At 40.0% G+C, this 57,671-nt stretch carries 51 protein-coding genes (2 of these 51 cut by a window edge); 23 read left to right on the top strand and 28 right to left on the bottom strand.

The window, feature by feature from the left end; translation table 11 throughout:
- On the bottom strand, window positions 1–1,029 hold the 5' portion of the coding sequence (locus tag I6F47_RS16790; RefSeq protein ID WP_165722683.1) for a PepSY-associated TM helix domain-containing protein. It extends 108 nt beyond the left edge of the window; 1,029 of the gene's 1,137 nt are visible here — the first part of the coding sequence; the start codon lies at window positions 1,027–1,029; its stop codon lies off the left edge, out of view.
- A gap of 290 nt (window positions 1,030–1,319) precedes the next feature.
- Here I6F47_RS16790 and I6F47_RS16795 point away from each other — a divergent pair, with 290 nt between their 5' ends.
- Together I6F47_RS16795 and I6F47_RS16800 are read left to right on the top strand one after the other, a co-directional pair.
- Window positions 1,320–1,934, top strand: a complete 615-nt coding sequence (locus I6F47_RS16795) for a PQ-loop repeat-containing protein (RefSeq protein ID WP_165722718.1) — start codon at window positions 1,320–1,322, stop codon at window positions 1,932–1,934.
- A 72-nt stretch (window positions 1,935–2,006) separates the two neighbouring features.
- Window positions 2,007–2,795 carry a PhzF family phenazine biosynthesis protein gene (locus I6F47_RS16800; RefSeq protein ID WP_197184233.1) on the top strand — a complete coding sequence of 263 codons (789 nt, stop codon included), beginning with the start codon at window positions 2,007–2,009 and terminating at the stop codon, window positions 2,793–2,795.
- Window positions 2,796–2,864: 69 nt separating this feature from the next.
- Here I6F47_RS16800 and I6F47_RS16805 read toward each other — a convergent pair whose 3' ends face one another.
- On the bottom strand, window positions 2,865–5,372 hold the full coding sequence (locus I6F47_RS16805; RefSeq protein WP_197184234.1) for a zinc-dependent metalloprotease: 2,508 nt from the start codon (window positions 5,370–5,372) through the stop codon (window positions 2,865–2,867).
- A gap of 287 nt (window positions 5,373–5,659) precedes the next feature.
- Here I6F47_RS16805 and I6F47_RS16810 point away from each other — a divergent pair, with 287 nt between their 5' ends.
- Together I6F47_RS16810 and I6F47_RS16815 are read left to right on the top strand one after the other, a co-directional pair.
- Complete coding sequence (locus I6F47_RS16810; RefSeq protein WP_197184235.1) at window positions 5,660–6,838, top strand: efflux RND transporter periplasmic adaptor subunit; 1,179 nt, start codon at window positions 5,660–5,662, stop codon at window positions 6,836–6,838.
- 12 nt (window positions 6,839–6,850) lie between these two features.
- A complete protein-coding gene (locus I6F47_RS16815) occupies window positions 6,851–9,973 on the top strand; it encodes an efflux RND transporter permease subunit (protein ID WP_197184236.1) in 3,123 nt (1,040 codons plus the stop codon).
- Between the two features lie 89 nt (window positions 9,974–10,062).
- Here I6F47_RS16815 and I6F47_RS16820 read toward each other — a convergent pair whose 3' ends face one another.
- Together I6F47_RS16820 and I6F47_RS16825 are read right to left on the bottom strand one after the other, a co-directional pair.
- Window positions 10,063–10,515 (bottom strand): c-type cytochrome, encoded by a 453-nt coding sequence (locus I6F47_RS16820; protein ID WP_197184237.1) that lies wholly within the window; start codon window positions 10,513–10,515, stop codon window positions 10,063–10,065.
- A 92-nt stretch (window positions 10,516–10,607) separates the two neighbouring features.
- Window positions 10,608–11,078 carry a DUF2721 domain-containing protein gene (locus I6F47_RS16825; RefSeq protein ID WP_007377300.1) on the bottom strand — a complete coding sequence of 157 codons (471 nt, stop codon included), beginning with the start codon at window positions 11,076–11,078 and terminating at the stop codon, window positions 10,608–10,610.
- Window positions 11,079–11,314: 236 nt separating this feature from the next.
- On the opposite strand from I6F47_RS16825, the gene I6F47_RS16830 reads away from it, so the two are divergent.
- Together I6F47_RS16830 and I6F47_RS16835 are read left to right on the top strand one after the other, a co-directional pair.
- Window positions 11,315–14,785: a S8 family serine peptidase gene (locus I6F47_RS16830; protein WP_197184238.1), complete on the top strand. Its 3,471-nt coding sequence runs from the start codon at window positions 11,315–11,317 to the stop codon at window positions 14,783–14,785.
- A gap of 139 nt (window positions 14,786–14,924) precedes the next feature.
- Entirely contained in the window at window positions 14,925–17,099 is a 2,175-nt protein-coding gene (locus tag I6F47_RS16835) for a S9 family peptidase (RefSeq protein ID WP_197184239.1), read from the top strand.
- 42 nt (window positions 17,100–17,141) lie between these two features.
- On the opposite strand, the gene I6F47_RS16840 is transcribed toward I6F47_RS16835, so the two are convergent.
- From I6F47_RS16840 to I6F47_RS16855, 4 genes are all read right to left on the bottom strand, one after another.
- Entirely contained in the window at window positions 17,142–18,629 is a 1,488-nt protein-coding gene (locus I6F47_RS16840; RefSeq protein ID WP_197184240.1) for a sensor histidine kinase, read from the bottom strand.
- Window positions 18,630–18,639: 10 nt separating this feature from the next.
- Window positions 18,640–19,365 (bottom strand): response regulator transcription factor, encoded by a 726-nt coding sequence (locus I6F47_RS16845; RefSeq protein WP_007580488.1) that lies wholly within the window; start codon window positions 19,363–19,365, stop codon window positions 18,640–18,642.
- Between the two features lie 62 nt (window positions 19,366–19,427).
- Window positions 19,428–20,162, bottom strand: a complete 735-nt coding sequence (locus I6F47_RS16850) for a spondin domain-containing protein (protein ID WP_197184241.1) — start codon at window positions 20,160–20,162, stop codon at window positions 19,428–19,430.
- 10 nt (window positions 20,163–20,172) lie between these two features.
- Complete coding sequence (locus tag I6F47_RS16855) at window positions 20,173–20,874, bottom strand: spondin domain-containing protein (RefSeq protein ID WP_165729342.1); 702 nt, start codon at window positions 20,872–20,874, stop codon at window positions 20,173–20,175.
- Between the two features lie 184 nt (window positions 20,875–21,058).
- Here I6F47_RS16855 and I6F47_RS16860 point away from each other — a divergent pair, with 184 nt between their 5' ends.
- Window positions 21,059–21,415, top strand: a complete 357-nt coding sequence (locus tag I6F47_RS16860) for a DUF4870 domain-containing protein (RefSeq protein WP_024605916.1) — start codon at window positions 21,059–21,061, stop codon at window positions 21,413–21,415.
- A 227-nt stretch (window positions 21,416–21,642) separates the two neighbouring features.
- Window positions 21,643–22,077, top strand: a complete 435-nt coding sequence (locus I6F47_RS16865) for a YqaA family protein (RefSeq protein ID WP_024605954.1) — start codon at window positions 21,643–21,645, stop codon at window positions 22,075–22,077.
- 17 nt (window positions 22,078–22,094) lie between these two features.
- Here the strand turns inward: I6F47_RS16865 and folX are convergent, their stop codons facing one another.
- From folX to ycaO, 7 genes are all read right to left on the bottom strand, one after another.
- Window positions 22,095–22,451: a dihydroneopterin triphosphate 2'-epimerase gene (gene folX, locus I6F47_RS16870; RefSeq protein WP_002962340.1), complete on the bottom strand. Its 357-nt coding sequence runs from the start codon at window positions 22,449–22,451 to the stop codon at window positions 22,095–22,097.
- Between the two features lie 4 nt (window positions 22,452–22,455).
- Window positions 22,456–23,010: a GTP cyclohydrolase I FolE gene (gene folE, locus I6F47_RS16875; protein WP_002962341.1), complete on the bottom strand. Its 555-nt coding sequence runs from the start codon at window positions 23,008–23,010 to the stop codon at window positions 22,456–22,458.
- A gap of 22 nt (window positions 23,011–23,032) precedes the next feature.
- Window positions 23,033–23,752 carry a dihydromonapterin reductase gene (folM, locus tag I6F47_RS16880; protein ID WP_197184242.1) on the bottom strand — a complete coding sequence of 240 codons (720 nt, stop codon included), beginning with the start codon at window positions 23,750–23,752 and terminating at the stop codon, window positions 23,033–23,035.
- Window positions 23,753–23,977: 225 nt separating this feature from the next.
- Window positions 23,978–24,808, bottom strand: a complete 831-nt coding sequence (gene nadE, locus I6F47_RS16885) for an ammonia-dependent NAD(+) synthetase (protein ID WP_121953458.1) — start codon at window positions 24,806–24,808, stop codon at window positions 23,978–23,980.
- Window positions 24,809–24,876: 68 nt separating this feature from the next.
- Complete coding sequence (locus I6F47_RS16890) at window positions 24,877–25,506, bottom strand: YceH family protein (RefSeq protein WP_007580511.1); 630 nt, start codon at window positions 25,504–25,506, stop codon at window positions 24,877–24,879.
- Window positions 25,507–25,549: 43 nt separating this feature from the next.
- The gene (locus I6F47_RS16895; RefSeq protein WP_197184243.1) at window positions 25,550–28,912 is read right to left on the bottom strand and encodes an ATP-binding protein; all 3,363 of its coding nucleotides are present in this window, start codon (window positions 28,910–28,912) and stop codon (window positions 25,550–25,552) included.
- Window positions 28,913–29,027: 115 nt separating this feature from the next.
- On the bottom strand, window positions 29,028–30,788 hold the full coding sequence (gene ycaO, locus I6F47_RS16900; protein ID WP_197184244.1) for a 30S ribosomal protein S12 methylthiotransferase accessory factor YcaO: 1,761 nt from the start codon (window positions 30,786–30,788) through the stop codon (window positions 29,028–29,030).
- Between the two features lie 156 nt (window positions 30,789–30,944).
- Here ycaO and I6F47_RS16905 point away from each other — a divergent pair, with 156 nt between their 5' ends.
- The 4 genes from I6F47_RS16905 (at window position 30,945) to I6F47_RS16920 (ending at window position 36,086) form a co-directional block, all read left to right on the top strand.
- Window positions 30,945–33,230, top strand: coding sequence for a penicillin acylase family protein (locus I6F47_RS16905; RefSeq protein WP_197184245.1), 2,286 nt, complete (start codon window positions 30,945–30,947; stop codon window positions 33,228–33,230).
- A gap of 58 nt (window positions 33,231–33,288) precedes the next feature.
- The gene (locus tag I6F47_RS16910; protein WP_007580517.1) at window positions 33,289–34,137 is read left to right on the top strand and encodes an MBL fold metallo-hydrolase; all 849 of its coding nucleotides are present in this window, start codon (window positions 33,289–33,291) and stop codon (window positions 34,135–34,137) included.
- Between the two features lie 99 nt (window positions 34,138–34,236).
- Entirely contained in the window at window positions 34,237–35,769 is a 1,533-nt protein-coding gene (locus tag I6F47_RS16915; protein ID WP_010554553.1) for a bifunctional GNAT family N-acetyltransferase/carbon-nitrogen hydrolase family protein, read from the top strand.
- Window positions 35,769–36,086, top strand: coding sequence for a DMT family transporter (locus I6F47_RS16920; RefSeq protein ID WP_165722697.1), 318 nt, complete (start codon window positions 35,769–35,771; stop codon window positions 36,084–36,086). Before I6F47_RS16915 ends, I6F47_RS16920 begins: the two co-directional genes overlap by 1 nt.
- A 70-nt stretch (window positions 36,087–36,156) precedes the next feature.
- On the opposite strand, the gene I6F47_RS16925 is transcribed toward I6F47_RS16920, so the two are convergent.
- Entirely contained in the window at window positions 36,157–37,035 is an 879-nt protein-coding gene (locus I6F47_RS16925) for a DMT family transporter (protein WP_197103186.1), read from the bottom strand.
- Between the two features lie 239 nt (window positions 37,036–37,274).
- Between I6F47_RS16925 and I6F47_RS16930 the strand changes: the two genes are divergently transcribed.
- The gene (locus I6F47_RS16930) at window positions 37,275–37,658 is read left to right on the top strand and encodes an MAPEG family protein (RefSeq protein WP_010554555.1); all 384 of its coding nucleotides are present in this window, start codon (window positions 37,275–37,277) and stop codon (window positions 37,656–37,658) included.
- Between the two features lie 73 nt (window positions 37,659–37,731).
- Here the strand turns inward: I6F47_RS16930 and I6F47_RS16935 are convergent, their stop codons facing one another.
- The 3 genes from I6F47_RS16935 to I6F47_RS16945 all read right to left on the bottom strand — a co-directional run bounded on the left by I6F47_RS16935 (window position 37,732) and on the right by I6F47_RS16945 (window position 40,133).
- Window positions 37,732–38,943 (bottom strand): M56 family metallopeptidase, encoded by a 1,212-nt coding sequence (locus tag I6F47_RS16935; RefSeq protein ID WP_197174283.1) that lies wholly within the window; start codon window positions 38,941–38,943, stop codon window positions 37,732–37,734.
- Window positions 38,944–38,952: 9 nt separating this feature from the next.
- Entirely contained in the window at window positions 38,953–39,327 is a 375-nt protein-coding gene (locus tag I6F47_RS16940) for a BlaI/MecI/CopY family transcriptional regulator (protein WP_007580531.1), read from the bottom strand.
- 107 nt (window positions 39,328–39,434) lie between these two features.
- The gene (locus tag I6F47_RS16945) at window positions 39,435–40,133 is read right to left on the bottom strand and encodes a pseudouridine synthase (RefSeq protein WP_197184246.1); all 699 of its coding nucleotides are present in this window, start codon (window positions 40,131–40,133) and stop codon (window positions 39,435–39,437) included.
- A 109-nt stretch (window positions 40,134–40,242) separates the two neighbouring features.
- Here I6F47_RS16945 and I6F47_RS16950 point away from each other — a divergent pair, with 109 nt between their 5' ends.
- Both I6F47_RS16950 and I6F47_RS16955 read left to right on the top strand, forming a co-directional pair.
- Window positions 40,243–40,548 (top strand): DUF6482 family protein, encoded by a 306-nt coding sequence (locus I6F47_RS16950; RefSeq protein WP_197184247.1) that lies wholly within the window; start codon window positions 40,243–40,245, stop codon window positions 40,546–40,548.
- A gap of 40 nt (window positions 40,549–40,588) precedes the next feature.
- A complete protein-coding gene (locus I6F47_RS16955; protein ID WP_197118352.1) occupies window positions 40,589–40,996 on the top strand; it encodes a GNAT family N-acetyltransferase in 408 nt (135 codons plus the stop codon).
- A 10-nt stretch (window positions 40,997–41,006) separates the two neighbouring features.
- Here I6F47_RS16955 and I6F47_RS16960 read toward each other — a convergent pair whose 3' ends face one another.
- The 8 genes from I6F47_RS16960 to lptM all read right to left on the bottom strand — a co-directional run bounded on the left by I6F47_RS16960 (window position 41,007) and on the right by lptM (window position 47,122).
- On the bottom strand, window positions 41,007–41,363 hold the full coding sequence (locus tag I6F47_RS16960; protein ID WP_197184248.1) for a HopJ type III effector protein: 357 nt from the start codon (window positions 41,361–41,363) through the stop codon (window positions 41,007–41,009).
- Between the two features lie 21 nt (window positions 41,364–41,384).
- On the bottom strand, window positions 41,385–42,488 hold the full coding sequence (locus tag I6F47_RS16965; RefSeq protein ID WP_197184249.1) for a retroviral-like aspartic protease family protein: 1,104 nt from the start codon (window positions 42,486–42,488) through the stop codon (window positions 41,385–41,387).
- A gap of 23 nt (window positions 42,489–42,511) precedes the next feature.
- Window positions 42,512–43,219 (bottom strand): HAD-IA family hydrolase, encoded by a 708-nt coding sequence (locus I6F47_RS16970; protein ID WP_169045196.1) that lies wholly within the window; start codon window positions 43,217–43,219, stop codon window positions 42,512–42,514.
- Between the two features lie 10 nt (window positions 43,220–43,229).
- A complete protein-coding gene (locus I6F47_RS16975; RefSeq protein ID WP_197184250.1) occupies window positions 43,230–44,174 on the bottom strand; it encodes a tyrosine recombinase XerC in 945 nt (314 codons plus the stop codon).
- Window positions 44,171–44,782, bottom strand: coding sequence for a DUF484 family protein (locus tag I6F47_RS16980; RefSeq protein WP_197184251.1), 612 nt, complete (start codon window positions 44,780–44,782; stop codon window positions 44,171–44,173). Before I6F47_RS16980 ends, I6F47_RS16975 begins: the two co-directional genes overlap by 4 nt.
- Entirely contained in the window at window positions 44,779–45,609 is an 831-nt protein-coding gene (gene dapF / locus I6F47_RS16985; protein ID WP_024589649.1) for a diaminopimelate epimerase, read from the bottom strand. Before dapF ends, I6F47_RS16980 begins: the two co-directional genes overlap by 4 nt.
- Before the next feature lie 64 nt (window positions 45,610–45,673).
- A complete protein-coding gene (gene lysA, locus I6F47_RS16990; RefSeq protein WP_024589650.1) occupies window positions 45,674–46,927 on the bottom strand; it encodes a diaminopimelate decarboxylase in 1,254 nt (417 codons plus the stop codon).
- Window positions 46,928–47,122, bottom strand: coding sequence for an LPS translocon maturation chaperone LptM (gene lptM, locus I6F47_RS16995; RefSeq protein WP_024592613.1), 195 nt, complete (start codon window positions 47,120–47,122; stop codon window positions 46,928–46,930).
- A 341-nt stretch (window positions 47,123–47,463) separates the two neighbouring features.
- Between lptM and cyaY the strand changes: the two genes are divergently transcribed.
- The 8 genes from cyaY to add all read left to right on the top strand — a co-directional run bounded on the left by cyaY (window position 47,464) and on the right by add (window position 57,229).
- On the top strand, window positions 47,464–47,787 hold the full coding sequence (gene cyaY, locus I6F47_RS17000) for an iron donor protein CyaY (protein WP_002960979.1): 324 nt from the start codon (window positions 47,464–47,466) through the stop codon (window positions 47,785–47,787).
- Entirely contained in the window at window positions 47,784–48,440 is a 657-nt protein-coding gene (locus tag I6F47_RS17005; protein ID WP_007580555.1) for an alpha/beta hydrolase, read from the top strand. Before cyaY ends, I6F47_RS17005 begins: the two co-directional genes overlap by 4 nt.
- Before the next feature lie 22 nt (window positions 48,441–48,462).
- Window positions 48,463–49,440, top strand: a complete 978-nt coding sequence (locus I6F47_RS17010) for a DUF2914 domain-containing protein (protein ID WP_197184252.1) — start codon at window positions 48,463–48,465, stop codon at window positions 49,438–49,440.
- A gap of 35 nt (window positions 49,441–49,475) precedes the next feature.
- The gene (hemC, locus tag I6F47_RS17015; RefSeq protein WP_010554568.1) at window positions 49,476–50,414 is read left to right on the top strand and encodes a hydroxymethylbilane synthase; all 939 of its coding nucleotides are present in this window, start codon (window positions 49,476–49,478) and stop codon (window positions 50,412–50,414) included.
- Window positions 50,415–52,256 carry a uroporphyrinogen-III synthase gene (locus I6F47_RS17020; protein ID WP_197184253.1) on the top strand — a complete coding sequence of 614 codons (1,842 nt, stop codon included), beginning with the start codon at window positions 50,415–50,417 and terminating at the stop codon, window positions 52,254–52,256.
- The gene (locus tag I6F47_RS17025; RefSeq protein WP_010554570.1) at window positions 52,253–53,362 is read left to right on the top strand and encodes a heme biosynthesis HemY N-terminal domain-containing protein; all 1,110 of its coding nucleotides are present in this window, start codon (window positions 52,253–52,255) and stop codon (window positions 53,360–53,362) included. Before I6F47_RS17020 ends, I6F47_RS17025 begins: the two co-directional genes overlap by 4 nt.
- 51 nt (window positions 53,363–53,413) lie before the next feature.
- A complete protein-coding gene (locus I6F47_RS17030) occupies window positions 53,414–56,101 on the top strand; it encodes a CHASE domain-containing protein (protein ID WP_165736043.1) in 2,688 nt (895 codons plus the stop codon).
- Between the two features lie 126 nt (window positions 56,102–56,227).
- On the top strand, window positions 56,228–57,229 hold the full coding sequence (gene add, locus I6F47_RS17035) for an adenosine deaminase (protein ID WP_024592609.1): 1,002 nt from the start codon (window positions 56,228–56,230) through the stop codon (window positions 57,227–57,229).
- A gap of 58 nt (window positions 57,230–57,287) precedes the next feature.
- Here add and I6F47_RS17040 read toward each other — a convergent pair whose 3' ends face one another.
- Window positions 57,288–57,671: the 3' portion of a CBS domain-containing protein gene (locus tag I6F47_RS17040; protein WP_007580571.1), read on the bottom strand. 27 nt of this gene lie beyond the right edge of the window; the window shows 384 of its 411 coding nt (coding positions 28–411); its start codon lies beyond the right edge, outside the window — the gene reads right to left on this strand; it ends in the stop codon at window positions 57,288–57,290.

Genomic DNA, 57,671 nt, shown 5'->3' on the forward strand with positions numbered 1-57,671 from the left:
TGGGCTTAAACCAATTACGCACCACAGTATTTTACTTATTAGCCCTGCAAAGTAGCCAAAATGAAGTTTTCTAAAACTATCAATTACCTGCCAGCCAACGCCTACTTCGCGAATATCCCAGTTAGCTATGTGCTCGCCTGTTAGCTTGTTATAGCTAACCGTATTGGCATACTCACTAGCAAGTGGGTTGGCGGTATCGACTTCGCCGAATAAAGTAATATTTTCGTCAGGTTCGAGTGGCATAACTAAAAACGTGCCGTTAAAAGTGGGTATTTGTTTTTTACTGTCATTGAGTATGTGTTGAAATGAAATATCGCTACTGTGTAGGTTTTTGGTTAGTACAAAGTGCTCTTCCTCTGCGTGTTCAATAACTTCGTGATACCACACCGCCCAGTTAAAGTAGCCACCTGTGATAGCTAAAATAATAATGATGGGAGATCCTATAACCCCCGTCATTTTATGAATGTCGCTAAGTACAATTTGCAGTGTTGCACGCCAGCGCACACTAAATAGACGCTGCCAAAATTTACGATAAATAATAAGCCCAGTAATACCTAATACCAATAAAAACAGAGCAAAAAAGAAGCCTAGTACAGTACCTGTTTGCCCTGGCAGGTTTTTAAAGTCGTTCAGTAAAAAAGTGTAATGTAGTTCTAAAAACCAATCGGTAAAATAATGGCTGGTACCAACAGGTTCAGACAAAATGTCACCCGTATACTGGTTTAAATGAAACTTATACCATTGCTCTGTGCCGCGTTTGACTAAGTAAACCCGATCAGCTGTATCATCGTTAAATATTTCCCAACTACCTACTACATATTCAGGGTAAGCATGCTCTGTTTTGGCAATTAACGTGTCGATTGGCATGCGCTCTGGCAGTGCATTTACAACAAAGTGGCTGCTTGGCATAAGTAAGCCATCTATTTCACTTTTAAAAACTAATACGCTCCCTGTAATACTAATAACAATCAATGGAATGATAGCTATTAGAGCGATCCAACTGTGAATTTTAAAAAGAGTTTTTCTCATAGGTAGTTTTATATACAGCAGCTAATGACTTGCGCATGATAACAACTATCATTTTTATTTAATAGTTTAGCGGTGAGGCTTTCTATTAAACCGGTAAACCGTGAACTTAATTCTACGGTTTTTGTATACCTAGCTTGCCAGTACCTAAAACAAGAATATCTTATTTAGTTGAGTTAAATTTACGCGGCTCTACAATGCCGCGCTCATAGTAAAAGCCTTTTAAAACAAATGTTTATTAAATGTTTTTATTTCTGCTTTTAATTAACATTTATGTAACGAGCGAGGTTGCTTTGGCGCATTATTTGCCTATATTGTCTTCATTTATTCTGGTTTTTAGTTTTTTACCATTACTAAACAAAATTCGAAAAAATCGTAGTGTCTCAGGTTTATCACTATTGATGATGACGTTTGGGTTAGCACAAAGCCTTTATTTTATAACCTACAATATTTATTTTGAGCGTTTTTATATTGCGTTACCATTTATTGTAACCGGTGCGTTAAGCGGGCTTATTTTATATTTTTTTGCACGTTATAACGCAGCTAAACGAGAACGTGTACAGCTGGTTACTATGCTAGGTTTTTCGTTACTGCCTTTTTCACTGCTTTTAAATTCAAGCCTCGATACTGCAACGGTATTAAGCGCTTTAACGTATGTTGGCCTTGTGATGAGTTCGGTACGTGTTATGCCGCAAACTTATAAAACATTGCGTACGGGTAATGTGAGTAATTTAAGCGCGCGCTACTTTAGCTTGCAGTTTATTGCTGGTATTTGCGGCTTAGTTGTTGAGCTTACAACAGCGGCTCCAAGCACGGCGCACTTACTTATGTTTATTATGCTGTTGCTTACCAATGCTGTGCAATTTGGTTGTATGCAATATTATAGAATGCGGCCTGTAATAGCTTAAAGCCAAAATAAAAGTGCTAATTTAGTTTAGGTATGGCAGTTTTAAGCTATTAATCATTACAAAGTTTAAACAATGCAATTAGCTATTCATCAAATTGATGCGTTTACGAATGAGTTATTTAAAGGTAACTATGCGGCAGTGATCCCACTAAAATCGTGGTTAAGTGACGATTTAATGCTAAAGATTGGCGCTGAGAATAACGTATCTGAAACTGCTTTTACCTGCCTGCAAGACGATGGCAGTTTTGCTATTCGTTGGTTTTCGCCGTTAATGGAAATCGATTTTTGTGGTCACGCCACACTTGCGGCTGCCTATGTTTTATGTGAAGAGCATAACATATCGCAAATTCGCTTTATTGCTGATGCGGTGGGCGAGCTAATCGTTAATAAAAACGCTGATGGCAGCTTTGCAATGACCTTTCCAAAACAAGCACCGGTTGAAGTGAAAAATGTGCCGCAGCAACTGCTTGACGGCCTATCTATACAACCGAGTAAAGTGCTTAAAAATCGCCAAGCCTACTTTGTTATTTATGAAAGCGGTGATCAAATACTTGAATTGAAAACTAGCTCAGAGCTTTTAAAAACGCTTTATCCACTTGATGTAGTGGCCACTGCTCCAAGTACTGAATATGATTTTATATCTCGTTATTTTTGGCCTGCAAGCGGTGGCGATGAGGATTATGTAACAGGCTCTATTCATACTGGCTTGGCACCTTACTGGGCGCAGCAGTTGAATAAAACTACGTTAAGTGCTTATCAAGCTTCAAGCAGAGGCGGGCATTTACTATGTGAAGTGGGTGATACAACAGTCACCTTAACGGGGCATGCTGTAAGGTATTTAAAAGGCACTATTTATATTTGATCTGTGAATTAGGTTATAAAAAAGGCCACGTTAAACGTGGCCTTGGTTTACTCAATTAGTAGAGATATTTTACGCTTCTAGCGCTTTTGCAATTAAGCGATCAATATATTTTTTATGCGCTTTAGTTGCTGTATCTGCACCCCAAGCAACACTGGTATCGGCTATTTGAGTTAGCTGATATAACGCAGCTGTTTTAGCTAAGTTATCGTATTTACTTGCTTTGCCAAGACCTGCAATTGCGATTAGCTGATTAACATACTCAATTTGTAAGTTGTGACTAATAGAATTTGCGTCTTTGCTTTTCACAAAAATATTAGCGGTTAAATCTTGCATAAACTGAGTTAGGCTATATTCATTACCGTACAACGCAGTATCAGAAATACGCAGTAATACGGCTGGGTGTAATAGCTGTGCAAGTACAGACTTTTGCATCCCTAAAATCATTTGGTGTGCTTTAGGGTCTTCATTTTTGCCATAGTGATTAAAGCCACGACGTTGCAGCTGTAAGTAGCTATAAAGAGGTTGCATGTTTTGTAGTACGTCTGGTGAAAATACAAACTTTGCGAGTATATCCATCGCTTGTGTTTGGCGCTCAAGCGATACAGGTGTAAATGGTTTATCTGCGTTTGCATCACCCACTACAGCACGCTCAACGTACACACCACCAATCTGGCGAGAAACAACACCCGCTTGAGCTCGGTACTGACCAAATAAGCTGTTAGCAGAGGTAACAAGCTGTTGGTAAGACTCACCTTTAACTGTTGCTTTATCTTTTAGCTCAGTAAATAATTTATTAATTAGCGCCATACGATCTGCGCCATAGGCCGCAGGGTTTGATGACAAATCACCAATCATTACACGTGGATCGATATGGCGACCTGGTGCGCGCATATCGTCTGCGTCGTTACCAAAGGCAAGGGCATGTTCACTTGAACGAGCAAGTATTTTTTCAAGTCTAGCTTGCTCAGCAGCTTCATCTGCAAGCGCTACGCTGTAGCCATAGTTAATTGCCCAATCATCGTAAGGACCTGGTTTTGTTTGAAAAATATCACCTTGCTGCACACCAATTGGGGCAATGTTAGCCGGTGCATAATCCATAACAGAGCCGGTTACTATGCCTTGGGTTTTGTTTTTGTCGTGTACTTCTTTTTCATCCCACAAAATTGATGATTTCATATTGTGGTTAAGACCTAAAGTATGGCCTACTTCGTGAAGTACCAATTGTGTTAGACCTTGGCGAAGCATTTCTTTATCTTCAATTTTTCCGCCGCTAGCAAGGCCTTTGGCAAGCATTAGATTTTGTTGAATTTCATGCCCTAGTGAACAATTTAACTCGCCGGTGTGTGTTGTATCACCATGGCTCATTGTTCCTTGAGTGAAAAGTGTGTCGTAAATCCAGCGGTTTTTCATAAATACAAACTCAAGCATAATGTCTGAGCCCAGTATTTCGCCAGTTAATGGGTTAGCAAGTGCAGGTCCGTATCCGCCAAATGGAGGTTTAGGTGACGAAGTCCAACGCAGTACGTTGTAATTAATATCGCCCGCATCCCAATCTGCATCATCTGGTTGTACTTTTACCTCTAAGGCATTTTTAAAACCGGCTTTTTCAAAAGAAGTATTCCATGTTAAAACTGCATCACGAATAGTATCGCGCCATTGGATAGGTGTGGTGTTTTCTATCCACCAAGTAATTGGTTTTACTGGCTCTGAAAGTGCTGCACTAGGGTCTTTCTTTTGTAGATCCCAGCGTTTTATAACATCTTCATAAGGTGCCCAATCGGTAGATGTCATTTGATCAAATTGATTTGTAAAATAACCAATGCGCGCATCATCCATACGTGGTGCGTAGTTATTGCTAGGTAAAGCAACAAACGAGTGCTGAACTTTTACCGATACGCTACGTGGGTCGCTTACTGCATTTGAGCCACGTACCGTTGGGCTTGGGTTAGTAAATACGTAATCAACAACCACGTCTAGATTATTAGGGTATGGACGCTGTTTAATAATGCGTGATTTTTTATCGTCTAATTTGCCTACTTTAAAGCGCTTTTTGGCGTTTTTATCAGCTGGATTTGGCGTAGGTGATACTTTATGAAGTGCTTCGCTTAAAAATAACTTATTTACGTTAAATGCTATTTTACCGTCTTCTTCTTTTTCTATTTTAATGCTCGCAAGTACCGCTTCACTAATATTGGCATCACTCGCTTTTGAAATTGCACTGTTTTCGTCAAATTTGTAGCGAGGTGTTTTGCTAATGATATCGATACGATCAAAGTATTTTCTAAATTCAATTAACTTAGTTTCACGGTACGAACCACGATAATGGCCTGCATCTGTAACGCCATCGACAGTGTGCGCAAAATATACAAACGGCGTATTAAGTTGGGACTCGTTAATCACCATAAGGTGCTTACCGGTTTTTTCGTCTTGATAAAGGCTAAATATACCGGCAAATTCGGTTTGTCCTTTGATCATTTCGCTAAGTGTTTTTGGCTCTTTTTCGTCTTTTTTATCGGCTGCAAATGCATGGCTGCCAAACGCTAAGCTAAGCGCAAGGGTGATGGTCGTTAATTTCATTTTGAGACTTTTAATATTTGTTAATTTAATTGGACTGTACGTAAATTAATTTAATTTCGCACATCTTCGCGACGAAATTTAAGTGTACAACGCTAATTAACTGATATTAATAAACAAAAGTTTGTAACAAAATATAACAAATGAGGTGAGCTGCATGCAAAGTTATTTTTATAGCCCTAAATAGCAGTGGTTTATATGTATTTGCAACAGTTGCTTACAAATGTCACCTTAATGTTTCATATGGCTCTGGTATTATGACGTTAATAGAATTTTGGGGATAATAGGATATGCAAACAAATTCACTTAGATGGGTTTTTCCATTTGTAGCGCTAATTGTTGGTGTTGTTGGCTTTATGGGAATAAATGCCATTGCACAAGAGCCAGAAAAAAAAGAAGTAATTGATACTCGTCCAACAGTGCAAGTTGAGCCAGTGGCTGCAAACGATCATCAAGTTATTATTAATAGCTACGGTGAAGTAAAGCCTCTTGAAAGTACACAGCTTTCGGCGCAGGTGTCGGGTGAAGTGTTAAGTTGGCATCCTAATTTTGTAGCCGGTGGCATCGTTGCTCGCGGTGAAACGTTATTCACTATCGAAAAAGACAACTACGAAGCAGCAGTACTTGTTGCAGAGGCAGAAATTGCTCGTGCACAAGCAGGCTTGATTGAAGAGCAGGCCCAAGCTCAAGTGGCCGTAGATGAAGCAAAGCGTTTTCCAAGTAAAGCGCGTACCGACTTATTTTTACGTAAGCCTCAAGTGTTAAGTGCGCAGGCATCTGTAAAGTCGGCGCAAGCTGCATTAAAACGTGCACAACGTGACTTAGATAATTGTGAAGTAACAGCCCCTTACGATGCATTGGTTATTAGCCGAAATGTAGGTGTTGGTCAATTTGTGACTATGGGTTCGCAAGTTGCTGAGCTCAATAATATTGAAACTGCTGAAGTGATTATTCCTATAGCAGGGTTCGATAGCGTTTTTTTACCAGAGCGTATTAAAGGTATTACCGCAACGATTATTCAAAAAGGCCTAAACAGCTTTACCCGAGAAGGTGTAATTGACCGCGACCTAGGGATTGTTGATAACGCTACGCGTATGAGCAGTCTAGTCGTGCGTATAGAAGACCCATACGGTCTTAAAAACATACAACCAGCCATTAAGTTTGGCAGCTACGTACAGGTAAATTTTGCAGGTGCAATGCTTAATAATATTTACCGTTTACCGCAAGCTTTGGTTAACAATCAGACTGTGTGGGTAGTAAACGAAAATCAAGAACTAGAGCCTCGCAAAGTAACGGTTATTCGAGAAGAGGGTGAGTATTTTTATATTAGCAGTGGTTTAAATGCCGATGACAAACTCGTTATTACTTTACCTGAATACCCGCAAAAAGGAATGCAGGTTAAAATTGCAGGTGTAGCTGCAAAACCTGAAAGCTCAGAAACGAGCACTTCAAACACGCAACAGCTGTAGGGTGTAATAGTTATGAGCGAGTCAATACAACAAAAACAAACAGGGCTAATTGCCTACTTTGCTAATAATTCAGTAGCCGCTAATTTAATGATGTTTTTTATCATTATTATGGGGGCTATAAGTTACTTTACGATTCAGCGTCAAATGTTTCCTAATGTAGAGATTAACTACATTAATATTGAGGCTAATTACCCAGGTGCCTCTCCTCAGGAAATAGAAGAAAGTATTCTTATAAAAGTTGAAGAGTCACTTAAAGATATAACCGAAATTAAAAAAGGCGTGTATCGCGCATTTAGAAATGGCGGTACAGCAAGCCTGGAAATAAACACCGATGCAAAACTTACCGATGTGCTTGATAAAGTAAAGTTGCGTGTTGATGGTATTGCGACTTTTCCGGCAGGTATGGAACCGGTCACCATAAGTCAGGTTGAGTTTAGGCAAGACGTAATAGGTATGACGCTCGTTGCTGATTTACCACTTACAGAGCTTAAGCCTATAGCAAACCAAATAGAGGATGAGTTACTACAGTTATCTAACGTGTCGTTAGTGGTAAACGATGTTCCTCTTGATGAAATAGCAATTGAAATAGAGCCCGATACGCTGCGTCAATATAACCTAACCCTTAGTGATGTAATGAATGCAGTGCGTCGTTATTCAGCTAACTTTTCGGCGGGGCAGCTAAAAACAGACGCAGGTGTTATTTCTGTTCGCGTCGAGAATCAGTTTTACTCGGGTGAAGAGTTTAGGCAAATTCCGGTAAAAATTGGCGAGTATGGCGCTAAAGTTTTACTGCAAGATATTGCCGTGATTAAAGATCAATTTATCGAAGGTGAGCGCTACTTTAAGTTTAATGGCGAAAACGCGGTGTATTTATCGGTTAAAGCAACGCAAGAGCAAAACATGATTCCCGTTGCGGATTCGGTTAAAGCGTTTATTGATCAAAAAAATAAGCAACTACCGCCGGGTATTCGATTAGAGCCATTAATGGATATGACCTACTACCTAAATGCTCGCCTTGATATGATGAAAGCTAACCTGTTTCAAGGTGCAATTTTGGTGGCAATTATGTTGTCGTTATTCTTACGTTTTAAACTAGCGCTTTGGGTAATGATTGGCTTACCTGTTTGTTTTTTAGGGGCCATGATGATGATGCCACTATTTGGCATTAGCATTAACATTATTTCGTTATTCGCTTTTATAATGGTGCTCGGCATAGTGGTGGATGATGCCATAGTGATAGGGGAAGCTGCCTACACCGAAGTTGAAAAAAGCGGCGGTGGTGTAGAAAATGTTGTGCGTGGCGCTAACCGAGTCGCGACCCCAGCAACCTTTGGTGTGTTAACAACAATTGCTGTATTTGCACCATTCACAATGTCGAGCGGGCCAGAAAGTGCCTTCTTTTATGGTATAGCCGTTGTAGTAATGCTGTGTTTAGTATTTAGTTTGATTGAATCAAAGCTGATACTGCCAGCTCACATTGCTCATACGCACTTTTCGCCGATTAAAAAAGGTGGTTGGCGCGATCGCTTCAATACACGCTTTTTTGGTTTCGTAAATGGCCCATATAAACGTTTTATTGCTAAGTGTGTTGATTGGCGCTGGACTGTTTTGTTTGCTTTTATTGCAATGTTTATAATCAGTATTGCACTTATTACGTCTAATAAAGTACGTACAGTTCCAACTCCTAAAGTGCCGCACGACTTTCCACAAATTCAAGTAGAAATGAACGACAACGTTTCTGACTTACAAACCATTGCGGCTATTCGTGAAATAGAAGCTATGGTACTTAGAGTCGATGAAGAAACTGAGCGTGAATTTGGTCAAAAAATTATTCGTGATGTATTGGTATTTAACCAAGGCAGAACCGAGTCGCAGTTACTAGCTCCATTAGTTGACGAAGATTCACGTCCATACAATGCATTTGAACTTTCGCGTCGCTGGCGTGAGGCTATGCCGACTATTGCTGGTATTAAGTCGTTAACTATTCAAGACGATGTTGGTGGCGGCGGTGGTAATGGCGGCGGCGAGTTTGGCTATTTACTGTATGGCTCAGACATAGATACTTTAAATCAAGCGGGTCGTCGTTTTATTCAATTACTTCAACAGCAAAAAGGGTTGTTTGATATTAGCTCAACCATAGATCCTGCGAGCAAAGAAGTGCAAATGAGCCTTAAACCCGTTGCTTACGATTTAGGCTTAGATTTAGCCGGCATTGCAAATCAAGTGGGTGCTAGTTTTTATGGTGGCGAAGCACAGCGTGTAATCCGAAACGGCGAAGAAGTACGCGTAATGGTACGTTACCCTAAGCTGACTCGTGAGGCATTTTCATCGCTTAAACACACCGTTGTTACTACCCCACAAGGGCGAGAAGTACTTCTTGGTGATGTAGTAGAGCTAACAGAAACGCCAGGTATTAGCTATATACGCCGTGAAGGTGGTTACCGTACCGTGTATGTTTATGGCAATATTGATGAAGAGCAAATTGAGCCAGGCGAAGTGGTTAAGCAAGTAAAAGAAAATCTACTGCCACAGCTAATAGAAGAATTCCCAAGTGTTAAATCAGAGCTTGGTGGCGCAATAGAAGAGCAGCAAGCTCAAGCTAATGAGCAAATAATGTTTTTTATTGGCGGAATGATTTTAGTATACATACTGCTAGCTGTGCCGCTTAAAAGCTATTCACAACCGCTTATTGTAATGTCGGTTATTCCGTTTAGTTTAACCGGGGCTATTTGGGGTCATTACTGGTTTGATTTAGATATGAGCTTAATGTCGGGATTTGGCTTAATTGCCGCAGCAGGTGTTGTTATAAATGATTCACTTGTAATGACAGATTATGTAAACCAAGTTCGCCGCGAAGGTGTTAGCGTTAAAAATGCAGTAATAGAAGCTGGTTGTGCCCGCTTTAGAGCAATACTATTAACGTCTATAACAACCTTTGCTGGTGTATTACCTATTATGTTTGAAACAAGCCTGCAGGCTAAGTTTGTAATACCTATGGCAGTAGCACTTGGCTTTGCTGTTATGTTTGCAACGTTAATAACGCTTATATTAGTACCGTGTTTATATATTATTTTAGGTGATATTGGTGCCGTATTTAAACGCCCATTTAAAAGCCGAGCTGTGAAAGTCTCGTAGATAAAAAACATAAAAAAAGCACTGACCGTTATTAACGCTCAGTGCTTTTTATTATCTATTTATTGTTGTTAAACTGGCTACAACAATAATTAATCTTTAAATTGCTTATGGCAATCTTTACAGCCTTTAGCCCATGCGCCAAAAGCTTTACCAATTACGGCTTTATCGCCCGATTGAGCAGCTAACGCTAGCTTATCTGCATTTGCTGCAAAAGCATTCGCTTTTTCAACAAAGGTTGCATTTTCGGCCCAAACAGCAGCAAGTGCAGCTGTGTCGCCTTTATCTGTTCTTTCGTAAAACGCTTCCCATGGCATTTTTGAAAGTGCAGCAGCGTTGTTAGCACGCATTTTAAATTGCTCTGCGTCAAAAGGTACTTTACCTTTTAGCATTGCGCCCATGTCACCAATTTGCACTGAGATCATTGAAAACGCAGCTTGGCGGTATTCAATCGCGTCACTTGGCTCTTTAAATGCAGAATTTGCCGATACGCTAAATGCACACGTTGCCAGTGCTATTGTTGCTAATACTTTTTTTAATTTCATGTTTGCCCCTGTTGAAAATTGTAATTCTTAATTCGGTATCTTGTATCTAACATCGTATTTATTCAAGTGAATACGATAGATTTAACTAAAACTTAATCGTTTATATCAATATCTGCAAATATCATCCCGCGACGCATGCTTCTAGTTGCTAAGAATACCTCACCAAGTAACGACATAAATGCACATATAAGTAATGCCATTGCTGCTACAAAACAACAGGCAATTGTAACGCCTAAGTTTATAGATTGAATATGCGATAAAAATAACAACATAACCACAGCGCATACAAGTAGTGCGCTTAATACACTTAAACTAAAAGCAATATGTATACATCGAGAACGCTTTAAAAGGGCGCGCAGCTCTGTAGCGAGTGATTTATTAAAGTCCTCGTCAGTACTTACTTTTAGTCTGCGTTCTAGCTGACGTGCCCTATCGGTAATTCGTGCTAAACGATTAGATAAAACACCTAAAGTAGCAGCAATACCCGTGATTAAGAATACAGGGGCAACGGCCGTTTGAATTACTTTAGCCATGGTTAAAATGTTAATTACTTCGTTATTCATTCATTTCTCAAGAAAAAGTTAGAGTTGTTTACATTAGTTCACAAATATGATTTTTTAACTTTATTGTTTTAAATCAATTTGCTGAGGTGGTGTTTTCTTGTTTTTTGGATTTGATGTCATGTGTTTGTAACCAAGGTGTTGCTTGGGTTGTACCAAAAGTTTTATATTCAGTACAACAATATAATCATTTTGATTAATACAAATACAATAATACATAACCTATCCAAGGGGAACTCATGGCTAAAAATATAATAAAAAAAACTGCTATAGCTACGGCAGTCTCAAGTGCATTTCTTGCTACTTTTGTTAATGCGGCAACTTTACCTAATGCAACGATTGCACCTCAAGCTGCAGAGCAGCTGAAAGAATTAGCATCTGAGCAAAAACAGCCTTCAGCACATATGATTGTTTTACGTGCAGCAACTTCTGTTGATGCTGTGGCTTCTGGCACTTATGAAGCGTCAAGCAGTCGTGAAATGATTGCTAACGTTGAGCTGCTTCAAAACACGATGGCCAACGAGCTTAGTAGCTTAGACTTTGATGCAAAAATAATTGGTAAAACAAAAATATTAGCACCAACATTAATTGTGCAGGCGACACCAGAAGCCTTAGCTAAAATAGCTAAAGATTCACGAGTGGCTAAAGTATTACCGATGTTTGACTACGAATTACATGTAGCTGCAACGTCTGAATATATTAATGCTAAGCCTTTAATTGTTGATGGTATTGTAACTGGTAAAGGTCAGCGTGTGGCTGTTCTAGATACTGGTATTGACTATACCCACAAAGCATTTGGTGGTGAGGGTACTGTAGAAGCATACGAGGCTGCTCAAGCTGATCCTACAACGGTTGATTGGCCACAAGGTATTGTACAAGGCGGTTACGATTTTATTCGTGACGATGCTGATCCAATTGAAAATGATGCTGCAAATTCTCCTTCTACAGGTGATGCAACGAATCATGGTACGTCTTCTTCAAACTCAGTAAATGGTATTGCACCAGATGTTGAATTATATGTTTACTCTGTTTGTGGTGGTGGCTGTCCAAGTGCCGCTCAAGCTGCGGCATTAGAAGCTGCAATGGATCCAAATGGCGATGGTGATATTTCAGACCGCGTAGATGTTATGAACATGTCATTAGGTGGCGAGTTTGGCGATACATATACAGGTGGTGGTGCGCAATACCTAATTCAACGTGCTGTTGATTTAGGTGTGAATATGGTTATTTCAGCTGGTAATGATGGTGATCATCCATTCCGTATTGGTGGCCCAAGCACGACACCAAATGCGTTATCAGTAGGCGCAATGACTCATCCTACAACTGAAGTTGGTACTGCTACAGGTACTATTGCTGGTATCGAAGGTAATATTCAAGCATCAGGCTTTGGTCCGCAAACTGACTTTGTAATTACAGGTGCAGATATTGATTTAGTGTACCCTGACACAAACCAAGATGGTTGTGTTGATTTTGCTGATGATGTTGATTTTACTGGTAAAGCGGTTTTAATTGACCGTGGTGCATGTGCATTTACAGTTAAAGTACTTAGTGCACAGAAGAAAGGTGCTGAATTTGTACTGATTGCAAATAACACAGATGATGGCACTCCTGCACCAATGGGTGGCAGTGATGACAATGTAACTATTAAAAGTGTAGGTATTAATTTTGCTGCAGGTGCTGCTTTAAAAGCTCAATTAGCTGCAGGCGATACGGCAACATTTGATATTGATGTAAAAATTAAAACTACAGCAGGTGCAGTAGCTACGTTCTCTTCTCGTGGCCCTTCGATGGATGGTTTATTAAAACCAGAAATTACTGCCCCTGGTACTAGTATATTAGTTGCAGCAGCAGGCACGCAAGATCAGCTAGCTCCTGTATCTGGAACATCTTTTTCAGGCCCTATTACAGCCGGTGCTGTTGCAATGGTACGTGAAGCTCACCCTGAACGTAATGCATTTGAGATTAAAGCTACAATAATGAATGCAGCTGACTTAAATGTAACAAATGAGCCTTTAGCAAGCAGTCCTGACTCAGAACTGGCTCCAATTAGTATGATTGGTTCAGGCTTGGTTGATGTAACTAAAGCAGTCAACTTACCAGTTGCTGCATGGGTTAATAATACACAGTTTAATACTAAACAAGCGGCTCTTTCATTCGGCCTTGTGTCAATGGCTGGAACAGAGTCTCTAACTAAAACAGTGACTGTTAAGAACTTCTCATCAGATGCTAAAACGTATGCGCTGCGTACTGAAGCTCGCTACCAAAATGATGACGATACAGCTGCAATTAGCTGGGATTTCCCTGAGTCGGTAACAATCCCTGCAGGTCAGTCAATTAACTTTGATGTGACGCTAACTGTTGATCCAACAAAACTACCAGCGTGGGAATTAGAAAACCCATTTAGTGCAGACGACATTGCTGCAAGAAGCGCTGCTCTTACTTCAGTAGAGTTTGATGGTGCATTGGTATTTAATGACGCAAGCACTGATACAGACCACGATTTACACGTTGTATATCATGCAATGCCAAAAGCTGCGACAGAATTAAGCGTTTCGTCTCAAATCATTGATAACGAAATGGCACTTATTGTTGAAAATAGCGGCCAAACAGACATTACTCCTTTTGCAGAAAGCATTGTTGCAACAGGCACAGAGAAAACACGAGAAGAAGCTGAGTTTAATATTTTAGCGACTACTTTCTCTGCATTTGCAGATAGCTCTTGTGACTCTGGTATTTTTGTAACGTCGTCTATCCAATTGCGCGACCCATTAACGCATGTATTCCAAGCAGGCTACAGATTAGAAGTTGATACTGATAATGACGGTGTTTATGATCAAGTTATGCAAAACTATAACGACCGCGGTCGTGAAACAGCATTCCCTGGCCGTAGCCGTACAGTAATTGGTGAAACTGATGGCGCTGGTAACGATTCGTTAGCATGGGTTACTCCGCTTTATCACTCAGCCGGTGAAGATACTATTACCTTCTCAACTTGTAGTGAGCTACTAAACGTTGATGGTTCATTACTTGGTGAAAACATGAACTTTAAAGCATCTGTAGGTTACCCTTCATATGTTACAGGTGTATTCACTCAGACCGATAGTATTGAAGGCTCAACTACATTTGGAGCATCTCCAAGTGTAACGCTTACTTCTATGGAAACTGGCGAAGCAGTTACTTCACTTAAACCGGGTGAAAAAGCAATTGTTGAAGCAAGCGGTCCATTTGCATTATCACAAACATCTGGTTTGGATATTGTTAAAGTGATGAGTAGTACTGAGTTAGAGCTTCCTGCAATCGACGCCCCAATGCTAGTTGGTGGTGAGTTTAGTGTTTCAGAAGATGCTGCTAACGGAACGGTTGTTGGTGCACTAACTATCACTGAGTCTGACCAAGACTTAGATGTGTCAGAGTACTATGTGCAATCAAGTACTCACCAAGGTTTTGGTATTGATGCGGATGGACAAGTGGTTGTAACTAATACTGAATTGTTAACTGGTGATTCATCAGCTGAACTTCAAGTTGTTGCAATTGATGTACGCGGTAATGTATCTGCTCCTGCTGTAGTTACTGTAAGTATTACTAAAGTTGTACCACCAGTAGTAGAGACTGTAGCACCAGAAAGCAAAAAGAGCTCATCTGGTTCACTTGCATGGTTAACATTACTAGTAGCGCCGTTTGCATTCATACGTCGTCGTAAACAAAAGTAATTTTATAACTAAATAGTTATATAAAGGGAGCTTCGGCTCCCTTTTTACATAGCTTCACAAACTAAATCACAACATAGGTTGTTTTTAGGTATATTTAATTACTTAATAAAAAATAAAAATACAACAAGGACTTTGACTGATGAAACGCAACCCATTCGCACTCGCAGCACTATCGCTCGCTATTTTAAGTGGCTGTAATCAAGCCCCTGAAGAAACCAAAAAAAGTAATACACAAGTTAAAACGGTTCAAGTAGCCCAAGCTGTAGCGCCGGTAGCTAAAAAAGTGCCACATGAAATGACTATTCATGGTGATACACGTATAGATGATTACTATTGGCTGCGTGATGATGAACGTAAAGCACCTGAGGTAATTAACTACTTAGAAGCTGAAAACACATACACTGATGCAATGCTCGCACATACTAAAACGCTGCAAAGTGAGTTGTTTAAAGAGCTAAAAGGGCGTATTCAAAAAGACGATGATTCGGTCCCAGTTAAAAACGGTGATTATTTTTACTCAACACAAACACGTGGCGATAACGAGTACACTACTTACTTACGCAGCAGCGATTTTGCAGGTACCGATCAGCAAGTTATTTTAGATGTAAATGAGCTTGCTAAAGGTCATGATTATTATGCAGTAAGTGGTTTAGATGTAAGCCCTAATGGCAATTTAATGGCTTATGGCGAAGATACTGTTAGCCGTCGTATTTATAGCGTAAAAATAAAAGATTTAACTACCGGTAAATTACTCGAAGACACACTTGAAGGCACCAACGGTGGCATTGTGTGGGCAAACGATAATAAAACGGTTTACTACATTAAAAAAGATTTACAAACTCTACTAGGTTACCAAGTGTATCGTCATACATTAGGTACATCGCAAGCTGATGATGAGCTAATTTACGAAGAAACTGATACCAGTTACTACATGGGTATGAGTAAAAGCAAAGATGAGTCAGAGATTTATATTTGGCACAGTAGCACGGCTGCATCAGGCGTATCTGTATTAAGTGCTGATGATACTAAGGCAATGCCTAAACGCTTAATTGAGCGCGAAGCAGGGCTTGAATATGATATTTCGAAGCTAGGGAATACTTACTACATTGTAACTAACTTAGATGCTGTAAATTTTCAGCTGATGAAAGTTGATATTGATAAAGCAGGCGACAAGGCTAATTGGCAAAGTGTGATCCCAGCGCGCGATGATATTAAACTCGAAGGCATTGATTTATTTAATGACTACTTAGTTTACCAAGAACGTGAAATGGGCCAATCAAAGTTGATTGCGCGTGATTTAAAAACAGGTAAAGAGTTACCACTGAGCTTTAACGATAGCGCTTATACAATTGGTACTTATGGCAATAACGATATAGATAGCAGCACGTTACGTGTTTACTACACAAGCATGACCACTCCAAGCTCATCGTACGATGTAAATTTAGCGACTGGCGATAAAACGCTTCTTAAGCAACAGGTTGTGTTAGGTGATTTTGATGCTGACAATTACGCTTCAGAGCGCATTTTTGTAACAGCACGCGATGGCATAAAAGTACCGGTAAGTTTAGTTTACCGTAAAGATGCGTTTAAAAAAGATGGCACTAACCCGCTACTGCAATATGGTTATGGGTCGTACGGCGCAACCATGGATCCAACGTTCTCAAGCTCACGTTTGAGCTTGTTAGACCGTGGTTTTGTATTTGCAATTGCCCATGTACGTGGCTCGCAAATGCTAGGTCGACCTTGGTACGAAGACGGCAAGCTACTCACTAAAAAGAATACGTTTAATGACTTTGTTGACGTAACCAAAGCATTGGTTTCTCAAAAGTATGGCGCAAAAGATGAAATATTTGCGTTAGGTGGCAGTGCTGGTGGCTTATTAATGGGCGCAGTAGCAAACCAAGCGCCTGAGCTTTATAAAGGCATGGTTGCTGCGGTACCGTTTGTAGATGTAGTAACAACGATGCTTGATGCGAGCATTCCGCTTACAACAAATGAATACGGCGAGTGGGGTAATCCGAACGAAAAAGCGTATTACGATTACATGCTGTCTTACTCGCCATACGACCAAGTATCTAAGCAAGCATATCCTAATATGTTGGTAACGACTGGCTTGCACGATTCACAAGTTCAATACTTTGAACCTGCAAAATGGGTTGCTAAGCTGCGTGACTATAAAACTGATGACAATAAGTTACTGTTTAAAATAGATATGGAAGCAGGGCACGGCGGCGCATCGGGTCGCTTTAAGCGCTTAGAAGATACCGCGCTAAACTATGCATTTATGCTTGATTTAGCGGGTATTAAAAAGTAATTAATTTATATATTTAAAATAAACAAAAATGTAAGGTGCTTTTTAAGAAAGCACCTTTTTTTGTGGCAAGTTAAAGCTAAACATTGTGCCTTTACCAATTTCACTTTGTACGTAAATTTCGCTATCCATCAGTTTTAATAACCCTCTGCAAATAGCCAATCCTAAACCACCTTGCTGGCGCCCTTCTTTATTAGAATTACTTGCTTGGTAGTGCGGATCAAAAATAGCATTCAGCTCATCTTCTTTTATGCCTACGCCCGTGTCTGATACATGCACAAATAGTTGATTATCGTCACTGCGTTTTACATGTACTGCAATGCTGCCGCCGCGAGGGGTATGCCTAATTGCATTATCAATTAAGTTACTTAACACGCGCTCTAATTTAGCTATATCGGCAACCACAGGAAAATCACAAATCGCAGGTTCTACCGACAAACTAATGCCTTTTTTGTCAACGGCTAAACTAAATTTTGCCATGCAATCGTAAATGAGTTCACCTAAATTAAAGGTTTCTTTATTTATACTTATTTCGCCATTTTCTAAGTGAGCAAGTTCAAATATTTGCTCTATGAGTAGCTTTAATTGCCCACAATTATTAAGCGATACCTGTAAGTATTCTTGTTGTTCTTTTTGACTTAATTGCTCACCTGACTGATTTAAAACTTCTAAAAACCCCTGCAGTGAAGCAAGTGGTGTACGTAGGTCGTGCGATAAGTGAGTTAGCAACTCTTTGCGTTGTTTATCGCCTTGTTCAAGCGCTTTAAACTGCTCATTAATACGGGTTAACATGGCTTGAATACTTCGCCCTAAACTATGCACTTCGTTACTTTTTTGCGTTGAATAGTTACTTAGCTTGGTGTCGGTAAGGCTGTAGTTAGCGGCTTCAATATTACTAACATCGCGTGCTAAGCGCTGAATTGGGTTGGTAAAAAAACGTAGTAAAATTAGCATCGCAATAAATAAAAATGCGAGTGCAGAGCCAAGCCATAAAGCAGCTAGCCATAACTTATCATTATTTTTTACAGTGCTTAGTGAGGTATCGTAAGCCTCACCACCAATAATTACATATAAATAACCTTGTAGCTTATCTTGATTAAATACTGGCGCGGCTGAAAATATTTTTTGTTGCTCTTTATTACGAGGGTTGTCACCATAAATAGGTGCAGCGCTTGGGTCGTTAATCAGCCTTTTTAAAGGCGTTAAACTAATATGCGTGCGTTTAACTTTACCCGGTTTTGCTGAGTAAGTAAGAATCTTTCCGGTTTTGTCTACAAAATAAAATTCAAACGCCGGGCCTAATAACATTAAGGTATGAAAGAGGTTTTCAAGCGCTTTATAGTCGTAAACACCTTCTTTTATTAATGGGTTATCTTGTACTAAATGCTCAGCTAGCGCTAAGTGCAGATTTTGTTCGGCGTGGTGTTTTGAAGTCAGTTCTAATTGCTTACTCCAGCCGTAAACTAGGGCGCAAATAAAACAAAAAATCACGACTAGCGATATAGCTAATTTTTGATACAAAGATAATTTCATAATAGGTGTCTTAATTGAGTTGGCTAGGGTTTAGTTTGTAACCAACACCCCAAACTGTTTCGATGATAGGCGCTTGTTGGTGTTCTTCTAGCTTGGCACGTAAGCGGTTTATATGTGAATTAACCGTGTGCTCGTAGCCACTGTGTTGGTAACCCCATACTTTATCGAGTAACTGCTGGCGGCTAAAAACATGATTAGGATGGCGTGCAAAGTAAACGAGTAAATCAAATTCGGTGGCGGTAAGGTTAAGGGCTTGCTTGCCTAAATACACTTGGTGCGAACTAAATTCTATATTGAGTGAGCCTACATTTAGTGTTTGTTCGCTATCAACGGGGGAGTTGTCGTTGTTTTGGCTAGCGAGTAGTTGTGCTCTGTGGCGTAATTGGGTTTTTACTCTGGCTTGTAATTCGCGTGCAAAAAAGGGTTTACAAATATAATCATCGGCGCCCATTTCAAGGCCAATAACTCTGTCCATATCGCTACTAAGCGCGGTGAGTAAAATTACGGAGGTAGTTGGGTAATGCTCTTTTATTTTTCGGCATAAGCTCAAACCATCCATTTGGGGTAAGTTTATATCGAGTAAAATAAGTCCGTAGGGATGCTTAGCTATTTTTTTTAAGGCAAGTTCTGCGCTTACAACATGATCTACATGTAAGTTAAGCGAAGTAAGTTGTGTGGTAATTAATTTACCTATTTCTCTGTCGTCTTCTACTACTAATATTTTTTCGTGACGCATGTATTACCTCGTAAAAAGGGGGGCATCCGTGCTCCCTTACTTCCCCATTACAAGCTGGAACGTTACTGCGTGCGCGTAATTACTATTTTCGATACTGGGTTATCAAACTTATGTTCAACACCAAGTGCTGATGTAGATAATCCATCTTGATTTGAAACAATGCCTGGATGCATCGTTATTATATCGGCTGTATCGTCACGTATTTCGTTAAACCCTTCACCGCTAGCGGCAGGACCTGGCACAGTTTCAGCTGTTTCTGTATTTGCTTCCGTACCCGCATCATAAGCTGTCGTAGTGCGTGATAACGAGCCGCCAACTTCTAATGTTGATACATCTAAAGAACTAAGACCGGTAAAAGCATCATTTGTATTCCCAAGCATGGCAGCAAATGACAAATTAAGCGTTTCTTGCTCTTCAACAGTAATGATTACTGTGGTGGTTTCACCAGGGCCAATAGCGCCTTCAGCTGAAACTGCAGCAAGTGCACTTTCGTAGCTGAGGTATTCTTCATTTGCACCGCTTTCTGCAAGCATTTCTAAACCAACAGAAGCTGTTGTACCGAATGTCCAAGGTGCTTCATCTTCAAAAGCAATGACAGAGAGTGGTGACAAAGGCTGTCCTGCAGTTAAGTTACTAAAAGTAATAGTAAACTCACTGATCACAGGTTCTATAACAATTGGCTCAACAACGACCGGCTCTTCAACCACTGGGTCGTTATCATTATCGCTACACGCTGCAAGTGTGGTTGCAAGTGCAAGCACTAGTAGACTTTTTTTAAGGTTGTTAGCAGATGACATAATCATGCTCCTACTTAACTGTAACGGTTAATTGCGCTACTGGGTTTAACCATCTGTGTACTGTATTACTTAAATCGCTATTACCCGCTTCTAAATCGTCATCGCCTAAGCTACCTGGGTGAATATGGATGCTTGTATTTGTATCACCACTTAATATACCTGTACCGCCAGTGCCAGCGTCGCCACCTGGAGCCGCAGGAATACCCGGAGTACCTGGAGCGCCAGAGCCTTCAACTACAAGCTCATTATTTTGTTCTGTGCCTGCATCGTAAGCATTTAAATTAATTGTGTAAGTACCCGCTTCTGTTGGGATTTTCCAGCTGTTTAAGCCTACAAAGCCATCATTAGTTGGTAGCATCATTGCAGTTAAAGATAGGTACTCGTTACCGTCAGTAGTTGTTAGTGTTGCCGTTGTAGATGCGGCTGGTGCAAGTAAACCTTCAGCTGGATTTGCAGCCATATCACTGCCCGCTGCAGTTGCTTGTGCAACTAGCTCTGCAATATTGCCGCCTTCAGCCATTGTTTGTAATGCTGTAGATGCCTCTGTTGCTACTTCAAATAGTGTGTCTTCGCTGTTGTGTGCTGTAATTAACAGTGGAGTGAAGTGAATACCCTTGGTTAGGTTAGTAACTTTTAGGTCTAATTCTGCGGCCATAGTCGATTGGCTAGCTGCCGCTAAAAGAATTGCAATTGTTAATGTAGAAGTTTTCATTATTATTCCTGTAAGTGATGATTCGAGTTAAGTATTGAATAATCGTCTCCAGAAACTCTCACAAACTTATCACTTTTTTATCACAAGATTTCACGCTGTGATTTTTAAATACAAATACGTTGGTTGATTTGTAGACATTTGTTTAGTTAAGAGGCAACATACATAAAACAAAAAGGAGAGTGTTATGGAAGAAAATCAACAGGTTGAACCAGTTAATAAAGATGACCGTATGTGGGCTATGTTATGCCATTTGAGTGCGCTTGCCGGATTTATTGTGCCGTTTGGCTCAATAATTGGGCCATTAATTGTGTGGTTAATTAAAAGAGATGAGATGCCAGTTGTTGACGTGCACGGTAAAAAGGCGCTTAACTTTCAAATAACGATGGCAATTGCATATGTAGTTTGTTTTTTACTGATGTTTGTAGCAGTAGGCTTAATATTACTACCTATAGTGGCAATTTTTGGGTTTGTAATGGCAAGTATTAAAGCTAACGAAGGTAAAGAGTTTAATTACCCGTTTAGTTTAAATTTGATAAAATAAAACCTCAGTTATTTTTATACCAATTGCATTAAATTAGTGATCTATTATAGCGATAAGAAAATAGCTCAATAACAAGGCTAAAATTATGATACATAGTTGTTCTATATAAATGATTTTTAACGTCGTTAGTGAGTTATTTAATACGCTAGAATGATCATGTTTTTAATAAAATTGGTATTATAAACCCAGCTATAGGCTGGGTTTTTACGTTTAGCCATAAGGACATTATGCTTTATCTCACGTTATTTATTAGCGCATTTATATCTGCCACATTACTGCCTAGCTCTTCTGAGGTGATAATGGTGGGGATGATTGCCCAAGGTAAAGTTAATTTATGGCTTATGTGGTGCGTAGCAACACTTGGAAATGTATTGGGAAGCTGCGTTAATTACTGGTTAGGTACACAAGTACTGCGTTTTAAAGATAAAAAATGGTTTCCGGTATCGCAAAAAGGGCTTGATAACGCACAAAAGCAATTTAATAAATACGGTGTGTATAGTTTGTTGTTTGCTTGGCTGCCAGTAGTAGGCGATCCGCTAACTGTAATTGGGGGGATATTTAAAGTACGCTTTAGTCTGTTTTTATTACTAGTAACACTAGGCAAAGGCGCGCGCTATTTAGCGGTTATCGCCCTTGCCGTAGGATTCGAAAAGCTTTTTTAAATAAGTTTTTTAAGGCCTTATTTAGCCCAATCAAGCGTTAACGACACTGAGTCGGCAAAACGCAGTGCATGCGGTTTATCAACACGTGCTTTAGCGTAATGAACACTTGGGTGTGCGTGACAAACCGCAAGAATTTCAGCCACTAATTTTTCGAGCAGTAAAAAGTGGCCTTGCTCTACTAAGCTAATTACTTCTTTGGTGATCACTTTATAATTAAGTGCTTGGTCAACTTCATCCGTTTTACACGCGTCATCAGCAGGGTAGTGAATCTCTAGGTTGATCACTACATCTTGCTTTTTTTCACGCTCATCGGGGTTAAAGCCAATAAACGTACGCAGGCGCAAATTAGTAACGTTAATAATTGCATTAGCCATAGGGTTAACCTTTTATAAGCTGCAAAAATTCGTTACGTGTTTTAGGATCGCTTCTAAAGTTACCTAACATTACTGATGTACGCATGCTTGAATTTTGCTTTTCTACACCACGCATCATCATACACATGTGTTTTGCTTCAACAATAACGCCCACACCTTTAGCGCCAGTAACTTCTTCAACTGCTTTAGCGATTTGATGCGTTAGCTGTTCTTGAATTTGAAAACGGCGTGAAAACATATCAACAATACGTGCAAATTTAGACAAGCCCAATACTTTACCGTTTGGAATATAAGCAATATGGCAACGGCCAATAAAAGGTAGTAAATGATGCTCACACATAGAGTAAAGCTCTATGTCTTGCACTAACACCATGTCGTCAGCGTCAGATGTAAATACCGCTTTATTAGTTATTTCATCAAGCGTTTGACGATATCCTTGCGTTAAATATTCCATTGCTTTTGCAGCACGTTTTGGCGTATCAAGTAAGCCTTCGCGGTTAGCATCTTCGCCTACTGCGGTGATGATTTTTTCGTAACTTTCTTTTAATTCATTGTGCATAAATATCTCAGTTTATTTATATTTACTTTAAATGACGGCCGCCATCAACAGGCAAAGAACGCCCTGTGATGTAGTGGCTTTGTAATAGTAAATCAATGCTATTGATAATTTCTTGGCATCCGGGTTCAATGCCCATTAATGATTTTTTAAGGGTCTTAGCTCGATATTGCTCATCGTCATGTTCATTAAAAATAATGAGTGATGGAGCAACCGAGTTCACTTTTATGTTTGGCGCATATTTAGCGCTAAACGATTTAGTTAAGTTATCGAGAGCTGCTTTACTTGCTGCATAAGCTAAGTGTTTAGGGCTGCCTGTTTCAACTACATAATCAGTAAGGTGAATTATATCAGCAGGTACTTTTTCACTTTGCTGATAGTTTATAAGCAGCTCAGCGCACATTAAATTAATTAAATACGGTGTTTTGGCGTGTATACGCATCATATTATCGAACAGTACTGCAAAGTCAGGATTGTTAGCTTCGCAGTCCCAGCTTGATGCATTGTGAACAATAGCGCGCAGCCATGTTGTATGCTCTTTAAGCGTATTTATAAATGCACTTATACCGTCATCGGTACTAAAATCGGCATAAATACATACAGCGCCTAGTTGCTCTAATTTATCAACAGCGTCGTGACGAGTACGATACGTAATAATAACAGCCTGCCCTTGGGCTATATAATGCTGAGCGAGCGCTAAACCAATACGTTGGCCTGCGCCGGTAATTAAGATGGGCGATGTCATATAAGGCAGTGTTCTCTTTGGCGGGTAACTTATACCAATATTGTTAAAACATGATCGATCTATCGCTATTTTCTTAGGGCTATAATAGATCACTAATTTAACGCAATTGGTATTATAAAATTTAAAGCGTTAATTTACTAAAATATACGCAGTTTCTTAATCTGTCGATCAAAAAAGCAATTAATCCTCAAAGGCGTTAATTGCTTTATTTTATTTACTAAAACATTAATCGTAAATTGTCGGAATTGGTTGGCGCTTATGTTGTGTACGCATGTAAATACTTACAAGCTTTTGTTCAACGTCTTTAGAAACAGATTTACCTTCTAAAAAGTCATCAATTTGCTCATAGCTCAAACCAAGTGCTTCTTCATCTGTTAAGCCTGGGCGGTCGCTTTCTAAATCAGCTGTAGGTGCTTTATCTACTAATAAAGCTGGGGCACCGAGTGCAGTAGCAAGTGCACGCACTTGGCGTTTTGATAAACCAAATAGCGGAGCTAAATCGCACGCGCCGTCACCAAATTTAGTATAAAAACCAGTAATGTTTTCAGCACTATGATCGGTACCCACTACTAAGCCTTGGCAAAAGCCAGCAATTTCGTACTGAGCAACCATACGTTGGCGTGCTTTAACATTACCTTTAATAAAATCTATCTGAGCTTGCTCAGGCAGTGCTTCACCACAGCCAACTACAGCAGCTATAGCTTGCTCATGCAATGCATCAGCCGCAGGTTGTACGTTTACGGTCATACGTTTACTTGGCTGGATAAAATCAACCGCCATTTGCGCTTCGTCTTCATCGGCTTGTACGCCATAAGGTAAGCGCACAGCAATAAATTGGTATTTGTCAGTATCGTGTTCTTTATTTAGCTCGTTTACGGCAAGTTGACATAAGCGGCCACAAGTTGATGAGTCAACACCACCACTAATACCCAATATTAGTGATCGTGAGTGAGCTGCTACTAAACGTGCTTTAATAAAAGCAACCCGGCGAGTTATCTCAGCATTTACATCAATAGTTGGCTGAACCTTCATTTCAGCCATAATTTCGGCGCGCATTGCCAGCTCCTTATAAAATTTAATATGTGATACGCAATAAACTTATTATGTGATTTAGTCTTAATTAATTAAAGTTTTAAATGAGCTTTTATTTTGCGAAGCTCTACTTTTAATTCTTCCACTTCTGCCAGTAAATCACTTAATTCTTTATCTTTAATTACTTCGCTTGGTAGAGCAACAAAGGCATCGGCGGGATTATTTTGTTGTTCGCCAAATAAATGAATGTATCGGCTGTCGCGTTTACCTGCTTCTCGTTCTAATTTACGGGCGTAATCGCTTTCAATCAGTTTATTGAGCGCTGTTTCTACTTCATTTACGTTATTAAAATCAGCAAGCCTAGCACTGCGAGTTCTTAATTCACCTGGGGTTTGGGCACCACGTAAAAGTAATAAACAAACAATGGCACGTTGCTGAGCAGAAAATTGCAGATTACTAAACTCAGTGTTGCAAAAGCGGTGGTCGTATTTATTTACGCGACCAGAAAGCCCTTCATCTATAGTTACCAAGCGCATGTCTATTAGTTCATCAAGTGCGTTTTGCACGTCACTATCTGTAAGATTTAACACAGGATCGCGATTAGACTTTTGATTACATGCGTTCACTAGAGCGTTTAACGATAGCGGATAATGTTCTGGCGTTGTGCTTTGTTTTTCTAGTAAGCAACCAAGAATACGTTGTTGATTTGCTGATAACTGCATAAATAATCTCAAATTAGTAAGCGTATTTTATTAGCTTACACCTTTATTGGATACCAAGCCATTGCTGGAGTTTAGGTTTTAGTGCGGCTAAATCGAGCGGCTTACTTAAATAGTCGTTCATGCCTGCTGCTAGGCATTTTTCTTTATCGCCCTGCATGGCATTGGCTGTAAGTGCAATAATAGTAATATTTTCATTACCCTTACCTGCATCGCCTTCTCTAATGGCTTTAGTGGCTTGGTAGCCATCCATTTCAGGCATTTGGCAATCCATTAAAACTAGTTTATATGGCTTACCTTGTTTTGCATTGAGTTTTACAATTGCCTCAAGCCCATTTTCAGCAATATCAAAAGTCACACCTGCTTGCTTTAAGAGCGCCGAGGCAACTACTTGGTTTATTTTATTGTCTTCAACGAGCAGTAGTTGTGGCTCTGATGAATCGAGTACCGGTGCTTTAGTTAGTTTATTTTGTAGTTGTGCTTGTTGCTGCTGTTGTTCAATGTATTTATCGTTAGTGAGTGAGTCAAACAAATCAGAAGGTGTGAGTGGTTTGAAAATCATACAGTCGACTTCCATACCTACTTTAGACTCCTCAGGTGAATAACTCATTGGCGCCATAAGAACTAACTTGCAACTATGCATATTTATAAAGTTTTTAAGCGCAGTTATATGCGTTTGCGGCGCTTTTTCAAAAAAGTAGTAATCAACTAAAATAGCTTCAGGGTGGGTGGTTACATTATTTAAATAATTATCAACCTCAAGATAGTCATGTATGCAATTAACCTTTGCACCCCATACCGTGAGTTGTTTGCTGGCTGTATTTGCATTTAACGAGCACTCATCAATAATTAAAATATGTTTGTTTTTAATTAAATGACTCGGTAAATCTTGTTCTTTACTTAAGCGAGGCTGTATTTGTATTGTGAAAGAAAATGTACTTCCTTCACCTTGCATGCTGTTTACACTTACTTCACCGTTCATCAGCTCACACAGTTGTTTTACTATGGCAAGGCCAAGCCCTGTGCCCCCAAACTGGCGTGTAGTTGAGGTATCTGCTTGTGTAAACGAATCAAATAACGACGCTTGTTTTTTAGGGTCAATACCAATGCCAGTATCAATAATCGAACATTGTAGGAACGAGCCATCCGTTGTTTCATCCACTTTGGCGGTAATAACTACTTCGCCATCAATAGTAAATTTAACGGCGTTGCCAATTAAGTTATTCAAAATTTGGCGTAAGCGGTTCGGATCACTAATTATTTCGCTAACTGTAATTTGAGTGGCATCTAAAATAAGTTTTGTATTGTTTTGCTCTACTTTTAAAGCAAACGACTCAACCACTTCTCCTAATAACCGAGGTAGGTTAAATTGCACGTTTTCAATATCGAGCTTACCGGCTTCAATTTTAGAAAAGTCTAATATGTCGTTAATTATATTAAGTAAAGATTGAGCTGATGACTGAGCAAGTTCGATATGATGCTTTTGCTGTAGGTCTAGTTGCGTTTGCTTAATTATATTAAGCATGCCTAAAACACCATTCATTGGTGTGCGAATTTCGTGGCTCATACTTGCTAAAAATTCACTTTTAGCTTCAACAGCTTGTTCTGCAGTTTCTTTGGCGGCAACCAGCTTTTGTTCAGTTTCAATTCGTTGCTGGCTCGAGTGCAAGCTGCCAATTAACGCTGCAACGGCAATTAAAAAGCTTTCTTCGTTTTTAGACCAGTGGCGCTTGGATTGACATTGCTCGGCGCAAACAACGCCTATAGCACCACTTCCCGCAGGAATAATTATGCACAGCATTGATTTAATCTCGAGTGGCATTAAATACTGCTCTTTAATTGGTGCGAGTATTGGGTGTTCTAGTGCATCGGGTGCATTAAATACTGCTTGATGATCTATTGCATTAAAAAAGCCGGGGTTGTTTTTTCTTAGCCAAATAGAGTCAATTTTGTCACTAGACGAATGTTTGCTATGTATGGCAAAGGGGCTTAGTTGAGACTTGTCTTCATTAAAAAACCAAATACTGGCACGTTTAATATCGAATGCTTGGCAGATTGCTTCAGTGATAATATCTTTCGATTGGCTAAGTTGCCCATTTAATATTAATTTATTAACGGTAAGAGAAGCTAAAATTTCGTTATGTAATGCGGTTTTATTATTTTCTAATTCAATTTTTTTACGGGTATCAATATTCTGTAGTGAGCCAAAAATGCGTGTGCATCGTCCATTCTTTCGTTCTGCTTCACCATGTACGAGTACCCAAACAGATTCACCTTCTGCATCCATTACTTCTAATTCAACTTCGTAGCTTTCACCATATTTTATGGCTCGTTCAATTAAAGGTTTAATTGTTTCTCGGCTAGTGCCTTTTTTAAAGTAATTTAAATCTTTAGGCCATTCTGGTTGGTTATTTAATGGGTATTTAAATAGTTTTTTGGTCATATCAGACCAATACACTTGTTTAGTTTCTAAGTTAAATGACCATGCGCCTATTTGAGCTAGATCACTCATTGCTTCAAGCATTTTTTCGTTTTGTTGCTGACGATTAAGCATTTTCAAAAAGAATAAAAAGGCCCAAATTAATAACCCGCAAATAATAATAATCGATAACCGAAGTGGCCATATTGATGAAATAGGAGGGCTCCAACCGATTTTTGGCGCTACATATAACTGCCAGCTGCCGCCTTGAAAATTTAGAGTGAATTCAAGGGGATCTTGCTGAATAATATTTTGATTGCCGAAAAAAAACTCGCCTTTTTTACCTAAACCATTACGCCCTTGAATGGCAACGTTGTACTGTTTTTCTAATTCATAAACACCAGAATTGATATAAACCTTGTCAATATCGAGTACAACCGACAACAACCCCCAAAACTCATTATTGGGAGGGGTATACACCGGAACCCTGGCGATTAATGCTTCCCCCCCCTGAACTAATGTTAGCGGTCCTGCCATAATAATTGTGTTGGTATCGCGAGCTCTAAGTGCATCAGTACGCTGATTTTTATTATCTAAAAAATTAAGGCCAATTGCTTTTTCGTTCCCTTTTAAAGGATAGGTCATTTGAATGACCATATTGGGAGCGCCACCAATATTACGAAGTTCATTTGATGTATCAAAAAGAGGAGCTGCGATTTGTTCAAAGCGTTCTTGTTCTAAACCCGGTTCTGCGGCAACGGCAACACCTAAACCCCGTACTAGTTGAATATTAGAAACTAAGGTTGATTCGAGTTGAGCTCTATAAGTACTTACTTCTGATAGAATTTGTAGGCGGTGAGCATCTTTTACACGATTATAGTTAATACGATCAAGAACAACACCAACTAGTACAGTTAGCGTAAGCGATAACCAAAAGGTCAGCTTAAAGTTATAAACATTCGTTTTTTTGTTATTACTAGACGGTGGCATTAGCTACATCGTGGCGTTAATTTAGGCAAATTAACTATAGCTAATTTATGACATAAATGAAAACGGCGCATTAACAAATGCGCCGTTTATTTTTTATAATTAGTAGTTTAGCGAGTTACGAATCGCTAACTTCACGTGCCCAATGATTTTGCTTTGCTACGTGTAGCTTGCGGTAACCATCAAGTAGTGCCGCATGCTTTTTAAAGCCTTCAAGCGATAAACCTGGGAAAGTTAAACCGTTAAACTGCTTTTTACCCTCGGCAATTTCTATAGCCAGCGCTACATTATTAGCACCAAACATTAAGCCTAATGCATCTTGGTAATCAGCGTATTCGCGCTCGTCATCGTATTTAATTTCAAGAATCGCTTTTAAACAGCGGAAGTGGCGCATTGCATCTTCGTTTACTTGGCCCGTATGAAGTATCCAATCAACCCAATCAATGGCTTCTTCGCTGCCTGCGGCTAAACATAGGTGCGCTTTAAGCTCACCTATACGCAGTGTGTGCCATGGTGTGTCGGCATCAGTTGCTAAGCCAATAAATTCTGCGGCGCGGATAATATCGCTATGACCGGCTTCTTCTAGGCTGTCGTAAATTTCCATCCATTGCTCTGCATCGTACTGATCAAGCGATAGGAATGCTTCGCGAAATTTTGCGCCTTCGTTGTTGTTGCGCCAAATAAGCTCATCAACTGGATAAATGTCTGACATGCCCGGTACTAAAATACGACATGCGTATACGTTTAGGTGCGTGTAATCCATGATGTAGATATCATGATCCATGCTGTGAATCAGGTCAGTACAGAAGTTATATTCTTGCTCTGTTGTGCCGCTAAAGTCCCAGTGTACAAATTCAAAGTCAGGTTTTGCACGGAAGAAATCATGCGAAATCAAACCGCTTGAATCAATAAAGTGCAGTTCAATGTTCTCTGGTGTTGCTACTTCATCGTTATCAAATGTTGCAGGTTGGAATACATCTAGTTGATCTAAACGACGACCTTGTAGTAACTCGGTAACGGTACGCTCAAGTGCAACTTCAAATGATGGGTGAGCACCAAAAGAAGCAAATACAGAACCATCAGTTGGGTTAATAAGCGTTACGCTCATTACTGGGTAAATCCCCCCAAGTGATGCATCGGCAATACGTAAATGAAAGCCATGGCTGCGAAGCTCTTCACACGCTTCGTGAATTTTAGGATATTGCTTAACAACGTCTTCAGGCACGATTGGTAAACAAATGCCTTCGGCGATGATGCGGTTTTTAATCGCGCGCTCAAATACTTCTGATAAACCTTGTACGCGAGCTTCAAATTTTGTGTTACCTGCGCTCATACCGTTAGATACAAAAATATTACCAATAACGTTTACCGGAATGTATACGTCTTGGTTATCGCGTTGGCGAGTGTAGGGCAGGGTACAAATGCCACGATCAATATTGCCAGAGTTAAAATCAAAAAGGTGTGATGCGTTTAGTTCGCGCTCTGGGTCAAAGTAATCCCATAAGCTTTCATCCATAATACCTTGTGGTACTTCGTCGCCTTCAACTTTAAACCATTTTTCGGTTGGGTAATGAGTAAACTCGCCATTGGCAAATTCTTCACCTAGATAAAAGTCTGCAAAAAAGTAGTTACAGCTTAAACGCTCAAAGTATTCACCGAGTGCTGAGGCAATAGAGGCTTTGTCGGTTGCGCCTTTACCATTGGTAAACATAACACCGCAGTCACTGTCTTTTATATGAACCGAATAACAGTTAGCTACAGGGTTAAGCCAAAGCGCTTCTTCAACATTAATGTGTAGGGCTTCAAGCTTGTTTTGCATGGTAAAGATTGACGATTCTAGGTCGCGGTCTTTACCTTTGATAAATGTTTTTTCAGTCATATTGATCTCAACTAGTTCTGCACGATGTGTGGAGCTGACATTATCGTGGATTTTGATGTTTATTTCACCCTTTGCGAGCAAGAACATTATTATTTAATAAAACTGTGGTTATTATATGTCCTTAACGCTTGGTCAAAACGTGCAAAGGAAAGGTTGATGTTTAAAGTAATCAAACGCTTGTTATTATTAATTGTGATTTTAGGGCTGGCAAGTACCGCCGTTGTTTATGGGGTACTTAGTTTAAGTTTACCTGCCCTTGATGGAAACGGACGTAGTAACGCGGTAGTAGATCCTGTAAAAATTTCGCGCGATGCACTAGGGCAAGCAGTAATAAATGCAAATAGCCGAAACGATGCAGCCTATGGTTTAGGTTATGTGCATGGGCAAGACCGATTTTTTCAAATGGATTTACTAAGACGTAATGCCGCAGGCGAGCTAAGTGAATTATTTGGCGAAGCCGCGTTGGGACTCGATAAAAAGATGCGTTTTCATCAATTACGTAAACGCAGCCAAATTATTTTACAAACGCTGCCTGATGCAGATAAGCAATTACTTAAAAGTTACGCTCAAGGTGTAAACGAAGGGTTAGCGCAAGTAGGGTATTCAAGCTTTGAATATTTACTAACCGGTGCAACACAAAAGCCATGGCAAAGCGAAGACAGCTTACTTGTGATATTTAGCATGTACCTTGATTTACAAAGCGCCACATTTGAGCGTGACCAAGCACTCATTCAAATTGAGCAAGCGTACACAAAGCAAATGGTTGATTTTTTAACGCAACCAAGTAAGTACCAAGCCGCACTTGATGGCAGTAAATTAGCGCCTTATAGCGCCGGCATACCTACTTTGCCAACTCAAACACAGCATACAGTTAAAAGTATTGAAGCCAACGAAGAGCGCGGCAGTAATAACTGGGCTGTTACAGGAGCGTTGACTAAAACAGGTGCTGGTATGGTGTCGGATGATATGCATTTATCGATGGCAGTGCCCGTAATTTGGTACAGAGCTCAGCTAAATTATACACAAAATGGAAAACCTGCTCAGGTAACCGGTGTATCGCTGCCCGGGGCGCCGGCCATTGTTGTTGGCACTAACAACAATGTTGCATGGGGATTTACTAACGGTTATTTAGATACAGCCGATTGGATTGCATTAAACGATGATAGTAAAACATGGCAAGTTGATGAACCAATTGCATTACCCGATGGGGAGGTTGAAAACTACCCATTAATACTCAGCGAATACGGACCTGTAAAATACATTAACGAAAAACCTTATGCATTGAGCTGGGCTGCACATCAGCCTTACGCCGTTAATATGCAATTATTAAAGTTAGAGCAAGCCAAAACAGTAGATGATGCACTTGCCGTAGCAAGCGATGTAGGAATACCTGTGCAAAACCTAATGGTGGTCGACAGCCTTGGTAGCGCAGCGTGGAAAAATATGGGCGGTATACCGGCTCGTAAAACGCCAAGTGAGCTCGGTGTAAATGCCGATGACTACTCAGTGCTTTGGCAGCAAACCGAATTAGAACGTCCCTTTATTAAAAACCCACAAAGCGGCAGATTATGGACTGGTAATTCTCGCGTGGTATCGGCTGAAGATAACGCGCGTTTTGGCAATGGTGGCTATGCACTCGGTGCACGTTCGAGTCAAATTCGCGATAGATTATTTGAAAAAAAAACATTTGCAGAGAGCGACTTTTACGCACTACAGCTCGATAATCAAGCTCGCTTTTTAATGCCTTGGCATGCTCTGCTATTAAAGCAATTAAAAGCCGATAAAACTAAAAATCAGCAATATATAACAGCGCTCGAAAATTGGCAGCAATGTGCGTGTTCAACCTCCATAGGGTATACCTTAGTTAAGCGCTACCGCGATGAAGTGATTAATATTTTATTTAGTAATATTGAAAGCCAATTAAATAAACAGCAAGGCACACTTAAATACGTAAAACGAGATTTAGAGCCCGCAGTTTGGCAGCTTATTAATAACAAACCCGATACGTGGATAAACCCGCAATTTAAAAGCTGGGATGCACAATTACACGGTGCATTTAACCAAACTATCACTAAGCTTACTGAGCAATTTGGTAATAATGTACAAAGCTGGCAGTGGGGCAAGGTCAATGAGTTAGTGATAGAGCATCCGTTTGCAAAGCAAATGCCGTTACTTGCTAAGTTATTAAATATGCCCACAGCAGCGGGTTTTGGTGATAGCTACATGCCCGCCGTACAAGGACGTAGTTTTGGCGCATCGCAGCGCTTTATTGCCCAACCTGGGCATTTAGAACATGCAATTTTAGCTATTCCGGGTGGGCAATCGGGGCACCCTCTTTCTGAATTTTATAGAGCGGGGTTTAGTGATTACGTAGAGGGTAAACATACACCTTTATTGCCTCAAGAGTTAATACATCAAATAGTAATAAAGCCGACACGATGAACTAAAGTATAGCTAAACACGTTCTATATAATTACCAATAAAACAACAGAGAACTAAAATGAAAAAAATATTACCCGCATTAATAACAGGTTTATTACTAAGTACAGCAGCGCAAGCCGACGAGGGACCAGTAACAGCACAAAAGCTAAGTGAGCATGTATACGTACTATTTGGGCAAGGCGGTAATATTGCAGCAAGTGTAGGTGATGATGGCATTTATATTATTGATGATCAGTTTGCCAAACTCTCAGATGATATTAAAAAAACGATTAGCGATTTAAAACCAGGCAGTGCAGAGTTTGTTATTAATACACATCATCATGGCGATCATACCGGTGGCAACGAAAACTTTGCTAAAGCGGGTGCGCACGTTATAGCACACGACAATGTACATAAACGTTTAGAAGAGCAGCATGGAGAAGGGTCAGACTTTTTACCGCGCATTAGTTTTGGTCACGATTTAAAACTGCATTTTAATAATGAACACGCCCATGTAGTGCATTACGAACATGCACATACCGATGGCGACTCGGTTGTCTTTTTTAGTAACGACAACATAGTGCACATGGGCGACATTTACTTTAATTTTGGCAGCTTACCGTTTGTTGATGTAGATAGCGGCGGCAGCGTTGATGGTATTTTAGCGGCAGTAGACGATGTAGTTAAACAAATTGACGACAACACTAAAGTAATACCAGGACACGGTAAGGTAAGTGACCGTTCAGGACTGATAGCGTATGGTAAGCTAGTTCAAAATGCGAAAGATGTGATGCTAAAAGCAATGCAAAATAATGCAAGCTTAGAGCAAGTACTTAAAGCCGATCCATTGGCAGAACTTGGTCTTGAATACGCAGGCTGGTTACCAAAAGAGAAAGTAACCACACTTTTTTATCGCAGTTTAAAGTAGTACATCTAAAGTAAAAAACATGATACAAAGCTGAGTGTATTCTTGATTTAATCGAGCGTACATTCGGCTTTTATTTTCTTATGCCTAAAGGAGTTGTGTATGTCGGCAGAAAAAACCCATCTTGAAATTTGTAACTTAACCAGAGAGCAATATCCGCAAATTAAAACCTTGATGGATCAAGCGTATCCCGATTTAGGTGGTGCGTGGCCAAGTCATACCATTTTTAGATTAATAGACCAATTTCCTGAAGGGCAAATAGGTATTGTAGATGACGGTGTGCTGGTGGGCTTAGCATTAAGTGTACAAGTTGATTACACACGTTTTTCAAACCCGCATACGTACGAAGACATTGCAGATGGTCACGACCGTGTATTTAGCGATACCGACGGCGATGCGCTATACGGCTTAGATGTGGCCATTAGCGAAACTCACAGAGGCATGCGATTAGGTCGTCGCCTTTATGATGCCCGTAAAGAACTGTGCCGCCAATATAACCTACGCGCTATTTTAGCGGGTGGTCGTATTCCACGTTATTACAATCACAGTAGTGAAATGACGCCAATGGAATACATTGCAAAAGTAGATCAGAGAGAGTTATACGATCCTATTTTAAGCTTTCAGTTATCTAACGATTTTCAGGTAAAGCGTTTACTTAAAAAGTACCTACCGGAGGATCAAGAGTCAGTTGGTTACGCCACTTTGCTTGAGTGGAATAACATTATGTATGAACCAACCGACACGGTACTCGAGTCAACTAAATCAATTGTGCGCGTAGGTGCTGTGCAATGGCAAATGCGTTGTGTTGAATCGGTTGAAGAAATGCTAAAACAGGTTGAATACTTTGTAGATACCGTATCTGACTACAAAAGTGACTTTATCCTATTCCCTGAGTTTTTTAACGCGCCATTAATGGGCTTAGGAAATCAAAGCAACCAAACTGAAGCGATTCGTTATTTAGCGGAATATACCGAAACGTTTAAAAACGCGATGTCGCGTATGGCAATAGAATACAACGCCAATATTATTACCGGCTCTATGCCGCTTGCCGAAGACGATAAAATTTATAACGTAAGTTATTTATGCCACCGCAGCGGTAAAATAGACGAGCAACGTAAAATACATATTACCCCGCATGAACAAAACGATTGGGTTATTCAAGGCGGCGACAAAATTGCTGTATTTGAAACCGATGCTGGGCGTGTAGGTATTCAAATTTGTTATGACGTAGAGTTTCCTGAGCTTTCACGCATATTAGCAAAACAAGGGTTAGATATTTTGTTTGTCCCATTTTGGACCGACACTAAAAACAGCTACTTACGTGTGCGCCATTGTGCACAAGCGCGTGCAATAGAAAACGAATGTTATGTGGTTATTGCAGGCTCGGTAGGTAACTTACCACAAGTAGAAAGCCTTGATGTGCAGTACTCACAATCGGCTGTGTTAACGCCATCGGACTTTTCGTTCCCGCACGATGCAACACTTAACGAAGCCACACCTAATACAGAAATGCTGTTATTTAGTGACCTTGATATGGATAAGTTAAAAATTCTTCACAGCGAAGGCACAGTGCGTAACTTAAAAGATCGTCGCGAAGATTTATATGAAGTTATATTGAAAAAGAGAGATGTTTAATGGCGTGGATTTATTTGGTTATTGCCGGTTTACTTGAAATTGGCTGGCCGATAGGTTTAAAAATTTCGCAAAACTCAGATACTCGCTGGCAGGGTATTGCAATAGCGGTGGCATTTATGGTCGCGAGTGGTTTTATGTTGTGGCTTGCCCAAAAGCAAATATCAATGGGCACCTCATACGCGGTGTGGACTGGTATTGGCGCCGCCGGTACGTTTTTAGTGGGTATATTGTTTTATAACGATGCCGCTACGTTTGGTCGTATTGCGGGAGTATTAATGATTATTAGTGGTGTGATAACACTAAAAATCAGCTCTTAATTGGTAATTTGAATAAACGCTTAATTATGAATAGCGCAGGTATAAAAGCCTGCGCTTTTTTATGTTGCCATTAATTCGGCAACATAACCAAAACAGCGGCAATGGCTATGAGTATTAAGCCTGCAGTATCTTGTTTTTTAAGTGGCTGCTTTAACCAAAGTACGGCAATTAGCATGGTAAAAAATACTTCAACCTGTCCAAGTGTTTTAACGTAAGCAACATGTTGTAAGCTCATTGCACTAAACCAGCCAATAGAGCCGATACAACTAAAAACACTAATAGCGGCTGTAGTGCCTTTGTAGTACCACAATTTACTGAGCGTTTGCGGCTCTTTTAATAATAAATAGCCCAGTAGTATTAGTGTTTGTAAGCTAATTACAAACAGCAAAACCCAAGCGGCTGAGTGTGGGAATAATAATCCTGAATTTAAGCTCGCTTCACGTACCCACAGTGAGGTAAGTGCAAAGCAAGTACCACAAGCAAGGCCTAGTAATGCCGTTTTAGCATTAAAGTGTTTAACGCTTGTTATGCCGCTGAGTAGCAATACGGCAATAGCGCCAAAAAACACACCAAGCCAGCCGAGTAAAGAAAGTGCCGAGCCAAAAAATAATACACCTAAAATAGCAGCCACTAACGCCTCGCTTTTGGCAAGACCAGCACCTACGGCGTAATTATTCATTTTAAATAACTTAACCATTAAACCAGTGGCAAGTATTTGCATCACACTTGCGCCTACAATAAATCCCCAAAAGGCATTATTAAACGTAGGCATGGCGGTATCTTGATATTGATAAAGGCCATATAAATACACGGCAGCAATAGGGCCTGCAATAATAAAGCGAGAGAGGGTTACGCCAGCCACACTCACATCGTTACTTAATTTACTTTGCAAGGCATTACGCCATGCTTGCATAAAGGCGGCTAAAAAAGTGAAAAATATCCAGGTCATGGTCGTCATCGTTAAAATGTAAGGCAGTAAAGTTAACAAGCTTTGTGAAGTAAAGCGATGCATTAACTATGATGTTGAATATTCATCATCTGCGACATTATGTCGCACGGGTTTGAGGATAAATTTAGCTATAGTAAGCCTGATGTTATTGTTAGCCGCCAGCGTTTGTCATAAAACGCATCTGGCGGCTTTTTTATTTCGCTTATGCTAAATTATCCGAAACATCAAAAGGATAAATTATGACAACATTAGTTGTATGTGCATTACTTGCGGTATTAATGCCTTACTTTGCAAAAGTGCCGGTTGCTATAGCAATGGCAAAATTAGGTCGATACGACAATAAACATCCTAGGGCGCAACAAAAAAAATTAACCGGCTTTGGTGCACGGGCGCTTGCTGCTCATCAAAACTGTTTTGAATCGCTTGCTGTTTTTGCTGTCGCTATTGCAGTTGTACTGGGCACTAACTCTGTAGGTGCAGTAACCGAAATGCTAGCTGTTACGCATATTGTGTCGCGTATTTTGTATTGCGTATTTTACTATATGAACCTAGATATAATTCGCTCATTAGTGTGGTTTATTGGTTTGGGTACAGCCATTGCCATGATTGTGGTGAGTTTGTAACTTTATAGCGTAAAACCACAAAGCAAGCAGCCTAAAAGGGCGCTTGCTTTGTAGTCTTGAACAACTCGAGGTGTTAATGCGATACTTTAATTCGCTCTATTAAATCGGTAGGCGCCACTTCACTATTAATCGCAAAATCTAGTTGCACAAGTACATCTTCAAAACCTGAATCTGATGCTTTATATTTCCATTTTGCTAGCGCCTCTTTCGCTGATTTATCAAAAACATCTTTAGGTTTAGATTGAATAACACTAATGTTTTTTGTTTTACCGTTTGCTGCAATATCGTATTTTAATACAACAGAGCCGCTGATCCCTTGTTGAGCTGCTTGTATTGGGTAAGCAGGTTCAATGCGTATTGTTGGTGAAATATGTTCCTCTTGCGTTTTATTTACTTCAGGTTGCTTTGCAATTGCTAAGCCGCTTAGCATGCTTGCGGCTACAAGTAATAAGCCACCTTTAGCAAGCTTTGAACGCTCCCCGCTGTGTTTTATATTAATTAGTCGTTGTAACATGGTTTTTTTATCTCCGTAGTGTGAATAAGCCATAAGTCCTGTGGGCGCATTTGCCGCGCAGTTTATTAAGGCTTTGCTATATAAAATATGTTGTTGTGTGGTTTTATTGCTAAGTACCCGTTCATCACAAGTCAGCTCTTGTAGTCGGCGTATACTTGCGTAACAAAACCAAGCTAGTGGGTTAAACCAAAGTAAAATAGTAGGCAGTAATATAAGTGCGTTTGTTAGGTTGTCTTTGCGTTTAATGTGTACGTTTTCGTGCTCTAAAATAAGCGCTAATGTGGCTTTATCAAACTGGGTATTATAGTTACTCGGTAACACCAGTTTACTGTTTAAAATACCCACCACCATTGGCGTTGCTACATGTTGACTGGTGTAAGTTTTAACACTAGTGGCAAGAGTGCCTTCAAATTGGGTTAACTCAGTTAACTGCAAGCTTTTAACAAAACGGGTATGTGTAATAAAACTAGCTATTAATAACCCTGCGGTAATAAGTACATACATGAGCGCCCAGCTAATACCCATTTCATGTATAAAGGGTTGGTTAGGGGTGATTAAGTAATGGCTAATATTACTATTTTGCAGTGGTTTAATCGCATTTGGTAAATTAGCAATAACCAATGCCGCAGGTAATAGCCATGCTAATTTATATACAAACCGCGAGCCAAGGGCTTTTAAACCAAATCGCTCGAGTAAAATAAATCCACAAAACAAAATACTTAATAGTAGTTGCTGCCCAATTAACCAATTAAAACCAGTTTGAATAACCATGTTAATCCCTTACTTTTGGTTTTTTTCCCAGTCATCTATAACTTTTTTAAGCTCGTTTATATCTTGCTGAGAAAGCTGCTCCGATTTAGCAAAACCGCTTACAAGTGGCGCAATACGTCCACTAAAAAAGCGCTCAATAAAGTTTTGGCTTTCTTTTAAGGTGTAGTCGGCGCGCTCCATACAGGGCATATAAATATATTGGCGACCTTCTTTTTCAAATGTAAGTGCGCCTTTTTTTACTAGTCGACCTAGTAGGGTTTTAATGGTTTTTTCGTGCCATTGCTTATCGTCGCTTAAGCGTTCAATTATTTGGCTCGCGGTGGCGGGGTAGTTAATCCAAAGTGCGTCGAGCACGTCAAACTCTGCTTTTGATAACTCAATCATGCTATTGCCTACAAATGTAATCTTCAATTAAAGACTACACCTGTAATCTTTAATTGCAAGTTTATTTTTTAACTTTCTAGCATGTTATTTAAGCTAATAGGTAGGGGTTAGGTGCGGTATTTTAAAATATCGTTTTTGTTTATTTGTATATACTGCCCTTCACAAAGGTTTAAATCCTTAAGTACAAGGTCACTAAATTGAGCTCTATATAAGTCAATAACTTTGTATCCGCAGTAATGCGCCATTTTACGTATTTGTCTGTTTAGCCCTTGTTTTAAAACAATACTAAACTGATTACTGGCTATTTTATTTACTTCACAAGGCAGGGTTATGTGTTTATCAACGGGTACGCCTGCTGCCATTTTTTTACAAAAAGCATCGTCTAAAGGCTTATTTACGGTGACTAAATAATGTTTAGGCTGGTGGAAGTCAGGATGTATTAGTTGATTACAAAAATCCCCATCGTTGGTCAAAATAAGCAAACCGCGAGAGTCTTTATCTAATCGACCAATAGGGTAAACGCGGGTGAGTGTGGGCAAATGGTGAATAAGGCTGGCTGGGTCATCAATATTTAATTTACAGTCAATACCTACTGGTTTGTGGTACGCAAAATAAACTAAATCGGCAGCACCTTTAATTTCTTTTTCGTTCACTATTACAATGTCTTGCTCATCAACGTGATCTATATGATTCGCTGGGCGACTATTTACAGTCACCACACCTTCATCAATTAAACGCGATGCCTGTTTACGAGAACAAATACCTGCATGGGCAATATATTTAGCGAGTCGGATTTTTGTGCTCATAACGTGTGACGCCAGCGGCTAATAAAAATTTGATCGTGATTATAGCAAAGCTGCGTATCGATAATGTTAAATAACCAGAACTCAGGTTAAATATAAAAAGGTAGCCAAGATGGGTATTAAATTTTCACAGTTAAAAAAGCACGAGCCGCTACAAAAAGTCATTGTTCACTCGTTAGATATGGTGCTTTATCAAGTATCAGTAATGATTAATAACGTTGAATACTATGTAACAGAAGACAGCGGTGAGTTTTTAAGAGCGCTAAGCCCACTGCATGTTCAAAAGCGTTTTGACAAAATAGCGTATGCCGAAATGGTACTGCGCCAAACAAGCGCTTACGACGAAATGTGCGGTCAGCCAGAAAAAACCGGCAGCAATATGCTTGAAGTACCTTACGGTAAAAATAATCTTTATTGATTGAGCTAATTTGCTAGTATCTGCTTTTTAAGGGCGATAAATGTATCAATTAAAAGTAGATAATACCGATGCGTTAAACTCAGCGCTTCGCGCACAAATGGTTGAATTTAACGCCCAGTATTTTGATGCGCAAAGAGTGCCATTAGGCTATAAATTTACTGATGAGCAAGGCGAGCTTGTTGCCGGTATTAGTGGGTGTGTGTTTGGAAATTGGCTGATGATTAGTTGGCTTTGGTGTAGCGATAGTGCACGAGGTAAAGGGCTTGCAGATAAATTGCTAACGGCACTTGAGCAAGCTGCTATTGAGCTAGGAGTAACAACTGCTCAGCTTGATACACTTGATTTTCAAGCAAAACCTTTTTACGAAAAGCGCGGTTATAGTGTTAAGTATCAACTTAATAATTACCCACGCTCAGGTACGCGTTACTTTATGGAAAAGCCACTTTAATTTTTGCTGGCTATTTTTCTTTTAGTGGCTCGCCTTCAAAGGTAATACCTAAAAAAGGTGTTGCCTCTGGTGCTAACATAAAAGTGCGAATATTTAGGTGATCATCGCCTTCTGGGTTTTGCAGCACGTCTTGTCGGTAAAACTTACCAAAGCAATCTAACGTATTTTGTTTACTTAAATCGTTTAATTTAGCAAACGCAAAAATTTTACATGAGCCGTTGTTCTCACTCGCAGCGCTAAGTAATCCATGGTTATTAAAGCCACATGCAGTAAAGTCGTAATTTGCTTCAATCACCGCCATTGTATCGGTAAATTGAATGCTTTTTGGGTTTTCAGCAAGTGCTTTTAAATAGTTATTTAGTGTCATGTGTTACCTTTGGATTTTTAATTATTTAGCGCTCAACTCTAGCTCATCTGTTTGCTGATTTATATTGAATTTAAATCGCGATAAAAAGTTCATCCCTAGCAAACCTTGTCCGCGTGTGTTTTCAATGCTCAACACTTCAAAACCATAAATAATTTGCGAGCCCACTTTAAACGATTCAATTTGATAACGTTTTACAACAATTTGACCGTTAGCTGTGTTTACCGTTACATCGCCTAAATATAAAGGTTGTGGCGAAATTTGCTCAATTATACTTGTAGGTAGTGAGGTCACGCTTGCGCCTGTATCAATCATTAATTCGGTCGATAGATTGTTATTTATTTCGGTGTTTATTAAGTAATGCGCGCCGTAAGGCGTTAAAGCAACAAAGTCGTCTTGCGATTGTGCTTTATTGATCATAGCTTGCAGTGTTTGCACTTGGCTTTTTAGATTGTGCTGGTTTGGCATTCGATCAAGGGTTGCTTGTGCACTAATTAAATCGCCTTGCTGAAAGTAGGCGTACGCAAGCGGATATAAAAACTGCGCGTTATCGCTTTTATAATCAAGCCAAATTTGTGTTTGCTCAATAATAGCTTGCCAATTTTGTTGCTCAGTTAATGTGTGTAATTCGTTTTGAGTGAGCGTATTTAAACGTGTATTTACGTTACTTTGCTGATCAGCAGGCAGTAATGAATTCAGCTCAAATAAAGCAATAATGGCGTTTTGTGTTTGCTCGCTATTTATTAAATACTCAACCTGTAAGTTAAGTAATTCTACGTTATAAGGGCTGTTATTTAATAGCGCATTGAGAAATGACTCGCTGAGTAATAAATTGCTATTTAGCCATGTTTTAAGCTGTATCAGCCACGATGAATAAAGGTTTTTTGCACTTTCTGGATTGCTATTTTTGAGTTGTTGATAGCTACTAAGTGCGGCTTCAAATTGGTGTTGTTTAAATTGCTGCTTTGCCGTATTTAGTAACGTATCTTGTTGTTTAGGCGATATGCTTTGCTGGGCACTTTGCGTTTTTTGTACTTTAGTTAACGCGGGCTGCGGCCATAATAAATAAGCGTTAAGGCTAAGCGAGCCAATTAATAGCAAGGTGATTAGCTTGGTATAGTGGCTCATTGTGACCTCTTATTTTTAATAGGTTATTTAATAAAGTGCGTTAAGGCATGAATATTGGCTATTTCAATATCGGCCAGCCCTTTATAAGCATAATTGGCGCCTTGATCGTTTAACCATACCGATTGGCAACCGGCATTATTTGCGCCTTGTACGTCGGTATCTAGGCTATCGCCAATATGTAAAATATCGCTTTTAGCAACATTTAAATGTGTGGCTGCTTTATCAAATAGGGTGCTGTGAGGTTTTGCTTTACCGTGCATACCTGCTTGCAGTACGAGTTCAAATTTATCGTGTAAGTTAAAGCGTTCAATTTCAACATTGCCGTTAGTAATTGCAACAAGCGTAAAGTGTTTGGCTAGGTTATCTAGTAAGTTAAGTACGTCATCGCTTACGACTATGTTGCTGCGCGCATCGGCAAAGGCGTTATAGGCGGCATTTGCATGGCGCTCTACTTCATCTGCGGTAAAGCCAAGTTTAGAAAGCGCTAAACGTAGGGTGTGTTTGCGCCATTTAGTTACATCATCCGCGAGATCTGGGTTTTGTATTACGGCAAGTTCTCGGCATAGTTGCCAGTACTTTGGACCTTGCTCTTGATAGCCAGGTAGTGCGTTTAAATAATTTTGTTGGGCTTTAACGGCTGCTTTTATAATAGGGTGGTTACTGTATAGCGTGTCGTCTAAATCAAAGCTCATGACAGAAAATGGCTTAATAGCACGATTAAATCGGATCATATTTATTTTCCTAATCAGTTCGTTTTTTTGCGCGAGGGTGGGTGTTGTCGTACACCTTGGCTAAATGTTGAAAATCTAAATGCGTATACACTTGTGTAGCCGACAAACTGCTGTGCCCTAGTAATTCTTGCACGGCGCGTAAATCACCAGATGATTCTAAAATATGTGACGCAAACGAGTGGCGCAGCTTATGCGGGTGAACCTGCGAGCTAATGCCTTGTTTTATTCCCCACTCTTGCATGCGTAGGCGCACTTGGCGAATCGAAATACGATTTTTTTGGCTACTTAAAAATACTGCTATTTCATCGGGCTTTGTAAATTGAGGGCGTATTGTGAGCCATTTTTTTAATGCGTCTAACGCTTTTTTACCCACCGGAATTAATCGCTCTTTATTGCCTTTACCACGCACTAAAATTTCGCCATTAGCAGCACTAATATCTTGCATGTTAGCGCCAACTAACTCGCTTATACGCAGCCCTGATGAATACATAAGCTCCATCATTGCTTTATCTCTAATTGCGAGAGGTTCGTCGTCGGGTATTTCGAGCAAGCGTGCCATTTGATCCACATCGAGATTTTTAGGTAGGGGCTTTGCAAACTTAGGACCTTTTATACCCACCGCCGGATTATGGTAATGCGATTGCTCGGCAATATTTTTTGCTTTTAAAAACTTATATAAGCTGCGAATACAACTGAGCTTTAAGCTAATTGTACGGCCACTTAATTGTTTTGAGCGTAGTGCCATGCTGTAGCGGCGAATATGCTCGCCTTGCACGCCAAACCAGTCATCACATAATTTGCTAAAATAAAGGGCTGCAAAGCCAAGCTGGCTTACATATTGATTAACGGTGTGCGCTGAATATTGTTTTTCAAACTTTAAATAATCGCTAAATAGCGTTATGGGTGTACGCCAACTGTCGCTTAACTGGGTAGTATTAGGCGCATCGTCACTCATGCTAGTTTTTGCAACCGCAGGTGTAATGCGTTTATAAAGTCGAGTACAAACAGGTTATCTTGAGCGGGCTCAAAGTGGTTTACGTTACTGCTACCAAACGCCAAAATAGCGATAGGGTGCTTGGTGTCGCCAATTAAATAAATAGCGACAGATTGTGTATCTTCACTAAATAATAATTCGCGCTCTTGCTGATTAATACGCCCTAAATAATGCCCAGAATGGGTAAGGCGATGGGCAATAAGTTCGTCGTACTCGGGATTATATTTTACTAATTTGCAGTCGCTAACATCTTCACTTGAGCATATTATATTACGCAGATTATTTGCAAGAGTGTCAAAATCGTCATGATTCCAAAGCTGGCGATGGCACTGGCTAAACAAGCGATATACGAGCTCGTTTTGCGTTGCATGCTTGCTCATAGCATCTATTTGGTTTTTTAAAAGCGTGTTGTGCTCGCGTAATTGGCGTTGCTGAATATGTACCAGCGACGTTGCACCTTGAGCTTGCTGTTGCAGCTCAAGTTGTGCGAGTAGCTCCGGGTGTTGAACCAAAAAATCAAGATGTTGATGTAAGTAATCAATAACCTGTTCTTTACTTAGCTCGCTCATAGCGCTACTTGCCCGTCGAACACATGCTCTGCGGGGCCAGTCATGCGTACTGGGTGACCTTCGCCACTCCAACGTACTTGTAAGCTACCGCCTGGTAAATCTACTTGAACGGTTGTTGATAATTTATTTTGCATGTGACCAATAACCATTGCTGCACACGCACCTGTGCCACAGGCTAGGGTTTCGTTAACGCCTCGCTCCCACACTCTTAATTTAATGTGTTCTTGCGATACAACTTGCATAAAGCCAATGTTCGCTTTTTGCGGAAAACGTTCGTGGTTTTCAAGTAATGGACCCAATATATCAACTTGCGCGGTGGTTACGTCGTCAACTTCTAGCACGCAATGCGGGTTACCCATAGATACCGCGCCACTAAATACAGTGTGTTCTTCGGTTCTAATAATATAAGTAAGCTCACGCTTGCTCGCTTTTAAAGGGATTTTACTTGGCTCAAAATTTGGATGACCCATGTTAACCGTTACTTGACCGTCTTTTTCTATGTAGAGCGTTAAGTTGCCCGACTTGGTCGACACAGTAATTTTATGCTTGTTAGTAAGGCCCTTCATACGTACAAAGCGGGCAAAACAGCGTGCGCCGTTACCGCATTGTTCTACTTCGGTACCATCGGCATTAAATATTCGATAATGAAAGTCGAGATCAGGAGAGTATGGCGCTTCAACCATTAGCAATTGGTCAAAGCCAATGCCAAAATGGCGATCTGCCAGTTTTTTGATTTGATCTCGCGACAAAAAAACATTTTGTGTAATGTTATCAATCACAACAAAGTCGTTGCCTAAGCCGTGCATTTTGGAAAAATTAACTAACATAGCGCTCTAATTCGGTTTTGCTCTGTGCTAATCATGCCACAGAGCAGCTAGTAGACAAAAACGTTTATGGTAAAACTTTCTCACCCTGATAAAGGCTTTCAATAGTTTCGCGTTCACGAATAAGATGATGCTGCTGACCATCTACCATTATTTCTGCAACACGCGGGCGCGAGTTGTAGTTTGAACTCATGGTAAAGCCGTATGCACCAGCACTTCGTTGTGCGAGTAAGTCGCCTTGTTTAAGCGCTAGTTCACGATCTTTTCCTAAAAAGTCGCCGGTTTCGCACACAGGGCCCACAATATCAAAGTTGTGAGTCGGTGTTTCGTCGTCGCGAACTGATACCGGAATGATTTTTTGCCACGCTTGATAAAGCGCAGGGCGAAGCATGTCGTTCATACCTGCATCTACAATGGCAAAAAATTTGTCTTGGTTTTGTTTAATAAATTCAACTTGAGTAACTAAAATACCTGCGTTAGCTGCAATAGCGCGCCCTGGTTCAAAAATTAGTTCAAGGTGTTTATAGTTAGCTAAGCGTTCGGTAACTTGCGCTGCATATTCACTTGGGTGCGGTGGTTGCTCGTTGTTATATGGCACGCCTAAACCGCCACCAATATCTAAGTGAGTTAGCTCAATACCGTTGGTTTTTAGCTCATCAATAAGCGCCATGAGTTTATCAAGGGCTTCTAAAAATGGTCTAACTTCAGTTAATTGAGAGCCAATATGGCAATCAACACCAATAATTTTTAAACCAGGTAAAGCCGCTGCTTGTTGATAAACACTTACAGCAGTTTGTATATCAATACCAAATTTATTTTCTTTTAAACCAGTAGAAATATACGGATGTGTTTTTGCATCTATGTCGGGGTTTACGCGAATAGAAATAGGCGCTTCTAAGTTAAGCTCGCAAGCCACTTCAGAAATACGCTCAAGCTCAGAGGCTGATTCAACGTTAAAGCATTTAATCCCCAATTTTAATGCGTACGCTATTTCGTCTGCTGTTTTAGCCACGCCCGAAAAAACCACTTTAGAAGCATCGCCTCCCGCTTTAATTACACGCGCAAGTTCGCCTTTGGATACAATATCAAAACCCGATCCTAGGCGCGCTAATATATTAAGCACGGCAATATTTGAGTTTGCTTTTACGGCGTAACACACCAAGCTTTTATGATTTTTAGTGGCGTTAGCAAACGCTAAATAATGGCGCTCAAATGTAGCGCGCGAGTACACATAACACGGCGTACCGTATTGCTGCGCTATGCTTGCCACACTGACGTCTTCGGCAAATAATTGGTTGTTTTTGTAGTTAAAATAATCCATTTATTGCTCCTGACTTTGCGATATTTTGGCTTGCTCAGCGGTAGTGGCTGGCTGAGCTGTATTTTGAGGTTGGTTTTGCTCTGTTTGTTGCTCTGGTAAATATAACGGACCGCTTTGTCCGCAGCCAGCTAAGGCGCTTAACAGTACAGTGCTTATTAATAGTTTTTTTAATTGTAAGGTATGTGTCGCTTTCATTAGATTAATACGGTTGCTGGCTTTATAATCGCAGAGTAACAGAATATCTAAAAAATGCAGCTATTCGCGGATGATTTTATTCCTGTTACACTAGGACTTGTTTATCTCTCGAGGTTGAATTTGCGCTGCCCGTTGGGTTCGTCCTAGGAACGATTTACTCTTTGTTGCTCGGTTTTAACTTAGTCCACTAGGTTACAAACCTCGCGCCGCGATTAAATCGCCCCTAGATAGAACAAATTTCAATCCTGAAAGGTTAACAGGCCCTAGCTGCACATTTTTAAAGCTAATTCAAAGCTAAAACGTACCCAATATTAGGCGGCTCGCCTGCAAAGGAAATAACAATGACTGAACACGAATATCACCAATTAGCCGAAGCTCTTATGTTCACTATTGAAGAGCAGGTTGATGATTGCGAAGCTGATTTAGATTACGAATCGGCACAAGGTATTTTAGAAATAATTTTTCCTGATAAAAGTAAAATAGTGATTAACAAGCAAGCACCTCTTCACCAAGTATGGGTTGCGACTAAGTTTAACGGACATCATTTTGAAATGCGTGATGGGTTATGGATTGATAACCGTTCTGGCGCTGAATTTTGGGCGTTTATAAATGAAGCCTCAACTCGCCAAGCAGGCCAAGAAGTTAAGTGGCAATCATCACTATGAGTTTAGAATTTGTAGAATATGCAGCCCAAAGTGAGCACAAAGCAACGGTTATTTGGTTACATGGTTTAGGTGACTCTGGGGATGGTTTTGCGCCAGTAGCTCCGCAGCTTAATTTACCAAGTGAGCTTGGTATACGGTTTGTTTTTCCGCATGCGCCAGTACAACCGGTCACCATAAATGGTGGCATGGAAATGCGCTCTTGGTACGATATTAAATCTATAGAATTAGATAAGCGTGCCGATGAACAAGGCGTAAGGGATTCGGCTGCAAAGGTAGAAGAGTTAATTAATAAAGAAATTGCTAATGGTATACCTGCTAATAAAATTATTTTAGCTGGCTTTTCTCAAGGTGGTGTTGTGTCTCTGCATTTAGCACCGCGCTTTGAGCAAAAGCTTGGGGGTGTTATGGCGCTTTCTACTTATATGTGTGTGCCGCAAAAATTTGCTGATGAAGCAAAGCATACTGATTTAAACGTATTTATGGCTCATGGTAGCCAAGATAACGTTGTACCGCATAGTGCGGGAAGAAGTGCGTTTGAAGTATTAACAGCACATAACATGGATGTAAGCTGGCAAGAATATCCAATGGCTCACCAAGTTTGCGCAGAAGAATTGCAAGCTATTCGCCAATGGTTAATTGCTCGTTTAAGCTAATTTTGGAACCGCTGAGGTCAATATGAGTCAAAAAATAGTTATTAAAGCAAATGTTAAACGCGAACTACAAGAGAGTGTACCAACGGTAAGCTACGAGTGGAATTGGCGTCGTATTGTGAGTATTGCTATGTTGGTATTAATGACCTCTGCAGCAGTTGTGTATGGCTTAACAACGTCAGCCAGTGCAGAGCAAGGTGAGCATCCAAATGAGCAGGAGCAATTTTTAAGCTTTAGCAGTAACGCTCAAAACCAGACAAACGTTGAAGTAACGGATGTTGAGTCTGAATCATCAATAAACAATCCCCCTAATGAGTCTGCAGAGGTAATGCAAGCTCGGATTGAACCGTTGTCAGCTGAGCAAAATGAGGCTCAACTAAGCATTTCAAGTAATACATCTGATGAAGCTGAGCTTGTAAATAATCCCCCTGTTTTATTGGCTAACAACGATAGTGTTACTGAACAAAGCGAAAGCATTAATACAGAGTTAAACTCAAACCTTGATAATGATGTGCAAGAAGAAACCGCAGAAGCTCAAAACGTAGCTGAGCTAGCCAGTCAAAGCGACTTACTTTTAGAGTTAGAAAGTGATGATGGCGCATTGAGTGGCACTGAAGGTTTTTCGCCGACAGCACAAGTGGCAAGTGTGGCTTTGGGCGCGCAAATAGACACGGGTAAAATTAGCCGTGCGGTACTTACTCGTAAAGTAAGTAAGCGTGAGCCCACTAATGTGTTTGCTGCTGATATTAGATTAAGTCAGTTTGATGAAGGCGTATCGTTTTTTAGTGAGATTAAAAATCTTCAAGGCCAGCAAGTTAAGCATGTTTGGTCGTTTGAAGGTGAAACTATGGCTGAAATTACACTTAATGTTACTTCGCCTCGCTACAGAACGTACTCAACAAAAAATATCATGGACACACAAACAGGCCATTGGCGTGTTGATGTAGTTGATGAGCAAGGCAATTTAATTGCCCAAAAAGAGTTTAGAATTTTAGCTGACTAAAACTAGCTAAACGCAGTAATTAATTGGATACCCCTATGACAGAAAAAACAAAATTAGTACGCATCGCAACGCGCAAAAGCGCCTTAGCACTTTGGCAGGCCGAATTTGTAAAAGCAGAGCTTGAGCGTTTTCATGCAGATGTGCGCGTAGAATTAGTCCCAATGTCGACGCAAGGGGATATAATTTTAGATACGCCATTGGCTAAAATTGGCGGTAAAGGCTTATTTGTTAAAGAGCTAGAGCAAGCTATGTTAGATGGCCGAGCTGATATTGCCGTGCATTCTATGAAGGACGTGCCAGTAGAGTTCCCAGAAGGATTAGAGCTGTATACTATTTGTGAGCGTGAAGATCCGCGTGATGCGTTTGTATCAAACAATTTTGCAAATTTAAACGAGCTACCACAGGGCGCCATTGTGGGTACTTCGAGCTTACGCCGCCAGTGCCAAATTAAAGCACTTCGCCCTGATTTAGATATTCGTGATTTGCGCGGTAATGTAAATACGCGTTTAGGTAAATTAGATGATGGCCAATATGATGCTATTATTTTAGCGGCAGCGGGGCTTATTCGTTTAAAAATGAGTAAGCGTATTGCTGACTACATTGAGCCAGAAGTGTCATTACCGGCAAATGGTCAAGGCGCTGTAGGTATTGAATGTCGTATTGATGATGAAGTAACAAAAGCATTACTTGCACCACTTGAACATACCCAAACACGTATTCGCGTAAACGCAGAGCGTTCGATGAACCGCTATTTAGAAGGTGGTTGCCAAGTTCCTATTGGTGCTTATGCATTGGTTGATGGCGAGCAGGTACATTTGCGTGGTTTAGTGGGTGCTGTTGATGGCAGCGAAATTTTACGTGACGAAGTAACAGGTCATGTAAATGACGCAGAAGAACTAGGTATTGAGCTTGCTAAAAAATTACTAGCTCAAGGCGCAGACAAAATATTAGCTGAAGTTTATAGAGACGCATAAATGACACATATTCTGATAACTCGGCCCGAAGGAAAAGGCGCAGCCCTTGCACAGCAACTTGAGCAAGCGGGTTATCAGGCGTCTTTATTTCCGGTATTAAAAATAACGCATTTAACACCCTCCAGCACTGAACTTAGTCCGCTGTTAAATGCAGATAAAATAATATTTATATCGCAAGATGCAGTCAGTGCACTTTCGCAATTAAAACCCGATATAAATACCAAAGCGCAGTTTTATGCGGTTGGACAACAAACAGCCGACATTATATATGAGCAATTTGGTGTGCGCGCAGCAGTACCAAAGCAGTATGATTCAGAAGGGTTACTTGCGCTCAAATCACTCGCCGAGGTTGATGGCAGTAATATAGTGTTAGTTAAGGGGCAAGGTGGCCGCCCTGAGTTAGCTAAAACGCTAAAAGAGCGCGGTGCTTTTTTAAATAATTGTGTTGTGTACAAACGTGAACCCACAGAGAGTATTACCCCTAACTGGACAGACCACTGGAAAAGCCAGAATGTACACGGTATAGTCATAACAAGTAATGCAGCAGTTGATGCTATATTTAAAAGCCTTACTGCACACCAACTACAATGGTTACAACAGTGCCGATTTTATGTTGCAAGCGAGCGGATAGCCGCTTATTTAAAGTTGCAACAGGTAAGTTCGGCTAATATACACATTGCAGCAGGGGCTAGCGATAATGCTATGTTTACCTGCATAAATCAGCAAGGTAGCAACATGAGCGAACAGTCAAAGCCAGTTACGGCAGAAAAAGCCACACCAACAATAGCTAACACGGCCTCAGCTAAATCAGCTAAGCAAGAGCCTGCAGCTACAAAAAATACGACAGAAAAAAACAAACAAAAGGTAAGTAAGGTTGCAGCACTTGCGCTTCTTATTTCGTTAATTGTGGCCTCTGGTGTTGGATACGAGTTTTATCAAAAATTAAATGCTGGTAAGGCGCAAAACCTAGCCGTTAATGAGTTAAGCGAGCAAAATAAGTTACTCACCCAGGAGCTGCAAGCACTTAAATCGGCGCAATCTAATTTGCAACAAGCGCTGTTTAATAGTGAAGAAAAAGTTGCCGCAGCCCTAAATGAAAGTGCAGTTCAAAATCAGCAAGAACTAAAAGCGGCTTTGCAAAAGGCGCAGCAACAAGGCTCATCGTTAAACCCGCAAGAAGTAACCAGCTTACAGCGTATGGCTGAGTTTAAACTATGGGCTGAAAAAGACTACCAAGGCACTAGTGCTGTTTTAAAGCGCTTAGATGGATTACTTAGTGAGCATCCAGGAACAGTTGAAGTTCGCCAAGCGATTATGCAAGATATACAAACACTTGATAGCCTTAAACCTATAGCAACAGAGGCTATTTATTTACAGCTAAACAGTGCACTTAATAGCGTTGATAATTTAGTTTTTAATGCGGTTAACTTGCCAGAAGAAGCAGCTGCAATAGATGAAAATGCTTTAAGTGGTGATGTGAGTGATTGGCAGCAAAACTTGAGTAATAGCTGGAATAAAATTGTGGATAGCTTTATTACTATTCGTCAGCACGAGGGTGTTTCCATTGAGCCATTACTTACGGATCAAGAGCGCCATTTAATAAATCAACGAATCAAGCTTAATATAACTCAGGCACAAGATGCACTTATGAGTAAGCAGGCGAGTATTTTCTTTAGCGCCTTAAGTGAAGCAAAACGTTTAGTTGGTGAGTACTTTAAGCAAGACGATGATACAACTAAAACGGTACTTAAAGCGTTGTCTAAACTTGAAAAAGAGCAGCTTAACTTTAATCCAAAAGTAACCTTAAACAGTACACAAAAGGTTAAGGAGTGGGCGCAATGATAGGGCTAATTATTTTAATTGTAGCTATTGTTGTTGTACTAGCGGTTACTCCATTCGTTCTAGATGAAAAAGGTTATGTACTTATTTCATTTAACAATACGACGATAGAAGGCACGATAGTATCGTTTTGTATAATGGCAGTCATTACCGCTGTTGTTTTATATTTAACATATAAGCTAATCCGCTACTTATTATCGATTTATCATAATACTAAACATGGCTTTTTTGCACGTAGCCAAGAGCGCAAACAAGTAGCTATTGAGCAGGCTCTGTGGAGTGCTATTAATGATGATTATGAGCATGTAGAGCAGGCTCTATCGGGTAATAGCGTACCAGATAAGTTTGAAGATATTCGCTTAGCATTACTTGCAAAAGCAGCGCTTGCTAATAATCAAACAGATAAAGCACTTGAGCGTTTATTTGAAATAAGCCCAGAGCATCAATTAAAAGTAGCAAAGCTATGGTTGGCAAGTGGCGACAGTAGCGCGATTGAATCACAAATGCGTATTAGCGCAGAAGCTAAAAAAGCCACCGCACTTGAGTTAAAACTTTATGCAGAAGTATTAGTACAGCAACAACACTTTAGTGCGCTGGAAGATTTTTTGCCGCGTTTATTACGCAAAAAAGCACTTACTGATGCACAGTGGACGCAGTTATTTAGTGCCTACTTTAATGCGTTAGATGCAGACAAACTGAGTGAAAAATATAAACAGCTACCGAAAAAGCTGCAAGCTCATGCCCACACCGCATATTTAATGCAAATGGCGCAAGCAGGTCAATTGGCTGCTATTGAAAGTGACTTAATTAAAATGGTTAAGCACAATGAGCAACACTTAGAGCTTGCCAATATATTAAGTAAAGCAACAGCAGCCGATGCGCCTAAGTTGCAAATAAACATACAAGAACGCCTTAAAAAGGATGATTCAAATAATTCACTATTACTTGCGCTGGCTTGCCTTGCTAATGCTAAAGGTGATTATGACTTAGCAGCTAGAATTTTTGATAAAGCACTGAATAGCGACAATAAAAAACAGTTCTCTGAACAAGCTGTTTTAAGTTATAAAAATAGTGCACAAGCAGAAAAGGCGCTCGTTTTATATCAATAAATGACTACACTATAACTACTTAGCATTTTTTGTAGTTCAGGAGCACAAGCATTGAGAAAGTTTTTAATATTAACCCTTAGCTTGGCTTGTGCTTACTTTTTTACTGGGTATTTTAGCAACTCACTTCTTTCTGTAGATGGCTATGCGGTCGCCTCTTGGCCGCCCTCAGGAATTGCTTTAGCGAGCTTTTTAATTTGGGGACGTAAGTCATTTATTGGCCTTATTCTTGGTGCTTTCTGTACTAACTTAATTCATCTTGATAACACCGTAGATATTCTTCATTTTAATGTGCTTTTACAAGCTATTTGCGTCACTTTAGCCTCTGTTTTACAGGCTTGGATTGGTCGTCAAATTATAGTAAATGTTATAAAGGCTCCACTAGATTTATCTTCTTTAAAACACAGTGTGCAGAGCTTAATAGTAGCAGGACCAATATGCTGTGTTATTGCTGCAGGTGTGGGAACTAGTTTATTAGCATTGAATAATGTGATCCCTACGCATGCTATTTTTGATAGCTTTATAGCATGGTGGATTGGCGACAGTATCGGTGTACTTATATTTACTCCACTCATGCTCGCAGCCTTTAATTACACGCAAGTACGCCACCGTATGTTGGTAATTTTACCTTCACTATTAATTTATATACTAATCAGCGTTAGTTTTTATGGCGCTGCCAGTGTTAAAAAAGAAAAAGACATTCAAAAGCAAGAAGCCAAAATACTTACTGTGCAAAATGCTATAAGCCAGAAGCTCGATGGTATTACTGCTCACTTAGGATTGTTAGCTACATTTTTTGCTAGTAGTAATGACGTGAACTTTAAAGAGTTTAAACAATTTACTTCAAAGCAGTTGGACTATAGCCAAGAAATTTTAGCATTTGAATGGATACCTTATGTACCAGCAAATAAACTCGCAGATTTTGAAACACATGAAAATACAGCCACAGGCAAACCTTTATATATAAAAGAAAAGTCACTTGATGGAGGTTGGCAACCTGCAGGTACTCGTAGTAATTACTTTCCTGTAAAATATGTATATCCCTTAAAAGATAATGAAGGTGTTTTAGGGTTTGATTTAGCTTCTAGTAAAGTAAGAGGTGCAGCGCTTAGCAAAGCGAAAGAGCTTAATGAACTTGCACTAAGTGAGCCAATTAATTTAGTCCAAAATACAGCTGAAGACGGTGTACTCTTTTTATATCCTGTTTTTGGAGAGTCGTCTACCGAAGATGATTTTCAAGGTTTTGTGGCAGCGATTGTCAGTCTGAAACGCTTATCGCAAACACTATTATTTGATCACAACAACTCAATTTCAGTCAGTTTTTTTGATACAACGATACCAGGGAAAAAGCAGGCAATTTATATTGCCGATACCGATAACTCGCAAACGCTGTTTAAAGAATATCAATTGTTGATTGGCAAACGCATGTGGCAGGTCGAGTTATATGAACCAATAGTTAGAACGTCTTGGTTAATGTATTGGCTTGCACAAATAGTAGGTATGTTGTTTGTGTGGTTACTGATTACATTTTTGATTTCAGTTACAGGTACAAACATACAAATTCGCGAACAAGTGGCTAAGCAAACGCATACATTACGCAAGGAAAAACAAAAAGCAGATGAAGCGAGTCATATTAAAGGACAGTTTTTAGCAAACATGAGTCACGAAGTCCGCACCCCTATTAACGGTATAAAAGGGCTGCATTATTTAGCGCTGCAACAGAATGATTGGCAACAAGCAAGGAGTTACATTGAACAAGCAGATGGAGCACTGGGTGTTTTACTGCGGGTATTAAACGATGTGCTCGACTTTTCAAAAATGGAAGCAGGCAAGCTAGACTTAATGCAAGAGCCTATTAACGTAGCGAGTTTAGCGGATGAAATGCTTAATTTACTTCAGTTTGAAGCTGACATTAAATCAATAAAGTTAAGTCTCGATTTTGATAAAACATCAAATTTGGTCATTAATACCGATCCAATCCGCTTAAAACAAGTGCTGCTGAATCTGCTCAATAATGCGGTTAAATTTACAGGGGAAGGTGAGATCACTCTGAAAATTTGGCAGTCGAAAAAAATGACTTACTTTAGTATTAACGATACGGGTATTGGTATTAGTAGCGAAGCACAAAAACAATTGTTTAAACCGTTTGCGCAAGCCGATAGCTCAACCTCACGTCAATATGGTGGTACAGGCTTAGGGTTAAGTATTTGCAGAAAGCTGGTTGAGTTAATGGGTGGTGCAATTGATTTAGTCAGTTATGAAGGTAAAGGTTCTACATTTACATTTAGTTTGCCGCTTATATCGCCTTTACCAAAGGCAGAGCAAATTCAACAGCAATACGACGAAATAGATGTAAGTACCTTATCATTCGCAAACTATAAGTTACTTTTAGTCGAAGATAACCCACTTAACCAGCATGTTGCCAGTGCCATTTTAAAAACAAAAGGGTGTATTGCCGACATTGCTAATGATGGTTTTGAAGCCATAGAAAAGCTAACCGAAAATAGCTACGACATTGTTCTTATGGATATTCAGATGCCAAAAATGGATGGACTCCAAGCAACAAAAGTAATTCGTTGTGATTTAGGGTTAATTGATTTACCCATAATAGGGCTATCGGCGAACGCCCATGACGATGACGTTAAAAAGGCATTAGCCTCTGGAATGAATAGTTATATTACCAAACCTATTGATGCAAATACGCTTTTTAAAACTCTTTGGCACTATTTATCAAATAAATAAGTAACGTTATTTTTTGCACAAAAAGCAGACATATGACCGCTTAAACTTAACGCAAACCATATAGACTTGAAAAATAACTATATCTGCGTATCATGCGCGCAAATTTAACTAAACTGGGTTGCTATTATGATCAATAGAAAATTACCTTTGCTAGATATTCACCGTCATTTAGATGGTAATGTACGTGCGCAAACCATATTAGAACTTGGTCGTCAGTTTAATATAGAGTTACCTGCAGATAACGTTGAGGCATTAATTCCTCATGTTCAAGTTATTGACCCTGAGCCAAACCTTATGGCTTTTTTACAAAAGTTAGATTGGGGTGTCACTGTACTTGGCGACTACGATGCGTGTAGACGCATAGCGATTGAAAACATTGAAGATGCACAAGCACAAGGCCTTGATTATGTAGAGCTTCGATTTAGCCCTTACTACATGGCACAAAGCCAAGGTTTACACCCAGAAGGGGTTGTAGAGGCGGTTGTTGATGGTATTAAATCAGCAACAAAGGATGCAAATATAAAAGCTAACTTGATTGGTATTTTATCGCGTACTTATGGCGTAAAAACATGTCAAAAAGAGCTTGATGCTTTACTCGCATTTAAAAATGATTTAGTCGCTGTTGATTTAGCCGGTGACGAAATTGGCTTTCCTGGTGAGTTGTTTGTAGAGCACTTTAAACAAGTACGAAATGCTTATTTAGCTTCGACTATTCATGCTGGAGAGGCACTCGGTGCTCCAAGTATTTGGCAAGCAATTAATGAGTTAGGTGCAAGCCGAATAGGGCATGGCGTTAAAGCTATTGAAGATCCAAAACTAATGGATTACTTACGCGATAACCGTATTGGTATTGAGTCGTGCTTAACAAGTAATATTCAAACCAGTACAGTAAACGATTTAGCTAAGCACCCACTTAAACAGTTTTTAGATCACGGTATTTTAGCGTGTATTAATACTGATGACCCTGCGGTTGAAGGCATTGAAATTGAGTACGAATATACCGTTGCAGCACCTAAAGCGGGCTTATCTCAAGCTGATATGGAAAAAGCCCAAAAAAATGCATTAGAAATAGCATTTTTAAGCGATGGCGATAAAAAAGAGCTTTCAGCAATCGTTAGCGCACGTTAACTCTATTTAATACACATTAAAAATGCCGCTTTATAAGCGGCATTTTGTTATCTGCAATTTAGTGTGTTTGGCAGCTCATGTAATTATCGTAAAGTGCTTTAAGTACATCTGCTCGGCTGATCATGCCGATTACTTTAACACCCTCTACAACAGGGTAGTTTTTTGGTTTACCGGGCTGCATTTGCTCTGCAAGCTCAATAATATTGGTATCGCCGCTAACGGTCACTACCTTTGTTTGCATAAGTTGCGATACTTTAACCATCCCATCACAAAAATAACTGCTTTGCGTAAGTGGTTTTAATAGTTCTTGCTCAGATATAAATCCGACTAGGCATTTATCTTTATCAAATACTGGTGCGCCAAGTAGTTTAAATTTTTGTAGTTCTGCTATGGCTGTCGTCATTTCTGTATCTGGTGTGATATTTGGCAACTTGCGTTGCAT

The sequence above is a fragment of the Pseudoalteromonas sp. NZS37 genome, from assembly GCF_015864265.1.
Taxonomy (GTDB): Bacteria; Pseudomonadota; Gammaproteobacteria; order Enterobacterales; family Alteromonadaceae; genus Pseudoalteromonas; species Pseudoalteromonas arctica.

Coding starts and splice junctions, on each gene's coding strand:
- I6F47_RS16945 (WP_197184246.1), bottom strand. CDS start 40,133: ATGAGCACAAAAATCCGACTCGCTAAATATATTGCCCATGCAGGTATT.
- cyaY (WP_002960979.1), top strand. CDS start 47,464: ATGACTGAACACGAATATCACCAATTAGCCGAAGCTCTTATGTTCACT.
- folM (WP_197184242.1), bottom strand. CDS start 23,752: ATGACATCGCCCATCTTAATTACCGGCGCAGGCCAACGTATTGGTTTA.
- I6F47_RS16965 (WP_197184249.1), bottom strand. CDS start 42,488: ATGAGCCACTATACCAAGCTAATCACCTTGCTATTAATTGGCTCGCTT.
- I6F47_RS16905 (WP_197184245.1), top strand. CDS start 30,945: ATGTTTAAAGTAATCAAACGCTTGTTATTATTAATTGTGATTTTAGGG.
- I6F47_RS16845 (WP_007580488.1), bottom strand. CDS start 19,365: ATGCGTCACGAAAAAATATTAGTAGTAGAAGACGACAGAGAAATAGGT.
- I6F47_RS16935 (WP_197174283.1), bottom strand. CDS start 38,943: ATGGTTATTCAAACTGGTTTTAATTGGTTAATTGGGCAGCAACTACTA.
- I6F47_RS16960 (WP_197184248.1), bottom strand. CDS start 41,363: ATGACACTAAATAACTATTTAAAAGCACTTGCTGAAAACCCAAAAAGC.
- I6F47_RS16855 (WP_165729342.1), bottom strand. CDS start 20,874: ATGAAAACTTCTACATTAACAATTGCAATTCTTTTAGCGGCAGCTAGC.
- I6F47_RS16925 (WP_197103186.1), bottom strand. CDS start 37,035: ATGACCTGGATATTTTTCACTTTTTTAGCCGCCTTTATGCAAGCATGG.
- I6F47_RS16820 (WP_197184237.1), bottom strand. CDS start 10,515: ATGAAATTAAAAAAAGTATTAGCAACAATAGCACTGGCAACGTGTGCA.
- I6F47_RS16970 (WP_169045196.1), bottom strand. CDS start 43,219: ATGATCCGATTTAATCGTGCTATTAAGCCATTTTCTGTCATGAGCTTT.
- I6F47_RS16865 (WP_024605954.1), top strand. CDS start 21,643: ATGCTTTATCTCACGTTATTTATTAGCGCATTTATATCTGCCACATTA.
- I6F47_RS16805 (WP_197184234.1), bottom strand. CDS start 5,372: ATGAAATTAACGACCATCACCCTTGCGCTTAGCTTAGCGTTTGGCAGC.
- I6F47_RS16895 (WP_197184243.1), bottom strand. CDS start 28,912: ATGCCACCGTCTAGTAATAACAAAAAAACGAATGTTTATAACTTTAAG.
- ycaO (WP_197184244.1), bottom strand. CDS start 30,788: ATGACTGAAAAAACATTTATCAAAGGTAAAGACCGCGACCTAGAATCG.
- I6F47_RS16890 (WP_007580511.1), bottom strand. CDS start 25,506: ATGCAGTTATCAGCAAATCAACAACGTATTCTTGGTTGCTTACTAGAA.
- I6F47_RS16800 (WP_197184233.1), top strand. CDS start 2,007: ATGCAATTAGCTATTCATCAAATTGATGCGTTTACGAATGAGTTATTT.
- hemC (WP_010554568.1), top strand. CDS start 49,476: ATGACAGAAAAAACAAAATTAGTACGCATCGCAACGCGCAAAAGCGCC.
- I6F47_RS17010 (WP_197184252.1), top strand. CDS start 48,463: ATGAGTCAAAAAATAGTTATTAAAGCAAATGTTAAACGCGAACTACAA.
- I6F47_RS16950 (WP_197184247.1), top strand. CDS start 40,243: ATGGGTATTAAATTTTCACAGTTAAAAAAGCACGAGCCGCTACAAAAA.
- I6F47_RS16840 (WP_197184240.1), bottom strand. CDS start 18,629: ATGAAATTATCTTTGTATCAAAAATTAGCTATATCGCTAGTCGTGATT.
- I6F47_RS16920 (WP_165722697.1), top strand. CDS start 35,769: ATGGCGTGGATTTATTTGGTTATTGCCGGTTTACTTGAAATTGGCTGG.
- dapF (WP_024589649.1), bottom strand. CDS start 45,609: ATGTTAGTTAATTTTTCCAAAATGCACGGCTTAGGCAACGACTTTGTT.
- I6F47_RS16980 (WP_197184251.1), bottom strand. CDS start 44,782: ATGAGCGAGCTAAGTAAAGAACAGGTTATTGATTACTTACATCAACAT.
- lysA (WP_024589650.1), bottom strand. CDS start 46,927: ATGGATTATTTTAACTACAAAAACAACCAATTATTTGCCGAAGACGTC.
- I6F47_RS16830 (WP_197184238.1), top strand. CDS start 11,315: ATGGCTAAAAATATAATAAAAAAAACTGCTATAGCTACGGCAGTCTCA.
- I6F47_RS17020 (WP_197184253.1), top strand. CDS start 50,415: ATGACACATATTCTGATAACTCGGCCCGAAGGAAAAGGCGCAGCCCTT.
- I6F47_RS16825 (WP_007377300.1), bottom strand. CDS start 11,078: ATGAATAACGAAGTAATTAACATTTTAACCATGGCTAAAGTAATTCAA.
- I6F47_RS16940 (WP_007580531.1), bottom strand. CDS start 39,327: ATGATTGAGTTATCAAAAGCAGAGTTTGACGTGCTCGACGCACTTTGG.
- I6F47_RS17025 (WP_010554570.1), top strand. CDS start 52,253: ATGATAGGGCTAATTATTTTAATTGTAGCTATTGTTGTTGTACTAGCG.
- add (WP_024592609.1), top strand. CDS start 56,228: ATGATCAATAGAAAATTACCTTTGCTAGATATTCACCGTCATTTAGAT.
- I6F47_RS16815 (WP_197184236.1), top strand. CDS start 6,851: ATGAGCGAGTCAATACAACAAAAACAAACAGGGCTAATTGCCTACTTT.
- I6F47_RS16910 (WP_007580517.1), top strand. CDS start 33,289: ATGAAAAAAATATTACCCGCATTAATAACAGGTTTATTACTAAGTACA.
- I6F47_RS16835 (WP_197184239.1), top strand. CDS start 14,925: ATGAAACGCAACCCATTCGCACTCGCAGCACTATCGCTCGCTATTTTA.
- I6F47_RS16810 (WP_197184235.1), top strand. CDS start 5,660: ATGCAAACAAATTCACTTAGATGGGTTTTTCCATTTGTAGCGCTAATT.
- I6F47_RS16915 (WP_010554553.1), top strand. CDS start 34,237: ATGTCGGCAGAAAAAACCCATCTTGAAATTTGTAACTTAACCAGAGAG.
- folX (WP_002962340.1), bottom strand. CDS start 22,451: ATGGCTAATGCAATTATTAACGTTACTAATTTGCGCCTGCGTACGTTT.
- I6F47_RS16850 (WP_197184241.1), bottom strand. CDS start 20,162: ATGTCATCTGCTAACAACCTTAAAAAAAGTCTACTAGTGCTTGCACTT.
- I6F47_RS16955 (WP_197118352.1), top strand. CDS start 40,589: ATGTATCAATTAAAAGTAGATAATACCGATGCGTTAAACTCAGCGCTT.
- I6F47_RS16860 (WP_024605916.1), top strand. CDS start 21,059: ATGGAAGAAAATCAACAGGTTGAACCAGTTAATAAAGATGACCGTATG.
- I6F47_RS17005 (WP_007580555.1), top strand. CDS start 47,784: ATGAGTTTAGAATTTGTAGAATATGCAGCCCAAAGTGAGCACAAAGCA.
- lptM (WP_024592613.1), bottom strand. CDS start 47,122: ATGAAAGCGACACATACCTTACAATTAAAAAAACTATTAATAAGCACT.
- folE (WP_002962341.1), bottom strand. CDS start 23,010: ATGCACAATGAATTAAAAGAAAGTTACGAAAAAATCATCACCGCAGTA.
- I6F47_RS16930 (WP_010554555.1), top strand. CDS start 37,275: ATGACAACATTAGTTGTATGTGCATTACTTGCGGTATTAATGCCTTAC.
- nadE (WP_121953458.1), bottom strand. CDS start 24,808: ATGCGCGCCGAAATTATGGCTGAAATGAAGGTTCAGCCAACTATTGAT.
- I6F47_RS16975 (WP_197184250.1), bottom strand. CDS start 44,174: ATGAGTGACGATGCGCCTAATACTACCCAGTTAAGCGACAGTTGGCGT.